56 protein-coding genes and 2 pseudogenes (1 of these 58 only partly in view) are annotated in these 55,956 nt (G+C 69.6%); 40 read left to right on the forward strand and 18 right to left on the reverse strand.

The genetic code is table 11. The annotated features are described in order from the left end of the window. Positions 1-91 precede the first annotated feature (91 nt). Entirely contained in the window at positions 92-217 is a 126-nt protein-coding gene (locus tag ACWDO5_RS13315) for a hypothetical protein (RefSeq protein WP_450530400.1), read from the reverse strand. A 201-nt stretch (positions 218-418) separates the two neighbouring features. Between ACWDO5_RS13315 and ACWDO5_RS13320 the strand changes: the two genes are divergently transcribed. Next, positions 419-1,291, forward strand: coding sequence for a hypothetical protein (locus ACWDO5_RS13320; RefSeq protein ID WP_450530401.1), 873 nt, complete (start codon positions 419-421; stop codon positions 1,289-1,291). 86 nt (positions 1,292-1,377) lie between these two features. On the opposite strand, the gene ACWDO5_RS13325 is transcribed toward ACWDO5_RS13320, so the two are convergent. The 3 genes from ACWDO5_RS13325 to ACWDO5_RS13335 all read right to left on the reverse strand — a co-directional run bounded on the left by ACWDO5_RS13325 (position 1,378) and on the right by ACWDO5_RS13335 (position 3,088). Continuing rightward, positions 1,378-1,623: a hypothetical protein gene (locus ACWDO5_RS13325; protein ID WP_450530402.1), complete on the reverse strand. Its 246-nt coding sequence runs from the start codon at positions 1,621-1,623 to the stop codon at positions 1,378-1,380. Positions 1,624-1,919: 296 nt separating this feature from the next. After that, positions 1,920-2,264, reverse strand: coding sequence for a hypothetical protein (locus tag ACWDO5_RS13330; RefSeq protein ID WP_450530403.1), 345 nt, complete (start codon positions 2,262-2,264; stop codon positions 1,920-1,922). Positions 2,265-2,338: 74 nt separating this feature from the next. After that, the gene (locus tag ACWDO5_RS13335) at positions 2,339-3,088 is read right to left on the reverse strand and encodes a hypothetical protein (RefSeq protein WP_450530404.1); all 750 of its coding nucleotides are present in this window, start codon (positions 3,086-3,088) and stop codon (positions 2,339-2,341) included. Between the two features lie 537 nt (positions 3,089-3,625). Between ACWDO5_RS13335 and ACWDO5_RS13340 the strand changes: the two genes are divergently transcribed. The 3 genes from ACWDO5_RS13340 (at position 3,626) to ACWDO5_RS13350 (ending at position 6,693) form a co-directional block, all read left to right on the forward strand. After that, positions 3,626-3,916, forward strand: a complete 291-nt coding sequence (locus ACWDO5_RS13340; protein ID WP_450530405.1) for a hypothetical protein — start codon at positions 3,626-3,628, stop codon at positions 3,914-3,916. A 974-nt stretch (positions 3,917-4,890) separates the two neighbouring features. Further along, positions 4,891-5,463 carry a L,D-transpeptidase family protein gene (locus ACWDO5_RS13345; protein WP_450530406.1) on the forward strand — a complete coding sequence of 191 codons (573 nt, stop codon included), beginning with the start codon at positions 4,891-4,893 and terminating at the stop codon, positions 5,461-5,463. A gap of 339 nt (positions 5,464-5,802) precedes the next feature. After that, positions 5,803-6,693: a glycerophosphodiester phosphodiesterase gene (locus ACWDO5_RS13350; RefSeq protein WP_450530407.1), complete on the forward strand. Its 891-nt coding sequence runs from the start codon at positions 5,803-5,805 to the stop codon at positions 6,691-6,693. A 119-nt stretch (positions 6,694-6,812) separates the two neighbouring features. On the opposite strand, the gene ACWDO5_RS13355 is transcribed toward ACWDO5_RS13350, so the two are convergent. Then, positions 6,813-7,928, reverse strand: coding sequence for an SMI1/KNR4 family protein (locus ACWDO5_RS13355; RefSeq protein ID WP_450530408.1), 1,116 nt, complete (start codon positions 7,926-7,928; stop codon positions 6,813-6,815). A gap of 148 nt (positions 7,929-8,076) precedes the next feature. On the opposite strand from ACWDO5_RS13355, the gene ACWDO5_RS13360 reads away from it, so the two are divergent. The 3 genes from ACWDO5_RS13360 (at position 8,077) to ACWDO5_RS13370 (ending at position 10,600) form a co-directional block, all read left to right on the forward strand. Further along, positions 8,077-8,538, forward strand: coding sequence for a hypothetical protein (locus tag ACWDO5_RS13360; protein WP_450530409.1), 462 nt, complete (start codon positions 8,077-8,079; stop codon positions 8,536-8,538). 263 nt (positions 8,539-8,801) lie between these two features. Next, the gene (locus tag ACWDO5_RS13365) at positions 8,802-9,563 is read left to right on the forward strand and encodes an RNA polymerase sigma factor (RefSeq protein WP_450530410.1); all 762 of its coding nucleotides are present in this window, start codon (positions 8,802-8,804) and stop codon (positions 9,561-9,563) included. Continuing rightward, on the forward strand, positions 9,563-10,600 hold the full coding sequence (locus ACWDO5_RS13370; RefSeq protein ID WP_450530411.1) for a hypothetical protein: 1,038 nt from the start codon (positions 9,563-9,565) through the stop codon (positions 10,598-10,600). Before ACWDO5_RS13365 ends, ACWDO5_RS13370 begins: the two co-directional genes overlap by 1 nt. A 197-nt stretch (positions 10,601-10,797) precedes the next feature. Here the strand turns inward: ACWDO5_RS13370 and ACWDO5_RS13375 are convergent, their stop codons facing one another. After that, positions 10,798-11,682: a L,D-transpeptidase family protein gene (locus ACWDO5_RS13375; protein WP_450530412.1), complete on the reverse strand. Its 885-nt coding sequence runs from the start codon at positions 11,680-11,682 to the stop codon at positions 10,798-10,800. Positions 11,683-11,874: 192 nt separating this feature from the next. Between ACWDO5_RS13375 and ACWDO5_RS13380 the strand changes: the two genes are divergently transcribed. After that, positions 11,875-13,455, forward strand: coding sequence for an acyl-CoA mutase large subunit family protein (locus tag ACWDO5_RS13380; protein WP_450530413.1), 1,581 nt, complete (start codon positions 11,875-11,877; stop codon positions 13,453-13,455). Between the two features lie 75 nt (positions 13,456-13,530). Beyond that, on the forward strand, positions 13,531-14,184 hold the full coding sequence (gene leuE / locus ACWDO5_RS13385; protein ID WP_450530414.1) for a leucine efflux protein LeuE: 654 nt from the start codon (positions 13,531-13,533) through the stop codon (positions 14,182-14,184). Here the strand turns inward: leuE and ACWDO5_RS13390 are convergent. Further along, the gene (locus tag ACWDO5_RS13390; RefSeq protein ID WP_450530415.1) at positions 14,171-15,592 is read right to left on the reverse strand and encodes an FAD-dependent oxidoreductase; all 1,422 of its coding nucleotides are present in this window, start codon (positions 15,590-15,592) and stop codon (positions 14,171-14,173) included. The two genes, leuE and ACWDO5_RS13390, sit on opposite strands and share 14 nt — an antisense overlap. Before the next feature lie 38 nt (positions 15,593-15,630). Between ACWDO5_RS13390 and ACWDO5_RS13395 the strand changes: the two genes are divergently transcribed. After that, positions 15,631-16,284 carry a TetR/AcrR family transcriptional regulator C-terminal domain-containing protein gene (locus ACWDO5_RS13395; protein ID WP_450530416.1) on the forward strand — a complete coding sequence of 218 codons (654 nt, stop codon included), beginning with the start codon at positions 15,631-15,633 and terminating at the stop codon, positions 16,282-16,284. 75 nt (positions 16,285-16,359) lie between these two features. Here the strand turns inward: ACWDO5_RS13395 and ACWDO5_RS13400 are convergent, their stop codons facing one another. Together ACWDO5_RS13400 and ACWDO5_RS13405 are read right to left on the reverse strand one after the other, a co-directional pair. Next, the gene (locus ACWDO5_RS13400) at positions 16,360-17,706 is read right to left on the reverse strand and encodes a polysialyltransferase family glycosyltransferase (protein WP_450530417.1); all 1,347 of its coding nucleotides are present in this window, start codon (positions 17,704-17,706) and stop codon (positions 16,360-16,362) included. Further along, the gene (locus ACWDO5_RS13405; protein WP_450530418.1) at positions 17,706-18,689 is read right to left on the reverse strand and encodes a glycosyltransferase family 2 protein; all 984 of its coding nucleotides are present in this window, start codon (positions 18,687-18,689) and stop codon (positions 17,706-17,708) included. Before ACWDO5_RS13405 ends, ACWDO5_RS13400 begins: the two co-directional genes overlap by 1 nt. 188 nt (positions 18,690-18,877) lie before the next feature. Here ACWDO5_RS13405 and ACWDO5_RS13410 point away from each other — a divergent pair, with 188 nt between their 5' ends. The 3 genes from ACWDO5_RS13410 to ACWDO5_RS13420 are packed head-to-tail and all read left to right on the forward strand — an operon-like array spanning position 18,878 to position 22,495. After that, positions 18,878-20,203 carry a DUF6716 putative glycosyltransferase gene (locus ACWDO5_RS13410; RefSeq protein WP_450530419.1) on the forward strand — a complete coding sequence of 442 codons (1,326 nt, stop codon included), beginning with the start codon at positions 18,878-18,880 and terminating at the stop codon, positions 20,201-20,203. A gap of 50 nt (positions 20,204-20,253) precedes the next feature. Next, positions 20,254-21,558, forward strand: a complete 1,305-nt coding sequence (locus ACWDO5_RS13415; protein ID WP_450530420.1) for a cytidylyltransferase domain-containing protein — start codon at positions 20,254-20,256, stop codon at positions 21,556-21,558. A 13-nt stretch (positions 21,559-21,571) separates the two neighbouring features. Next, positions 21,572-22,495 (forward strand): N-acetylneuraminate synthase family protein, encoded by a 924-nt coding sequence (locus ACWDO5_RS13420; RefSeq protein ID WP_450530421.1) that lies wholly within the window; start codon positions 21,572-21,574, stop codon positions 22,493-22,495. Positions 22,496-22,657: 162 nt separating this feature from the next. Here the strand turns inward: ACWDO5_RS13420 and ACWDO5_RS13425 are convergent, their stop codons facing one another. Together ACWDO5_RS13425 and ACWDO5_RS13430 are read right to left on the reverse strand one after the other, a co-directional pair. Then, entirely contained in the window at positions 22,658-23,053 is a 396-nt protein-coding gene (locus tag ACWDO5_RS13425; RefSeq protein WP_450530422.1) for an SCO4983 family protein, read from the reverse strand. Between the two features lie 113 nt (positions 23,054-23,166). Next, positions 23,167-24,378 (reverse strand): pyridoxal phosphate-dependent aminotransferase, encoded by a 1,212-nt coding sequence (locus ACWDO5_RS13430; RefSeq protein WP_450530423.1) that lies wholly within the window; start codon positions 24,376-24,378, stop codon positions 23,167-23,169. Positions 24,379-24,630: 252 nt separating this feature from the next. Between ACWDO5_RS13430 and ACWDO5_RS13435 the strand changes: the two are divergent. Together ACWDO5_RS13435 and ACWDO5_RS13440 are read left to right on the forward strand one after the other, a co-directional pair. Beyond that, a pseudogene (locus tag ACWDO5_RS13435) lies at positions 24,631-24,990 on the forward strand (maleylpyruvate isomerase N-terminal domain-containing protein); the annotation flags it as partial. Beyond that, positions 24,974-25,288, forward strand: a complete 315-nt coding sequence (locus ACWDO5_RS13440) for a hypothetical protein (protein WP_450530455.1) — start codon at positions 24,974-24,976, stop codon at positions 25,286-25,288. The pseudogene ACWDO5_RS13435 and the gene ACWDO5_RS13440, both read left to right, overlap by 17 nt. Before the next feature lie 69 nt (positions 25,289-25,357). On the opposite strand, the gene ACWDO5_RS13445 is transcribed toward ACWDO5_RS13440, so the two are convergent. The 4 genes from ACWDO5_RS13445 to ACWDO5_RS13460 all read right to left on the reverse strand — a co-directional run bounded on the left by ACWDO5_RS13445 (position 25,358) and on the right by ACWDO5_RS13460 (position 27,769). Next, a complete protein-coding gene (locus tag ACWDO5_RS13445; protein ID WP_450530424.1) occupies positions 25,358-25,789 on the reverse strand; it encodes a phosphatase domain-containing protein in 432 nt (143 codons plus the stop codon). A gap of 153 nt (positions 25,790-25,942) precedes the next feature. After that, a complete protein-coding gene (locus tag ACWDO5_RS13450) occupies positions 25,943-26,593 on the reverse strand; it encodes a DUF4360 domain-containing protein (protein WP_450530425.1) in 651 nt (216 codons plus the stop codon). Between the two features lie 258 nt (positions 26,594-26,851). Continuing rightward, on the reverse strand, positions 26,852-27,085 hold the full coding sequence (locus ACWDO5_RS13455; protein ID WP_450530426.1) for a chaplin: 234 nt from the start codon (positions 27,083-27,085) through the stop codon (positions 26,852-26,854). A 273-nt stretch (positions 27,086-27,358) separates the two neighbouring features. Next, positions 27,359-27,769, reverse strand: a complete 411-nt coding sequence (locus ACWDO5_RS13460) for a rodlin (RefSeq protein WP_450530456.1) — start codon at positions 27,767-27,769, stop codon at positions 27,359-27,361. Between the two features lie 410 nt (positions 27,770-28,179). Between ACWDO5_RS13460 and ACWDO5_RS13465 the strand changes: the two genes are divergently transcribed. Both ACWDO5_RS13465 and ACWDO5_RS13470 read left to right on the forward strand, forming a co-directional pair. Further along, the gene (locus ACWDO5_RS13465) at positions 28,180-28,821 is read left to right on the forward strand and encodes a vitamin K epoxide reductase family protein (protein ID WP_450530427.1); all 642 of its coding nucleotides are present in this window, start codon (positions 28,180-28,182) and stop codon (positions 28,819-28,821) included. 45 nt (positions 28,822-28,866) lie between these two features. Then, positions 28,867-30,216 carry a replication-associated recombination protein A gene (locus ACWDO5_RS13470; protein ID WP_450530428.1) on the forward strand — a complete coding sequence of 450 codons (1,350 nt, stop codon included), beginning with the start codon at positions 28,867-28,869 and terminating at the stop codon, positions 30,214-30,216. 72 nt (positions 30,217-30,288) lie between these two features. On the opposite strand, the gene ACWDO5_RS13475 is transcribed toward ACWDO5_RS13470, so the two are convergent. After that, positions 30,289-31,047, reverse strand: a complete 759-nt coding sequence (locus ACWDO5_RS13475) for a hypothetical protein (RefSeq protein ID WP_450530457.1) — start codon at positions 31,045-31,047, stop codon at positions 30,289-30,291. A gap of 183 nt (positions 31,048-31,230) precedes the next feature. On the opposite strand from ACWDO5_RS13475, the gene rpsD reads away from it, so the two are divergent. From rpsD to mltG, 6 genes are all read left to right on the forward strand, one after another. After that, complete coding sequence (gene rpsD / locus ACWDO5_RS13480; protein WP_450530429.1) at positions 31,231-31,845, forward strand: 30S ribosomal protein S4; 615 nt, start codon at positions 31,231-31,233, stop codon at positions 31,843-31,845. Between the two features lie 273 nt (positions 31,846-32,118). Next, positions 32,119-32,547, forward strand: coding sequence for a DUF948 domain-containing protein (locus ACWDO5_RS13485; RefSeq protein ID WP_450530430.1), 429 nt, complete (start codon positions 32,119-32,121; stop codon positions 32,545-32,547). Positions 32,548-32,553: 6 nt separating this feature from the next. Further along, the gene (locus ACWDO5_RS13490; protein ID WP_450530431.1) at positions 32,554-32,889 is read left to right on the forward strand and encodes a DUF6167 family protein; all 336 of its coding nucleotides are present in this window, start codon (positions 32,554-32,556) and stop codon (positions 32,887-32,889) included. Continuing rightward, the gene (gene alaS / locus ACWDO5_RS13495) at positions 32,889-35,558 is read left to right on the forward strand and encodes an alanine--tRNA ligase (protein WP_450530432.1); all 2,670 of its coding nucleotides are present in this window, start codon (positions 32,889-32,891) and stop codon (positions 35,556-35,558) included. The genes ACWDO5_RS13490 and alaS overlap by 1 nt, the downstream gene beginning before the upstream one ends. Positions 35,559-35,562: 4 nt before the next feature. Next, entirely contained in the window at positions 35,563-36,027 is a 465-nt protein-coding gene (ruvX, locus tag ACWDO5_RS13500) for a Holliday junction resolvase RuvX (RefSeq protein WP_450530433.1), read from the forward strand. A gap of 104 nt (positions 36,028-36,131) precedes the next feature. After that, positions 36,132-37,808 carry an endolytic transglycosylase MltG gene (mltG, locus tag ACWDO5_RS13505; RefSeq protein WP_450530434.1) on the forward strand — a complete coding sequence of 559 codons (1,677 nt, stop codon included), beginning with the start codon at positions 36,132-36,134 and terminating at the stop codon, positions 37,806-37,808. A gap of 198 nt (positions 37,809-38,006) precedes the next feature. On the opposite strand, the pseudogene ACWDO5_RS13510 reads toward mltG, so the two are convergent. Further along, a pseudogene (locus ACWDO5_RS13510) lies at positions 38,007-38,230 on the reverse strand (IS1380 family transposase); the annotation flags it as partial. A 160-nt stretch (positions 38,231-38,390) separates the two neighbouring features. Between ACWDO5_RS13510 and ACWDO5_RS13515 the strand changes: the two are divergent. From ACWDO5_RS13515 to nusB, 10 genes are all read left to right on the forward strand, one after another. Next, positions 38,391-39,239 carry a shikimate dehydrogenase gene (locus ACWDO5_RS13515; protein ID WP_450530435.1) on the forward strand — a complete coding sequence of 283 codons (849 nt, stop codon included), beginning with the start codon at positions 38,391-38,393 and terminating at the stop codon, positions 39,237-39,239. Beyond that, complete coding sequence (locus ACWDO5_RS13520; protein WP_450530436.1) at positions 39,236-39,379, forward strand: hypothetical protein; 144 nt, start codon at positions 39,236-39,238, stop codon at positions 39,377-39,379. The genes ACWDO5_RS13515 and ACWDO5_RS13520 overlap by 4 nt, the downstream gene beginning before the upstream one ends. 112 nt (positions 39,380-39,491) lie before the next feature. Next, positions 39,492-40,676, forward strand: coding sequence for a chorismate synthase (gene aroC / locus ACWDO5_RS13525; protein WP_450530437.1), 1,185 nt, complete (start codon positions 39,492-39,494; stop codon positions 40,674-40,676). 38 nt (positions 40,677-40,714) lie between these two features. Next, the gene (locus ACWDO5_RS13530) at positions 40,715-41,200 is read left to right on the forward strand and encodes a shikimate kinase (protein WP_450530458.1); all 486 of its coding nucleotides are present in this window, start codon (positions 40,715-40,717) and stop codon (positions 41,198-41,200) included. Further along, on the forward strand, positions 41,197-42,288 hold the full coding sequence (gene aroB, locus ACWDO5_RS13535) for a 3-dehydroquinate synthase (protein WP_450530438.1): 1,092 nt from the start codon (positions 41,197-41,199) through the stop codon (positions 42,286-42,288). Before ACWDO5_RS13530 ends, aroB begins: the two co-directional genes overlap by 4 nt. Next, the gene (locus ACWDO5_RS13540; RefSeq protein ID WP_450530439.1) at positions 42,285-42,725 is read left to right on the forward strand and encodes a type II 3-dehydroquinate dehydratase; all 441 of its coding nucleotides are present in this window, start codon (positions 42,285-42,287) and stop codon (positions 42,723-42,725) included. The genes aroB and ACWDO5_RS13540 overlap by 4 nt, the downstream gene beginning before the upstream one ends. Before the next feature lie 121 nt (positions 42,726-42,846). Continuing rightward, on the forward strand, positions 42,847-43,776 hold the full coding sequence (locus ACWDO5_RS13545; RefSeq protein ID WP_450530440.1) for a Pro-rich N-terminal domain-containing protein: 930 nt from the start codon (positions 42,847-42,849) through the stop codon (positions 43,774-43,776). 101 nt (positions 43,777-43,877) lie between these two features. After that, positions 43,878-44,984 (forward strand): aminopeptidase P family protein, encoded by a 1,107-nt coding sequence (locus tag ACWDO5_RS13550; RefSeq protein ID WP_450530441.1) that lies wholly within the window; start codon positions 43,878-43,880, stop codon positions 44,982-44,984. A gap of 59 nt (positions 44,985-45,043) precedes the next feature. Beyond that, positions 45,044-45,610, forward strand: a complete 567-nt coding sequence (efp, locus tag ACWDO5_RS13555) for an elongation factor P (protein WP_406306088.1) — start codon at positions 45,044-45,046, stop codon at positions 45,608-45,610. A gap of 2 nt (positions 45,611-45,612) precedes the next feature. Beyond that, a complete protein-coding gene (gene nusB, locus ACWDO5_RS13560; RefSeq protein ID WP_450530442.1) occupies positions 45,613-46,041 on the forward strand; it encodes a transcription antitermination factor NusB in 429 nt (142 codons plus the stop codon). A gap of 200 nt (positions 46,042-46,241) precedes the next feature. On the opposite strand, the gene bldD is transcribed toward nusB, so the two are convergent. Next, positions 46,242-46,742: a transcriptional regulator BldD gene (bldD, locus tag ACWDO5_RS13565; protein WP_450530443.1), complete on the reverse strand. Its 501-nt coding sequence runs from the start codon at positions 46,740-46,742 to the stop codon at positions 46,242-46,244. Positions 46,743-46,950: 208 nt separating this feature from the next. Here bldD and pyrR point away from each other — a divergent pair, with 208 nt between their 5' ends. From pyrR to ACWDO5_RS13600, 7 genes are all read left to right on the forward strand, one after another. Beyond that, on the forward strand, positions 46,951-47,529 hold the full coding sequence (gene pyrR, locus ACWDO5_RS13570; protein ID WP_450530444.1) for a bifunctional pyr operon transcriptional regulator/uracil phosphoribosyltransferase PyrR: 579 nt from the start codon (positions 46,951-46,953) through the stop codon (positions 47,527-47,529). Positions 47,530-47,641: 112 nt separating this feature from the next. Continuing rightward, on the forward strand, positions 47,642-48,622 hold the full coding sequence (locus tag ACWDO5_RS13575) for an aspartate carbamoyltransferase catalytic subunit (RefSeq protein WP_450530445.1): 981 nt from the start codon (positions 47,642-47,644) through the stop codon (positions 48,620-48,622). Between the two features lie 2 nt (positions 48,623-48,624). After that, entirely contained in the window at positions 48,625-49,911 is a 1,287-nt protein-coding gene (locus ACWDO5_RS13580) for a dihydroorotase (RefSeq protein ID WP_450530446.1), read from the forward strand. Beyond that, complete coding sequence (locus ACWDO5_RS13585; protein WP_450530447.1) at positions 49,908-50,480, forward strand: PH-like domain-containing protein; 573 nt, start codon at positions 49,908-49,910, stop codon at positions 50,478-50,480. The genes ACWDO5_RS13580 and ACWDO5_RS13585 overlap by 4 nt, the downstream gene beginning before the upstream one ends. Further along, the gene (gene carA / locus ACWDO5_RS13590) at positions 50,477-51,628 is read left to right on the forward strand and encodes a glutamine-hydrolyzing carbamoyl-phosphate synthase small subunit (protein ID WP_450530448.1); all 1,152 of its coding nucleotides are present in this window, start codon (positions 50,477-50,479) and stop codon (positions 51,626-51,628) included. Before ACWDO5_RS13585 ends, carA begins: the two co-directional genes overlap by 4 nt. Next, positions 51,621-54,929, forward strand: coding sequence for a carbamoyl-phosphate synthase large subunit (gene carB / locus ACWDO5_RS13595; protein WP_450530449.1), 3,309 nt, complete (start codon positions 51,621-51,623; stop codon positions 54,927-54,929). The genes carA and carB overlap by 8 nt, the downstream gene beginning before the upstream one ends. Before the next feature lie 56 nt (positions 54,930-54,985). Beyond that, positions 54,986-55,956, forward strand: partial view of a quinone-dependent dihydroorotate dehydrogenase gene (locus ACWDO5_RS13600; protein ID WP_450530450.1) — the 5' portion only. Its footprint extends 139 nt past the window's final position; the window shows 971 of its 1,110 coding nt (coding positions 1-971); it begins with the start codon at positions 54,986-54,988; the stop codon falls past the right edge of the window.

The following is a 55,956-nucleotide window of genomic DNA, read 5'->3' on the forward strand; positions in this document are numbered from 1 at the left end:
CCCCACCAAACCCCGCCCCCGCCGCCCCAGCGCCCCCCCCCCCGGGGGGCGTCGGCCGGGGGAGCCTGGCGCACGCGGTTCGGGGCAGGTCCTACGAAGCCCGCGCGGTCGGAGCGTCCTTGAGGGACGCGACGAAGGAGGCGTATGCCTTGCGGTACTGCTTCACGAGGGCCGGATCGTCGATGGTGTCGCCGCGGATGGGACAGCGCAAGGACATCGACGGCTCGGCAAGCGTGCCTCGCCCTGCTCGACGCCGTGACCATGCGGTGGGGTGTGGAACAGGGCCGCGGCAGCAAGACCGTGCGGTGCGAGATTCAGAGCATTCATGACGTTTCGCGAGGAATGTTCGTCGGCGTGATCGGAGGCCGATAGCTGCTGTACAGTCCGCGCGCCCCGCCGTGACGTAAGGAAGAAGTACATGCGAACTCGTTTCAAGTGCGCTGCACTGGTTCTCCCGCTCGCGCTCTCGTTGGCAGCTTGCGGCGCGGCGGAGGAGGACGGGCCGGCGGGCTCGGCCGGGGCCGAGAGCCCTGGGGCGACGCAGTCCTCCGAGGCGCCCGCGGCGCCCGAGTCCCCGGAAGACTTCCTCGACCTCGCGGAGAAGGCGATGGCGGAGGAAGGAGCCTGGACCTTCTCCGTGACGGGACAGGAGGGGCTGACTCTCCAGGGCCAGAAGAGCGCCGCGACCTACCGGGCCACGGTCCGGCGCGGTATGGAGCCGGACGCGCTGCACTCGCAGGGCGTCAGCACCAGCAGCAAGGGGACCACGCAGAACGAGGAGATCTACGTCGTCGACGGCACGGCGCACCTCAAGGAGGGCGGCGCGAGCTGGAAGGCCTCGCCCGCCTCCGACCCCGAGATGCAGAACAAGGTCGAGGACCCGGTTGAGGCCATCGAGGAGTTCCGGGCGTACGCGCGGACCGCCGGCGACGACGTGAAGCTGACCGAGGCGGACGGCACGGTCGAGCTCCGCGTCGCGAGCGGCAAGCAGAAGCTGACCGCCGTCCAGGACCGGGCCTGGGTGACGAAGGCGCAGCGGGAGTTCGACCCCACCGCCAAGCAGCTCCGGGACGCCGGAATCACGGTGAACCACGCGCAGTTGACCCTCTCCAGCCTGGAGGAGGTGCTGGTCCTGGACGCCAAGACGTACCGGATCAAGAGCCACCGGTTCGCGTTCGGCTTCCTCGTCCCGTACGCCGGTGGCCAGGACATCACGTACGAGCAGGACGTACGGCAGGAGAACCAGGGCACGTTCGACGGGAAGATCGAGTTCCCGGTGGGCGTGCGGTGACCTCCGCCCCCACCGACAGCGCCGATGACCCCCTGGAGCACACAGTCATGGAGATCGTTCCCCTCACCGGCATGTCCGGTGTCTCCTTAGGGCAGTCGCGCGCCTCGGTGCGGGCCGCGCGCGGTGTGCCCGACTCGGCGTTCCGGCGGGGCGCCGCCTCGACGCTGACGGACATGTACGCGGACGACTCCCTCGTCTTCTTCGAGTACGACGACGCCGATGCCCTGCACGCCATCGAGGTCGCCGCGCCCGCGCCCGTCACCCTGCACGGGGTCCGGCTGCTCGGGCGTCCGGATGCCGAAGTGGTCGCGGATCTCCGCGCGGCCGGGCACGGCGTGGTGGCCGTCGAGGAATCGGGCAGCACGACGAGCTGGACAAGTCCTGGGACGCCATGGACCGGTGCCTCACCGACGGGACGCTCACCTTCAGCAAGCAGCCGCCGCCTGTCCTCGGTGTCCAGCGCGAAGAGCACTGCGCGGCTGCCCACCTCCGTTGTGAGATTCGTGTCTTGCCGCGCGCGATCCGACCACTGGCCCCCGCGGAGCCGTTCCGAGCGGTCGGGTCAGGCCAGACCGGCGTTCGGTATCGGTCGGTGCAGCAAGTGCGCGCACGCTCTTGCCTCAGCCGTTCAGCCAGTCGCCTCCGAGTACGTCCCGGACCCCGTCGAGTGCCTCCTCCGTGCGGCCCCGGGCGTGGAGCCAGGCGCCCGCGTCGTCGCGCAGCAGGACGTCGCCGTACAGGAACCAGCGGGTGGCCTGCTCAGGCCCCCCGGAGGGGAGGCGGGGAACGGGAGCCTGGCGGCGCCCTGTTCCAGTTCCCCGATGGTCTCGTCGCCGGGGGCGTCCAGGTAATCGACGAGCTCCTCGGGCGCGTGCGTGGCCTCGGGCAGCACGATCTCCACGAACGCGAGCGACGTCCGGTCGACCCAGCCCTCCCACCTCTCGGCGCTCTTGTCGGCCAGGTCGGGGCGCATCAGCACGGGCGGGTGCCCGAGGGCCGACCGCCATCTGCTGCGGCCGGCCACACTTTGCTGCAACGGCGTCCGCGTTACGCCGACTTGACCGCCCCGGCCAGCTTGGTGATCTGTGCGTCGAAGAGGTCCTGCGGCAGCTGTGCCTTCTTCGGGTCCAGCAGGTGGATCGTGAAGAAGACCGCGAGGGCGTTGCCTTCGCGTACCGCGGTGAGATGCATTGGCACTTGCTGGCCCTGTGCTTCGCCGGTCATGACCCAGGAGACCGATTCGTCGCCGCCCTTGAGCGGCTGTTGGGCGGTCACCGATACGTAGGCGATGGTTGCGCCGCCGTTGTTGCCCGTGGTGGAGAAACCGTCGGAGCAGGCATCCACCGCTTTGCGGATGTCTGCGATGGTCTGCTTTGCGCCGTCGCCCTCGTACGAGAGGAGGCTGGTGGTCACCGACATGCCGGGCTTGGCGGCGGAGCTGAAGTTGCGGCTGGCCCAGGCGTTCGCTTCGGGGGTACGGGTGGTTCCGGACGCCGTCATGTCGGCGAGCGCACGGCAGTCGTCCTTGTCCGCCTTGGGGCGCACCGCCGCGACGGTGTTGTCCTCGGCCTGGTAGCTCGCGGCCTCGGTCCTGGTGACGAGCGCCTGCTTGAGCTGGGCCCCGGTGAGGACAGGGCCCGCGGCGGCCGGCTGGGTGGGCTTGGCGCCGACGGGCTGCTCTGAGCTGGGGCCCTTGGAACCGGCGTCCTTGGAGCCGGCGCCGGCGCCGGCGCCGGAGCAGCCGGTCAGCAGGGCGGCGGCCGTGGCGACGGCGATGGTGGTGGTTCGGATGCGCATGAGACTTCCTGCCGGTCTGTGGGTTACGGGTTGCCGAGCGAGCGCCGACCGATGCCGGCACGTTCAACCCAGCGAACCCCGCCGCCGAAACGTCACGGCCCCGAGATTGCTTCAGCCTTTATCTGCGTGATCAGCAGGATCGTCGTCCCGGCGGGGCTACCCCGGGAGGTGCGCGGGCCGTAAGGAGGCTGCCCGGCTGGCGCGGATAGCGGAGTCCTTCGCCGACATCGATGCCGCGATCGCCGAGGCGGAAGCGGAAGCGGAGGCTCTTCCCTGGCCGCCCGATGATGATGTCGATGCGGGGGAGCTGGCCCGTATCGAAGCCGAGATCGCGGCGGCCCGTGCCGAGTCCGCCGCGCGCCGACGCGGGGCGGCGGCGTGAACCTGGGCTGTCCCACTTGTCCTGACCTTGACGCTCTTGGCGACGTCGTCTACGACGCCGGGATGCTCATCGCCCTCGCTGACAAGAGGCCCGGGCCCGCTGTCGTCAGGCATCGGGCGTTCAGCCGGAACGGGCTGCCGGTGGTGCCGGCTCCTGTGGTTGCGCAAGCCTGGCGGGGCGGGGTGGCGCGGGCTCATCTCGCCAGGGCGCTCAAGGAGTGTGCGGTGGTGTGCTGCTACACGGAGACGGAATGGCGGCGCGTGGGCGAGCTGATCGGGAGGGCGGAGCTGCCTGCCGAGAAGCGGCCCGATCCTGTCGACGGGCTGGTCGCGCTCACCGCACTGCAGATCGGTGCGGCGATGGTCGCGACATCCGACCCCGGGGACATCCAGGCGTATCTGGACCAGCTGCCTGGCGCGGCGCCGATCATTCCCGTCCGTATCTGAAGCAGGTCGGACGGTGGCGAGTCCGGGAAGGATCCAGGGAACCCGGTGCCTCTGCGTCGATGCCGTGCATGGCCGGCCACGATGCGCGGCGCTGTTGCCGCTGTGGCCCGTGCCTCGGATGTAGGCGCGGGCGCCTGCCACGAAGAGGCGCGCCTGTCCGCGCGAACATCCCGTAGGGCCCACCGGCGGGCTGTTCGTTGTTCATCGGACAGGGAGTCATCGTTGGCTACGAGCCCCATGCACTGCCTGGGTCTGGGTATGTCGGTTCACGATGTGATCCGAAAGCTCCCCGACGTTCAGACCGTGCGATGGCTGATTTCCTGGAGGGCGTGGACAGCGAGGCCCTGGTACGTCAGAACAAGGGCATCGCGGTTGTAGCCCGCGCTCGTGTCCGTCGGTTGTCGCATGCGACGCACGACGGTTCGGGTATCAGTGAGGGGCCCTCCCCGAGCCGAGTGTCCGGACCTGCTGGCTCACGATCTGAGTGGGCGACGACCGAGCAGGCTGACGATTCCATGGGATTGGTCCGAAATGTCGCTGGGGTCGCATCCAGGCGTCGGCCTGATATATAACCGGCCCGATTTCCCCGAGCCGGTACGGCCGGCCATCACCAACGACCGAAGGATTACATCGTGCTGCCCTCGTCCCGTAGGTTCTCCGCTGCACTGGCCGCCACCGGCGCGATACTCCTGGCGTCGGGATGCGGAAACCAAGGCCAGGGCGCCCCCGCCGCAGATGCCGCAGATGTCGCAGTCAGTGCCGAGAGCACGGCGCCGGACGCGTCCGCTTCGTCCGCCTCTCCGAGTAGTTCCGCCTCGGCCTCTCCCTCTGCCTCCGCGTCTGCCTCTGCGTCCGCGTCGCCGTCGGGCAGCGTCTCGGCGTCCCCCAGTGGCTCCCGTACGGCCGGAGCGGCCGGCGGTACGGGGAAGGCTCAGGCAGCCCCGTCACCCGCGGGCCCGGACTTCCCCGTTCCGGTGAACGTGGGCAATGCCACCCAGCTCATCACCGTGAAGGCGAGTGGCTCGTACGCCACGGTGACGGCCTGGGCCAAGGGTTCGTCCGGCTGGAAGTCGGTTATCTCCGACAGTGGCCGAGTTGGATCGAACGGTGTTGTCGATGGCGCCACCCGCAGGCAGAGCACCTACACCACGCCATCGGGCACCTACACCATCACCGAAGGCTTCGGAGTCGAGTCGGGCGGCACGAGCATGCCGTACACCAAGGTCAACTCCAGCCACTGGTGGGTCGAGGACCCCGAGTCGAAGTTCTACAACCAGATGCACACCGAGGCCGGGGCCGACTTCCCGCTCACCGAGAGCGGCGAGCGGGGCAGTGAACACCTCATCAACTACCCCACCCAGTACGCCAAGGCCCTGGTCATCAACTTCAACCGCTGGCCGGCCACGCCGGGTCGCGGCGCCGGGATCTTCCTGCACGTCAATGGCAACGGTGCGACCGCGGGTTGCGTATCGGTGCCGCGCGCCACGATGGACCGGATCATGGCCTGGATCCAGCCCGGCGCGCATCCGCGCATCGCCATCGGCTGACACCCCGCCCTCGTCGCCAGACGACTGCACGGTTACGGGTAGCCGACGGGCGAGCCACCGATGGAGCGGGAGGTCCTTGAACGCTTCAGGGACGCCCCTCGTCGGCTGAGCAGGATTTCACTCGGCGTGCATGACTGCGAGTTCTCCCACGAAGGGTCTACCCCCCTCTCATGCTGCGCCACTTCGGCCCGGCAGGTACCCCCACGACTCGGCTGCCAACTCCAGCTCCGGCCGGGCCGCCCCGCAATTGATTCATCTTTCGGCAAACTTCTTCCCATGTCCCGTTGGTCGGTGGCTGGCACTGTCTGGCCGAAAGTGATCATCACGCAAGGAGCACTCGTGTACGCACGTACATCACTGACCGTGGCCGCCGCGCTCCTCGGGGCGTCCGCCCTGATACTGCCCGGTGCCGCCTCGGCCGAGCCCGCCGCCCCGTCCGACGCCGCCGCCCAGCCCCACAGCCCCCTCGTGATCGCGCACAGAGGTGCCTCCGGTTACGCGCCGGAGAACACCCTTGCGGCCGTCGATGTCGCCGACGCCATGGACATCGACTGGGTGGAGAACGACGTCCAGCGCACCAAGGACGGTGAGCTGGTCATCGTGCACGACACCACCCTGGCGCGTACCACCAACGTGGAGCAGGTCTTCCCGGACCGGGCCCCGTGGAGCATCAAGGACTTCACGGCGGCGGAGATCGCCCAGCTGGACGCCGGAAGCTGGTTCGGCTCGCACTGGACGGGCAGCCGCGTGCCGACGCTGAAGCAGTACCTCGACACGGTCGACGACAACGACCAGAAGCTGCTCATGGAGATCAAGAGCCCCGAGCTCTACCCGGGCATCGAGGCCGACATCCTGCGGGTGCTGCGCCAGGAGGGCTGGCTGAACGGCGAGCACATCCAGCAGAAGCTGGTCATCCAGAGCTTCAGCGCCAACAGCGTCAAGGCGGTGCACGAGCAGGCGCCCGACGTCACCACCGGCTTCCTCGGCACCCCCGCCGTGGCGGACCTGCCGGCGTACGCGGCGTTCACGGACCAGATCAACCCGTCGTACGGCTCGCTCAGCAGCGCCTACGTCGCCGAGGTGCACAAGCTGAAGGGACCGCACAAGAAGACGCTCCAGGTCAGCACCTGGACGGTCAACGATGCGGCGGTCGCCGCACGCGTCGACGGCTTCGGCGTGGACGGGATCATCACCAACTACCCGGACATGGTGCGGGACACGGTGAGCTGAGGCACGCCGCCGGCCGGGACCATCGACCGCCCCGCACGCGGTGGTCGGTCCCGGCGGTACGCCCGGCCCCCAGCTCGCCCTCACCCCCACCGCCTGGGCCTCCTTCGTCTCCTTCGCCGCTACGTAAGGTCGGCCAAAGCCTCGAATCCGATGTGGTCCAGCGGGTCCTTCACCCGGCCGAGACTCGGCAGGCCCTCCGTGGCGAACCGGCCGCGCAGCCACTCCAGCAGGGTGTCGGTGAGCGTGCCGGTCAGCGGCGGGCCCTGTTCGGCGTGGCGTGGGTAGACGATCAGCGGCCAGTCGTCCGGCGTGGGGCCCTCGGTGAGCCAGCCCAGTTGGTCGCCGTCGATGGAGTTGGCGAACGGGAGGAAGCCGCCAGGCTCCGGCCAGACCGCCAGCGGCTGGAACTGCGGGTATTCGGCGCGCAGTCCACGGTAGGCGTCGCAGACCCACCTGACCTCCTCGGCAAGTCCGTGCTCGCCGGTGCTCAGCGGGGCGCTGACTCTGAGCCAGTTCGTCCAGCAGCCGCCTCCGTACGTCTCCATCAGGGTCACGTACTCCGTCGGCAGCCGCGTGCCGAGGCGCTCGTGCAGCCACTCCCACGTGCCGTCTCCGAGAAACGGCTTCCGCGGCGGCGGTACGAGTGCGGTCAGCGCCGCCAAGCCCGTACCCTCGGTCAGCGCGGCGCGCTGCTGCGGGGTCGGTTCCGGGCGGGGGACCGGCGGGGTCCACGGGCCGGGGTCGACTTCGGTCAGGAAGGCGGTGCGGCTCGCGCTCGGCCGGAGACCCTCGCCGATGAGCGTGGTCAGGGTGGGCAGCAGTGGAGTGCCGTAGCGGTGCCAGGGGTCCGCGCCCGCGCGAGCCCTGTCCTTGTGGAAGGTGACGACCGGCCACTCGTCGGGATCGTCGGACGCCGTGGTGTCCCAGTACAGAAGGTCGCATCTCCGCGTCTCGCCCCACGGGAGCAGTCCGTCGGGCGCCTCCCGCCGTGCGCCCTCCAGCCAGTTCCCGTATTCGAACCAGCCCTCCCTGGCGCACGGTATGTGCAGCCACAGGAACTCCCCGATGTCCAGTGGCCCGTACGCGGAGGCGATCGCCTTGTAGTCGGCGGGCAGCCGCAGTCCGAGCCAGGACTCGACGGCGTCCCAGTCGACGGGGACGGGAGCGGGGGCGGCGCCGGCCGGGGGTTGGCCGAATAGTTCCGCGAAGGCGGTGACGTGTGAGGCCGGTGTCATGGGGGCGCATCCTGGCACGTTGCGTGAATGGTGTGGGTGTATGACGCCCGAGCCGTGAAATGGTTGTACGGGTTGCTCGAACTCATGCGTGAGAACGAACACTTCCGCTTGGCGTGATGTTCTACATGTGCATGTCGCTGGGTCTGGCATGGATACGGACTTTGGAGTGCTGCCCAGGGCCGCGGAGATGCGCGTCTACGTCGGCGGGGTCGTCGACCGGCTGACGGCGCGCAGCCGGCTGCCGCTCGACTACTCCGTGGCCAGTCTGCGGATCGTGGACTTCATGGTTGACGGGGTACGGCGCGGCCGTCCGGAGGCCGGGCGGGTCGCCGGGCTCCTCCAGGGCCTCGGGGCGTACACAGGAGAGGTGATCGTCCGGCGGGCCGGGGCGCGGTGGGTGGATCTGGATCCGGAGCAACGGGAGCTGTTCGGCCAGCCGGTGGGGATCCAGATGCCCGACGGGCGTGTGTGGAATCCGCTCGGCAAGGTGGTCAACCGCTTCGAGTTGGGCGGCCCGGAGGAGTCGGTGCAGCGCTTCTATCTGCTGCTGCACGGGCGGGCGCGCAGGGCTGCCGCGTCGCCGGATGCCCCACCGGTCGTGTGCTGCTGACGGACTGGCCCCGGACATGGAAGGACGACCGGGGCCGCCACCCCCCACAGGAGAGGCCCCGGTCGTCGTTCGCCGGGGCGGCAGAGCCGCCCCGTACTTCTCTCAGCGCCGCGCGTGGGTTTTCTGTCACACCGCGCTTGGTCAGGGAGTCGTTGCAAGTTGTACAAGGCATGGACGTGACCCCTCAGAAGGACGTAGCGTGCTGATTCGAGCAGGGCAGTGCGGCAGTGGCGACCAGCTGCGATTCAGGACAGGTTGAGGGAGTGCTGGGGGACGACGCGGAGTTGACCGCCGCCGTGCTCGCGGCACAGGACGGGGACGAGAGCGCCTTCCGTACTGTGTACCGCGCCGTGCATCCGCGGCTTCTCGGCTATGTACGCACTCTGGTCGGCGAACCGGACGCTGAGGACGTCGCGTCCGAGGCATGGCTGCAGATCGCCCGCGACCTCGACCGGTTCAGCGGCGACGCTGACCGCTTTCGCGGCTGGGCCGCACGGATCGCCCGCAACCGCGCCCTGGACCACATACGCATGCGCGGCCGCCGCCCCGCCGTCGGCGGCGACGAGACCGAGCTCACCGGCAAGGCCGCCGACTCGGACACCGCGGACGAGGCCCTGGAGGCCCTCGCCACCGGCAACACCATGGCCCTCATCGCCCAGCTGCCACAGGACCAGGCCGAGGCCGTCGTCCTGCGCGTCGTGGTCGGCCTCGACGCGAAGAGCGCGGCCAAGACGCTGGGCAAGCGGCCGGGCGCGGTACGCACCGCCGCGCACCGCGGGCTGAAGCGGCTGGCCGAGCTGCTGGGCGCGGAAGCCGCGCCGGCTCTCAGCGAGGACGCCTCGCCGGCCTTCAACGAGGAAGCCGTGCCCGCCTTCAGCGAGGACAGAGGCGAAGCGGACCACGTGACCCCTGGCGTCGACCGCGCGGATCTGAACGGCGTACCGCCCCAGCGCGGCCCCCGGCCGGGCGCGACGGCACCCGCCGGTGTGACGCATTCGCGCCTGCGGACGCAGAAGGACATGTGATGGCCGACGAGCGGTACGAGTGGCTTGACAAGGAAGCGGCGGAGCGGCTGCTGCGCGGTGAACCGGTCGAGACTGCCGACGAACACGCCCGTACCCAGGCCGCGCAACTGTCCCGAGAGCTGTACGGAATGGGCAGGCCCAGCCGCTCCGGCTACTTGGACGGCGGTGAAATGCCCGGCGAGGCGGCCGCATTGGCCGCGTTCCGAAAGGCCAGGGCGGACGCCGAAGCGCCCGCGGGGGACATGCTCGGGACCGTACGTCTCGCCCCTGCCGCGCGCCCCGCTGCCACGCACCGGGCGCCCCGCACGCTCTTCGCCCGCCCGGTGCGCTTCGGGCTCGCCGCCGCGGTCGCCGGCTGCGCGCTCGGCGGCGTCGCCGTCGCCGCGGGCACGGGCTTCCTGCCGTCGCCCTTCGGCGGCGATCCGCTGCCCGGGTCCTCCGTCTCGGCCGCCGCGACCCCGGGGCCGCTGGTCTCCGATTCGCCCACCGGCGGGGGAGTGGTCGCACCCCCGCGGATCTCGGGCTCGCCCAGTACGCCGCCGGTGTCGCCCCCGGCGAGCGGGGGCGGCGAGCACCGGGACCCGTCAAGCGGCGCACACGGCGGCTCGGGCAAGAAGGGTGACCAGGGCGAGAAGTCCCGCAAGGGGAACGCCGAGTTGTACCGTCAGACGGTCGAGGCCTGCCGCGACTACCGCAGTGGCAGCATCGCCCCCGACCGCAAGCAGCAGCTCGAGGAGGCAGCCAAGGGGGCGAAGGGGGTGGAGCGCTTCTGTGACGGGCTGCTCGACGGCGACACCAAGAGCAGCGGCCAGACCGACGGCGACACCGGTGACGGCGGCGACGACAGCGGCGGCGACAGCGGCGACGACGGCGGGAAGAGCCGCGGCGCCGCCGCCCCCGCCCCCGCCATCGAGAGCCGCGCGGGCGGCGCTTCCCTGCCGCCCGTCTCCTGGACGCAACTGCCCGCGGAGCCCGCGCTCCTGCCGTCCGAAAGTGCTTCCCTGCCTTCGCCCGGCGTTACCCAGAACCCGTCCTGACCTGCGATTTCTCGACAGTGACGATTTTCGGCCGCCCAGGTGTGACGTTTTTTGAAGCCACGGCGCAGTAGAGAGTGAGCCGACTGGTCATCGGCTGCGCCAGAGCCGGGGTTCCCCCCGTACCTACGGCTCGGTGCGAAAGGCGCGGGCGGGACACGTTCCCCCGGTCCCGCCCGCGCCACACTCACCTCTCGCGCTCACCAATGAATGACCACGCGGTCACCATTGCGGACCTGCGCGAAGAGCGAGGCGATCTTTCCCTCGTTCCGGACATTGACGCAGCCGTGCGACGCGCCGTTGTAGCCGCGGGCCGCGAAGTCCGCCGAGTAGTGCACCGCCTGGCCGCCGCTGAAGAACATCGCGTACGGCATGGGCGTGTGGTAGATCGACGAGACGTGGTGCCGTGACTTCTGGAAGACACTGAAGGTGCCCTCACGCGTCGGCGTGTACTGCGAGCCGAAGCGCACGTCCATCGTCGACTGCACCTTGCCGTCGATCACCCAGGAGAGCGTTCGGGTGGTCTTGCTGATGCACATCACCCGGCCCGTCCTGCAGCGCGGGTCCAGCCTCGCCGGCGGCTTGTTGACGGTCCTGCCGTTCAGCTCGTCGCGCGTCGGCTTCTTCGTCATGGCGAGCAGCTTCTGCCAGGTCACGGTGTCCGTGTCGCCCGTCGTCGGCAACCCGCGCTTGCCCTGGAAGCCCTTGACGGACGCGACCGTCACCGGACCGTACGTGCCGGTCGGGGTGTTGTCGAACCAGCCGATCTGGGCGAGCCTCGCCTGCAGCTCGCGCACCCGCTCGCCCTTCGAGCCGCTCGGGATCAGGACCTCGGGCTTCGCGGTCGTGGCGGACTCGCTGGGCTTCTGAGAGGGCGTGCCCGGGTCCGACGCGGAAGGCGGCGGCGTCGACGTGGGGCCCGGCGCGGGCGCCGTGCTGCCCGGCTTGGCGTCGGTCGCCGCGCGGCCGGTCGCCGCCTGCGCCGTACAGCCGGTGGTCACGGCCAGCACGGCGGCCGCGGCGATTGTTCTGCGTATGACGGCCCTGCGCCTGACAGATCTGCGTATGACGGTTTTCCGAAGCATGTACGCCCCCCCTGATTTCCTGTGCCTCAAGAGACAGATTCCCGCTCTGCCCGGTTGCGCATTCCCGCGCATTATGGGGAAGAAGCTATGAGGAAGGTCCCAGCGCGTGGCCCTCCACCCGTACCGGCGCCCGCCGCTGCAGTCCGTCGCGAGGGTCGGTTACCAACGAGTAGCTCCAGCGGAGGCACAATCATGGCGCGCGAGTCCGAGTCGGGACTGCCCATCGAACCGGTCTACGGGCCGGACGCACTCGAGGGGTGGGACCCGGCCGAGAAGCTGGGCGAGCCCGGCTTGTACCCCTTCACCCGTGGCGTCTACCCGACGATGTACACCGGCCGTCCCTGGACGATGCGCCAGTACGCGGGCTTCGGCACCGCCGTCGAGTCCAACGCCCGCTACAAGCAGCTGATCGCCAACGGCACCATGGGCCTGTCTGTCGCCTTCGACCTGCCGACGCAGATGGGGCACGACTCGGACGCGCCGATCGCGCACGGCGAGGTCGGCAAGGTCGGCGTGGCAATCGACTCGGTGGACGACATGAAAGTGCTGTTCGACGGGATCCCGCTGGAGAAGGTCTCCACGTCGATGACGATCAACGCGCCGGCCGCGCTGCTTCTGCTGCTGTACCAGCTCGTCGCCGAGGAGCAGGGCGTCACCGCGGACAAGCTCACCGGCACCATCCAGAACGATGTGCTCAAGGAGTACATCGCCCGCGGCACGTACATCTTTCCGCCGGGGCCCTCGCTGCGGCTGATCGCCGACATCTTCAAGTACTGCAAGGCCGAGGTCCCGAAGTGGAACACCATCTCGATCTCCGGTTACCACATGGCCGAGGCCGGGGCCTCGCCCGCGCAGGAGATCGCGTTCACGCTCGCGGACGGCATTGAGTACGTCCGTACGGCCGTCGCCGCGGGCATGGACGTCGACGACTTCGCGCCGCGCCTGTCGTTCTTCTTCGTCGCCCGTACGACGATCCTGGAGGAGGTCGCCAAGTTCCGTGCCGCGCGCAGGATCTGGGCGAAGGTGATGCGCGAGGAGTTCGGCGCGAAGAACCCCAAGTCGCTGATGCTGCGCTTCCACACGCAGACCGCCGGTGTGCAGCTGACCGCGCAGCAGCCCGAGGTGAACCTGGTTCGCGTGGCGGTCCAGGGTCTCGCGGCCGTGCTCGGCGGCACGCAGTCGCTGCACACCAACTCCTTCGACGAGGCGATCGCGCTCCCGACGGACAAGTCGGCCCGGCTCGCCCTGCGTACGCAGCAGGTCCTCGCGTACGAGACGGATGTGACCGCGACCGTCGACCCGTTCGCCGGCTCGTATGTCGTGGAGAAGATGACGGACGACGTGGAGGCGGCGGCGCTGGCGCTGATGCAACGGGTCGAGGACCTGGGCGGCGCGGTCAGCGCGATCGAGCACGGTTTCCAGAAGAACGAGATCGAGCTCAGCGCATACCGCATCGCGCAGGAGACCGACAGCGGCGAGCGGGTCGTCGTCGGCGTCAACCGCTTCACGCTGGATGCCGAGGAGCCGTACGAGCCGCTGCGCGTCGACCCGGCGATCGAGGCGCAGCAGGCGGAACGCCTTGCGAAGCTGCGGGCGGAGCGCGACCAGCAGGCGGTGGATACGGCGCTGGCCGCGCTGCAGAAGGCCGCGGAGGGCACGGACAATGTCCTTTACCCGATGAAGGACGCGCTGAAGGCCCGGGCGACGGTGGGCGAGGTGTGCGACGCGCTGCGCGCGGTGTGGGGCACCTACGTCCCCGCGGATGCCTTCTGAGCGGATCGGCACGCCTCATTCCGCGGTGCGAAACGCAAAGGCGGAGTGTCGTACCCATGTGCGACACTCCGCCTCATGCTGGGTGTTACCGATCTGCCGACCTATCTTGCGGGCCTTGTCCTGATCATTCTGCTCCCGGGGCCGAACTCCCTGTACGTGCTCTCGGTCGCCGCACGCCGTGGTGTGCGTACGGGCTATACGGCCGCCGCCGGGGTGTGGTGCGGCGACACCGTGCTGATGGTGCTGTCCGCGGCGGGCGTCGCCTCGCTGCTCCAGGCCAACGCCGTGCTCTTCGGGATCGTGAAGTTCGCCGGTGCCGGCTATCTGACCTGGCTGGCGATCGGGATGCTGCGCGCGGCCTGGTCGATGTGGCGCACCCGGCGTGAGCGGACGATCGAGGAGCCTGCCGCGGACGGTGCTTCCGCCGCCGAGCGGCCCTTCCGCAGAGCCTTTGTGATCAGCTTGTTCAACCCGAAGGCGATCCTCTTCTTCATCGCCTTCTTCGTGCAGTTCGTCGATCCGGGCTACGCCTACCCGGCGCTGTCCTTCGTGGTGCTCGGCGTGCTCGCGCAGCTGGCGAGCTTCCTCTATCTGACCCTGCTGATCTTCACCGGCACTCACCTCGCGGCCGCGTTCCGCCGCCGCAAGCGCCTGTCGGCGGGAGCGACGTCGGCGGCCGGCGCGCTGTTCATCGGCTTCGCGGTGAAGCTCTCGCTCAGCAGCTCCTGACCCGCTCCAGCCACTCGGTCAGCCCGGCCGCGTCCTCGCCCGCCCAGCCGACATAGCCGTCGGGCCGGACCAGGAAGAGCCCCTTTCCGTACGGCTCGTACGCGTCGATGCGGTGTACGTGCACCAACTGGCCGTCCAGCGACGGCAGTTCCGCGTCCGTGCCGACCGCGAGCAGGGTGAAGTGCGGGCCGCGGAAGAGGTCGAACAGCCGGCGCCCGCCGGGCAGCGGGCCGTCCGGGGCGCGGTCCCCCGCCTCCAGCGCGCCGCCGGCGCCTCCTGAAGCGAGCGGGCCGCCGCGGTAGCCCAGCCCGAGCTGCATGGTGGCCGCGCCGCGCTGCTCCTCGCCGCGGTGGATACGGGTGGACAGGCCCAGCATCTGTGCGGCGACGGGCAGCCGCTCCTGCTCGTACGTGTCGAGCAGCGCCTCGGGCGCGCCGTGGCGCAGCACCTGTCCGAGCTTCCAGCCGAGGTTGTGCGCGTCCTGGACGCTGGTGTTGAGGCCCTGCCCGCCGGCGGGGGAGTGGATGTGCGCGGCGTCACCCGCGAGGAACACACGCCCCTCGCGGAAGCGGTCGGCCATGGCGGCGCGCGGCCGGAAGTCCGATGCCCACAGCACCTCGGTGACCTCGTCCGCGGCCAGATGGCTGCGGGCGGCGACCAGCGCCCGTACCCCCGCGGGCGACGTGTCGGGCTCGCCTTCGGTGAACTGGCCGATGAGCTGGAAGTCGTCGGTGCCCGGCAGCGGGCAGACGGCGAGGTGGCCGGTCCCGTCGCCCAGGAAGATGTGCCAGCGCAGCCGGTCCAGCGACGGGATGCGGACATCGGCGACCAGCATCGGCGCCGGGTCGACGTCCTCGCCCGTCATCGGGATGCCGAGAGCTCGGCGCACCGTGCTGCGGCCGCCGTCGGCGGCGACCGCGTACGACGCGTGGACCTCCCCCGTCGAGAGCCGGGCCGTCACTGCGTACGCGTCCTGCCTGATCCCGGTCAGGGCCGTGCCGAAGGCGACGCTGCCGCCCAGCTCCGTCAGGCGCGCGTGCAGGATCTGCTGGGTGCGCCACTGAGGGAGCAGCCAGGGTTCTGTATACGGTTCGGCCTCTGTGGGCGCCGGCCGTTCGAACATGTCGTGCTCGCCGTGCCGGGCGCCGTCCTGCCAGACCATGCCGACCGGGGCCCGGCCGCCGGACGCGAGGACCGCGTCCACCACCCCGAGGTCGTCGAAGACCTCCATGGTGCGCGGCTGGATGCCCTTGCCGCGTGAGCCGGGGAAGAGCGCGTCCGACTGCTCGACGACGAGGGTACGCACACCTCGGCGGGCCAGATCGCAGGCGAGAGCGAGCCCGGTGGGCCCGGCCCCGACGACGAGAACGTCCGTGCCCTTCGCTTCCTTAACGCTGTTAAGTCGCATGGTTGGGAGGATGCGCTTAACGCTGTTAAATTGTCAAGGTGGCCACGGAACGACTCGACCGGACCCGGGTGGCGCGCACCGCCCTGCGCCTGCTCAACGAAGTGGGCCTCGAAGGGCTGACGCTGCGCGCCATCGCCAAGGAGCTCGACGTCAAAGCCCCCGCACTGTACTGGCACTTCAAGGACAAACAGGCACTGCTCGACGAGATGGCGACCGAGATGCTGCGGCGGATGGCGGCGGACATCCAGGAGTCGGCCCCGCCGGCCGACTGGCGAGAGGGACTCGCCGCGGCCATGCGAGGTCTGCGCGAGCATCTGCTGCGCTACCGCGACGGCGCCAAGGTCTACAGCGGCACCCACTTCACCGACACGAGCTACGCGGGCCCCATGGAGGCGCATCTGCGCATGCTCACCGAGGCGGGCTTCACCCCGGCAGCGGCCGCGCGCGCCTGGCTCACCGCGTACAGCTACACGATCGGTTACGTGATCGAGGAACAGGCGATGGGTCCGGACCCGGCGACCGGTGCCGAGGGCTACGACCTGGCGGCACGCGCCGAGCGGCTGACCGAGTACCCGCTCGCCGCGGTGGCGGGCGAGGAGATTTTCACCAACCGCGACGCGGGGTTCGAGAAGGGGCTTGAGGCGGTGGTGACGGGGGTGGGGGCGGTGCTGCTCGCCCCGGAGCAGGGGTAACCGGGGGCAAAGTCCCCAGACCCCCGTACACCCTTCGGGCGTTGGGGGGTCTGGGGGCGGAGCCCCAGGGATGGCTCAGCGCAGCGCCGCCCGCTTCAGGCGGCGAGCCCGCCGCACCACTCTGCGCACCACCGCGTTCCGCGGCACCGGGATCCCGCCCGGCAGACCGAGCACCGTCAGCCGGCGGCGCTTGAAGTAGCGCAAGGTGCGCGAGTCCAGGTGGCCCCTGAGGAAGCTCTCCGCCGCCGCGCGCAGATCCGGCCTGAGCTGCGCCTGCATCGCGAAGCCGACCGCGCTCAGCAGGCCGGTCAGCGTCTCGTCCGCCTCCTTCGGCGCGCCCGATTCGCCCTGCGCCAGATCGGGCACCAGCGCGTCGACGATCGTCACCGGAATCCGGTTGCTGTTCTGGTACGGAGTGAGCCGGTCGAGGAGCGGCTCGGTGCCGATCCGGGCCACCGGGATGCCGTAGAAGGTGCTCGCCGTGAACAGCGCGGTCGAGAAGCAGCCCGCCACCAGGGCGGGCCGCAGCTGACGGTAGAGCACTTCGGCGATCAACGGCCGGTCCAGGACGGTCAGTTCCGCCCCCAGCGTCTGCGCCTCGCGCTCCAGGGTGCGCGTCCAGGACGCCGGGGCCGTGGGGTGCGGTTTGAACACAATCCTGCGGTGGCCGAGCGCGACCACGCCCCGCACCATCCGGACGTGGAGGGCCTCTTCCTCCTCGGGCGTGATGATGCCGAGCGCCGCGAGGTACTGGCCGAGCAGCAGGGCCGGGCCGTCGCCCGCCGCAGTTCCCCCGCCCGCCGCAGTCTCGCCGGGTGCCACATCCGTGACGGCGTCGGAGAGTTCGGCGACGACCTTGACGAAGGCCTCCGTCGGGACGACCTCCGGCTCCGCCCCGAACTCCGCGAGCAGCAAAGGCTTCAAGCCCGGCACGAGATCCAGGTGGAACAGCCTGCGCACTCGCTCGCCGACCAGCGGGTCGATCTTGCTGCGGGTCGGCCCGTAGCTCATCAGCCCGTCCGCGTACACATCCAGAGTTGCGTCCGGGAAGAGCTGCGCTATCGCCAGCGCCGGGTTGACCTGGATGGACTCGACGGCCAGCTCGATCCGGTCGTCACCGAGGTCCCACAGCATCCGCAGATACCGCTCCCAGAGCGGGCCGTCGTCCGAGCGCGGGGCCCAGCCGCCCGGATGGAAAGGGGAGATCGCCTCGTTCCAGGAGAGCACCCCGTCGAAGCGGCCGCGCAGTCGCTCGAAGCCGGGCATCGTGTCCAGCGAAGGCGAAGTCTCCGGCGTCACCGCGTTGTTGGCGACCAGCAGGAGGCGCCGGTCGGCGGTTGCGAAGCAGCCGCTGTCGATCGCTGCGGCCAGCGTGGCGGCTCCGTACAGCGAGGACGCGTAGAAGATCTGGGTCGTACCCATCAGGCCGCCGCCTCCCCGGAGAGAGGAGCGGGGCGGCGGCGCAGCCTGCGCAGCCTCGATGCGCGCTCGATGTCCATCGAGTCGAGCGCGTCCTTCAAAACGTCCTGCGGCATCCGCTTCAGGGCCGCCGCGCTCATTGCACGCAATTTACGCGCCACTGCGGGTTCGAACCTCTCTATTGATCCCAAGTGGTGGGAAATGACGGCACAGTACGTTCGCACGGCTTTTGGCAACAGCTGAGCGGACTCCGGATCCTTCGCTGTTTCTTCGAGCACCTGATCGAATGCCCGGATGAAATCGAGCTGGCGAATGTCACCAATTTGTGTCAGGGATGATGCAACGCCGCGTCGGTAGAAGATCCCCAAATGGCTGATCGCGGCGAAAGACTCGGCCTCGCGGTGCAGCCGCCAGATCCACGGCCGGTCCTCGGCGGTGCGCAGCCCGTGCGTGAAGTGCAGCAGCCCGCGCTCCGCGAGCCGCCGGTGGTACATCCCGGCCCAGGCGAAGGGGTAGTCGACGGCGGTCGACCGGTCGGCGGGCAGGATTGCGTCCCGGGGCCGCAGCACCTCGCCGCGCCGGCCGACCGGGATGCGGTGGACCGTGCGGGCCCTGGCCGTGCACTGGACGTGGTCGGTGCGGACGAAGTCGCAGCCGAGCTCCTCGATGGCCGTGAGCAGCCGCTCGTAGTGGCCGGGCGCCAGCCAGTCGTCGCCGTCGAGGAAGGTGAGGTACTCCCCGCTCGCGGCGTCCAGACCGGTGTTCCGCGCGGTGGCGAGGCCGCCGTTCTGTTCATGTCTGATCAGCCGAGCCCCCGGAACCTCACGCTCCGCGCGCTCCAGGATCTCCGGTGTCCCATCTGTCGAGCAATCGTCGACAAGCAGGAATTCGAAGTCCTCGCGGGCGTTCGCCTGGAGACTTCTCAGGGTGTCGGGCGCGTATGTCTGCACGTTGTAGAACGGCACGATGACGGAGAGCTTAACCACCCGCGTGAGGTTAGGCCGAGAACCCGGCATTCGTTCTTTCGCTGGGGGGGATGGAAGGTGAACGCAGAGCGGACAGTCCGTTAACCAGGTTGATTCGTGGGTATTTTCGCTAATCGTAGACGCGCTGTTAACCAGCTGTTGTGGTTGAGTTGGGCCGTCAAACGAAATGCCTTTCTAACGTCCTCGACGTGCCATCAAGTAGCAGCGAGGCCGTACGGGTCGCCGTACTCGCCGACTCCGATACCCGGTGGAAATGGGGCGCGCTCACCGCGCGTCGTATCGCTCCCGCCGACGCCCCGGACTCCATCGAGCTGAGCGGCTTTCTGCTGCGCGGCCGGGCCACTCCCACGGCCCGCCAGCTCGCCGAGGTCCAAGTGCGCGCCGACGAGATGCGCGAGGTGACCGGGAACGAGTTCCTGCGGGCGATGAAGGACGAGTCGTACGACGTGATCGTGCTCGCCCTCGTCGGCGGCGCGGTCCAGGCCATGCTGCACGGGCTCGCCGCACTGGCACTGACCCGCAGGCCCGTCGTCGTCACCGGCTACGTCGGCGTCGTCTACGAGAAGCTCGCCGACGGGCTGCTGCTGCGGCACGGCGCTGACGTCGTCCTCGCCAATTCACGGCACGACGCGGACCGGTTCCGCGCGGTGTACGAGGGCGTGGGCGCCGACGCCTCGTCCGTCACCGAGGCCGCGCTGCCGTTCCTCGGCGGCGCGCCCTACGAGACCGCGGACGACCGCGACACCGTCGTCTTCGCCGCTCAGCCCTCCGTGCCCGAGTCCCGCGCCCACCGCACCTATCTGCTGCGGCGTCTGGTCGAGCACGCCAGGCTCCATCCGCGCCGCGAGGTGCTGCTGAAGCTGCGCTCCAAGCCCGGCGAGCACACCACGCACCTCGAAGAGCTGCCCTACCAGAAGCTCGCCGACAAGCTGCCCGGCGGACTGCCACCGAACTTCAAGCTGGTCTACGGGCACATGGGCGAGGTCCTCGACCGCACCGACCTGCTCGTCACGGTCTCCTCGACGGCCGCCCTGGAGTCCCTGCACCGGCGCATCCCCACCGCGGTCCTCAGCGACCTGGGTGTGCGCGAGGCGCTCGGCAACCACCACTTCCTCGGCTCCGGGCTGCTGACCTCCTGGGACAGCCTCGACGGCGGCCACCGGCCCACCCCCGACCAGGACTGGCTGGCGCGGCAGGGCGTCGCCGCGGACGGTGCGTACGAAACGGCCTTCGACGCCGCCCGCAAGCGCGTCACGGAGCTGCTCGAAAAGCCCGTGCTCCCGCCGATCGCGCCGTACTACACGACCGCCACCGCGCCCGGCTATCTGCCCGGCATCCTCGCCCGCCATCACCTGGCCCCCGACGGCACCCCGCTGGCGGGCGCGGCCCCGAAGGCAGAGGCCACCGCCATACGGCGCGTGGTGCGCGAAGCCGTACGGAACGCGGCGCGCGGCGCGTACCGCCACGGCGTGCAGCGCGTCGCCCCCATCATCCGCCGGATGGGCGATCTGTGACCCCCGCCGCCCAGGGCGCCTCCCCCCAACTCCCGTACTCAGGAGCACCGATGACCGTTCTCGCCGTGATTCCCGCCCGTGGCGGCTCCAAGGGCGTACCGGCAAAGAACCTGGCCACCGTCGGCGGCGTGCCGCTCGTCGCGCGCGCCGTCCGCGAGAGTCTCGCCGCCCGCCTGGTCACCGATGTAGTGGTCTCCACGGACGACCCGGAGATCGCGTCGGCGGCGCGCGCCGCGGGCGCCGGAGTGGTGCTGCGGCCGGCCGCGATCGCCGGGGACACCGCCACCAGCGAGGCGGCGGTGCTGCACGCCATGGACGCGCACGAGGCGATGCACGGCGCGCCCGTGGACGTGGTCCTGCTCGTCCAGTGCACCAGCCCCTTCCTGACGCGCGCCGACGTAGAGGGCGTCGCCGCCGCGGTCATCGAGGACGGCGCGGACAGCGCGGTCACCGTGGCTCCCTTCCACGGCTTCGTCTGGCGCGAGCAGGGCTCCGACTCCGGCGCCGAGCAGCCCGCCACGGCGGCCATCGGCGCCCAGCGCGTCGGCGGCTCGACAGCCCTCCTCGACACCGCCCCGGCCTCGGGACACGGCGTCAACCACGACGCGTCCTTCCGGCCGCGCCGCCAGGACCGGCCGCAGGACTTCCTGGAGACGGGAGCCGCGTACGCGATGTCCGCCACCGGTTTCCGCGAGGCCGGCCACCGCTTCTTCGGCCGCACCGCGCTGGTGCGTACCGACCCCGCGCGCGTCCTCGAGGTCGACGACCCGCACGACCTCGCCCGGGCCCGCGCGCTCGCCCCGCTGCTCGACACCTCCGCACTGCCCACACGCGGTGACGTCGACGCCGTCGTCCTGGACTTCGACGGCACCCAGACCGACGACCGCGTGTACATCGACGCGGACGGGCACGAAACCGTCGCCGTGCACCGCGGGGACGGCCTCGGCATCGCGCATCTGCGCAAGGCCGGCCTGGAACTGCTCATCCTGTCCACCGAGCAGAACCCGGTCGTCGCCGCCCGCGCCCGAAAGCTACGGATCCCCGTCCTGCACGGCATCGACCGCAAGGACCTCGCACTGAAGCAGTGGTGCGAGGAACGCGAAATCGCGCCGGACCGGGTGCTCTACGTCGGCAACGACGTCAACGATCTTCCGTGCTTCAACCTCGTGGGCTGGCCGGTGGCCGTCGCGAGTGCGCACGGCTCCGTTCGTGCCGCAGCGCGTGCCGTCACTGCCACGCGTGGCGGCGAGGGGGCGATCCGTGAGATTGCCTCCTGGCTCCTCGGCCCGACTCTCGACACCCCTGCCAGCACTACCGACACCCCTGCCACGTCCCACAAGTCCCCCGAGAAGTAAGGAACGTCCCCCCATGAGCACGTCCCGTCTGCGCACCCTCGGCACCCGGACCGCCGGCCCCGGCCACCCCGTCTATGTCACGGGTGAGATCGGCATCAACCACAACGGCGACCTGAACAACGCCTTTGCGCTCATCGATGCCGCCGCCGACGCCGGCTGTGACGCGGTCAAGTTCCAAAAGCGCACCCCGGAGATCTGCACCCCGCGCGACCAGTGGGACATCGAGCGCGACACCCCCTGGGGCCGGATGACGTACATCGACTACCGCCACCGTGTGGAGTTCGGTGAGGACGAGTACCGCCAGATCGACGAGCACTGCAAGAAGCGCGGCATCGACTGGTTCGCGTCCCCGTGGGACACCGAGGCCGTCGCCTTCCTGGAGAAGTTCGACGTTCCCGCCCACAAGGTGGCCTCCGCGTCGCTCACCGACGACGAGCTGCTGCGCGCCCTGCGTGCCACCGGCAAGACCGTCATCCTCTCCACCGGCATGTCCACGCCGAAGCAGATCCGGCACGCGGTCGAGGTGCTCGGCAGCGACAACATCCTGCTCTGCCACGCCACGTCGACGTACCCGGCGAAGGCGGAGGAGCTCAACCTCCGCGTCATCAACACCCTCCAGGGCGAGTACCCGAACGTCCCGATCGGCTACAGCGGCCACGAGACCGGCCTGCAGACCACCCTCGCCGCGGTCGCCCTCGGCGCCGCCTTTGTCGAGCGCCACATCACCCTCGATCGTGCCATGTGGGGCTCCGACCAGGCCGCCTCCGTGGAGCCGGGCGGCCTGCAGCGCCTGGTCCGCGACATCCGCACCATCGAGGCCGCGCTCGGCGACGGCGTCAAGAAGGTCTACGACTCCGAGCTCGCCCCGATGAAGAAGCTGCGCCGGGTCGCGGGCGTCGTCGCCGAGGCCGGCGACCGCGAGCCGGCCCAGGTCTGACAGGCCTGGCGCCGTGCTGTGCCTCCCCGGGGGCGGGCCCCCCGGATCCCCTGTCCCACAAGCAGGCCAGCGGGCTGGCCGACCCGGCACCACGAGGTGAAATACGGTGAACCTCGCCTTTGTCGAGAGTCCGCGCTCCGGCGGCCCGTGAACCGGGTGCCGTCAGTGGGTGCCTACCAGGCGGAGTTCGGCCAGGGCGGCGGTGTGCGCGTCCATCCGCTCGGCGGAGAGGATCGCGGCGGCGGTGTCGGCGCGGGATGCCGCGACGACGAGGGCACGGCCCGCGAGGGCGAGTCCGCGGCGGTGCAGGGACGCGGGGTCCGCACCGGTCAGGCCCGCGTGGCGGACGGGCGGGGCGCCGCGGAGGCGGGCGACCTGGGCCGCGATGCTGTCGGCGGCCGTGTCGAGGCCGAGCTCGTCGGTGACGGCGAGCAGCGCGGAGAGATGACCGGCGAGCTGGATGTCCAGCTCCTCCTCGCGGGTGCGGTGGGGGTACTGGGCATCGTCGGCCATCGCGTGGACGGACCCCCGACGTTGCGTGCGGATCGGCTCGTACATGGGGATGGCCTCCTGCTCACTGTCAGGAGACCATCCTAGCTTAGAATCTGTCTAAAGTTGAGCCGGGTCGGGATTCTTTGGCCAGGGCACCTACGGGGCTCGCTCAGGTCCGCTCAAGGCTGGCTGTAGCCGTCCAGGAACGTTCCGATCCGCGTCACAGCGTCCGCCAGATCCTTCGCCGCCGGCAGCGTCACGATCCGGAAGTGATCCGGCTCCGGCCAGTTGAAGCCCGTACCGTGGACGACCATGATCTTCTCGGCCCGCAGCAGGTCGAGCACCATCTGCCGGTCGTCCTTGATCTTGTAGACCTTGGGGTCGAGCCGCGGGAACAGATACAGCGCGCCCTTGGGCTTGACGCAGGTCACGCCCGGGATCTGGGTGAGCAGGTCGTATGCGACGTCCCGCTGCTCCAGGATCCGCCCGCCCGGCAGGACGAGGTCCTCGATCGACTGGCGGCCGCCGAGCGCCGTGGCCACCGCGTGCTGGGAGGGCATGTTCGCGCACAGCCGCATATTGGCCAGGATGGTCAGGCCCTCGATGTACGAGGCGGCGTGCGCCTTCGGGCCGCAGACCGCCATCCAGCCGGAGCGGTAGCCCGCCACCCGGTAGTTCTTGGAGAGCCCGTTGAAGGTCAGGACCATCAGGTCCGGGGCGATCGCGGCGGTCGGGGTGTGCGTGGCGCAGTCGTAGAGGATCTTGTCGTAGATCTCGTCGGAGCAGACGATCAGGTTGTGTCGGCGGGCGATCTCCGTGAGGGAGCGGAGCATCTCCTCGGAGTAGACGGCGCCTGTCGGGTTGTTCGGGTTGATGATCACGATCGCCTTCGTACGATCGGTGATCTTCCGCTCGATGTCGGCGAGGTCGGGCATCCAGTCGGCCTGCTCGTCGCACCGGTAGTGCACGGCCGTGCCGCCCGCGAGGGATACGGATGCGGTCCACAGCGGATAATCCGGGGCCGGTACGAGCACCTCGTCGCCGTCGTCGAGCAGCGCCTGCATCGACATCTGGATCAGCTCGGAGACACCGTTGCCCAGGTAGATGTCCTCGACGTCCAGGTCGATGCCCTTGGTCTGGTAGTGCTGCATCACCGCGCGGCGCGCTGACAGCAGCCCCTTCGCGTCGCCGTAGCCGTGCGCGCTGCCGAGGTTGCGGAGGATGTCCTCGAGGATCTCGGGCGGGCACTCGAAGCCGAAGGCCGCGGGGTTGCCGGTGTTGAGCTTGAGGATGCGATGCCCTGCTGCCTCCAGACGCATTGCCTCCTCGAGTACCGGGCCCCGGATTTCGTAACAGACGTTTGCGAGCTTCGTCGACTGGATCACCTGCATGTCGGTGAGCTTACGGGCGCGTAAAGCTGATCGCTTCCTGTTTTGGACCCACTCGGCTGCCCGGGAGCGGCCACGAGCGCGTGGCGTGAATGTCCGGTTTGGCACTTCGGCCGGTGAGGGCCGCTTGCTCCCTTCGAAAGGGACGGCGGGACGGTCCGTACACCTGCGGTTTGCGCTGCGGGATTGGGAAGGGGGCGGATCGGTGTTGCCCTCGTCACCTTGCTGTCAGTGGGTGCGGCCTACCGTGGCGCCATGACTTTGCTGAGTTTTGACCGCTACTGCACCGAAATCGTCACGCAGACCGATCTGTTGAGATCCCGCATCGACGGCGCGGACCTCACGGCCCCGGTGCCCTCATGTCCGGGGTGGAACCTGGGACAGCTGCTGCGGCATGTCGGCGGCGGGTACCGCTGGGTCGAGACGATCGTACGGACCAGGGCTACGGCACCTCCCTTGGACGAGCAGCTGCGCGAGCTGTCCGGATGCACGGATGAGGACCGGCCGTGCTCGGCCCGTGGCTCGCCGAAGGCGCCGCGCAACTGGCGCAGACGCTGCGCGGCGCCGGGCTCTCGCCATCGACGCCGTCGACGAGTGGATGGCGCTCGGCTCGCTGCCGCAGATCTTCGAGTACCACCCGGAGAAGCGCGAGCTGCCCGGCCCGGGCCGCACGCTCCACTTCCACGCCACGGACACCGGGCCCCAGGCGGCGGCGGAGTGGCTGATGGACCTCACGGGCGACGCGATCGCCTGGCGCCGCGCGCACGAGAAGGCGGCGGTCGCGGTGCGCAGCCCGCTGACGGAGCTGCTGCTGGTGGTGTACGGGCGGCGGCCCGCACGGAGCGAGGGCATCGAGATCCTGGGCGATGCGGAGCTGCTCGACTTCTGGCTGGATCGGGTCCGGTTCGAGTGACCGGCGGTTCTTGGTTGACCGGCGGGTTCGGCTGACCGGCGGATCTCGGTTGACCGGCGGTTGTTCCGGTCAACCGGGGAATCGGCGGACGTAGCGCTTCTGCCAGGGGGTCTCGACGGCACGGGCGTCGTAGTTCTGCCGTACGAACTCCACGGCCCGATCGGCCGGCACCCCGTCGAGCACGGCGAGACAGGCCAGCGCAGTGCCGGTGCGCCCGCGGCCGCCGCCGCAGGCGATCTCGACGCGGCTGCCGTCGGCGCGGTGCCACGCCTCACCGAGGACGGCCCGGGCGTCGGCATGGCTGTTGGGCAGCCAGAAGTCCGGCCAGCGCAGCCAATGGGCTTCCCAGGGGACCTCGGGCGGCTGCTTGCCGAGCAGATGGACGGCGTACGTGGGCGTCGGTCCGGGTGGGAGCGGTCGGCGCAGGCCGCGGCCCCGGACGAGGCGTCCGGAGGGGAGGCGCAGGACGCCGGGATCGGTGGGTTGCCAGATCTCCGTCACGGGCACACCGTAGAGAACAGAACCCGGGCCGGACCAGTGCGGCCGGAGCGTAGGCCGACGGCTTTGGCGGCCGGGAGGGTTCGCGCCCGAGACCAGCAGCAGGTGCCGCACCCGCCCCGGCCACCGAGAAGGCGGCCGGGGCGTCGCGTTCGCTCAGGACTCCTCGCATTCCTTCCATGCGAGCCGGTAGATGGTGTTGATCTCACCGTCCGTCGAGTCCATCGTCATGAAGCTCGTCGTCTGCTTCGGATCCGAGGTTCCAGCATTGACCCGGACTTCGGTGTTGATGTTGAAGTTGCGCTTCACCCCGCACGGCGCCCATACCAGTTGACCCCATTCCGTGGAGTCGCTCGCCTGCCAGTTGTCGTCGAGCGGGCCCTTGAAGGGGTGATTTCGCGCCGCCGTGTCCGGTGAGCCCTGGAAGTAGTACGACGCTTTCTGGGTGGCAGCGGCGCCGGGTTGCAGGCTCGCGAAGCCGCGGTAATCCACGCTGGCGATCGCGTACGTGAAGCCCTGCGGGACGTGCACGACGAGGTTGAGCTGGCAGTTCTTCCGGTAGTCGGTCGGCCCTGCGCCGACGCCGACCTTCGCGAGGTACTCGCTGTACGTCACGGTGAAGGCGGTGTTGTCCTCGGACACGGCCACAGCGGCGGTCCCTGGGCTACACCCCGATCCGTTCACCGTCGCGATGTCGATGGTGATTTTTTCCGGGGGCGCGATTCTGACTGCGGAAGCGTCTTGTGCGGCAAGCAGCGAAGCGAGAAATGCCGCTGTCGCGCCGCCCGCGATAAGTGTACGAGACATGGTTCTCCCATCGGGGAAATATGAGGGGTTCACCCGGAGACAAGTCCATAGAAGTGCATGGACATGTCAACTCTTCAAATAGTTCTGAGTGCTTTTCGAAGAGCCGGATCGAGGGGAATAGTAGGGACCAGTGCAGGGGTTGAACAGGGCCGTTATCGGCCGCGGTCGAGGGGGGCCTGAAGTAGGCGGAAGGCCCCGGAGAGCGCTGCGGTGCTCTCCGGGGCCTTGTGCAACTGCCCTGTGCAGGCTGCTGAGCTGTCAGACGTTGCTGCAGACGCTGCCGAAGGCAGGGTTGAGCAGGGCAATCACACTGACCGTGTTGCCGCAGGCGTTGAGGGGAACGTGGACCGGAACCTGAATCACGTTGCCGCTGAGTACGCCCGGGGAGTCGGCGGCGGCACCCTCTGCACCCGCGTCGGCCATGGCGGGCGCGGCGCCGCCCAGGGCCATGATGACGCCCGCGGCGACGGTTGCAACCTTCTTGTACTTCATTTCGATCCTTTCGGCAGCGGTGTCATGTGCATGCGCGACCTTTGCGCTGCGCAGCCAGTCTCCTGTTGGTGAACACCTCTGCACACTTGTAACGATTGGATTCCCGTAAAGAAACCTCAACAAGGCTGCCGGCTCGGAAAGTCACTCGTATGCAGCACGCGTTTGTCGAACTGTCGAGAGGATTCCCAGGATTTCGCACGATCGGCTCCAGGTGCATATTTCCATTTGCTGAAAAGTTCAGCACTCTGGGGCACGCCCGTCACCGCTGCGGGATTACTGGTTCTGTGTTCCGTTACCCGACAGGACGGGGATGTCGCTCAGGATGTGCGACAGCGGTTCGTCGCCCTTGACCTGGGTGGAGTTCTCGGTGCACTGCTGGTTCTGCGGGGCCGAGAGGACGGGGATGTCCTGGACCGAGACCGGCACGACGCCGACGAGGGAGCCGGCGTCGGCCTTGGCGGGAAGACCGAGGCAGGGCTTGTTCAGCGAGCCCTGGATGAGGCCGATCTGCGGGCTCATGGCACCGCTGGTGCTGGAGTTGCCGAAGCTCTGAAGGGCGTTGTTGCCGCTGGTCGACGTGGTGCCACCGTCGTCGCCGATGGCCATGGCCTGCGGTGCCATCGCGGCGCCGGCGCCAACCATTGAAGCGGTAACCATCGCGGCAGTCAGAATCTTCTTGATCACTTTTTGTCCCTCTTCGCTTTGAACGGCCGATCGTGGATCAGGCTGATCAACCACGTCCTGACGAATTTGGTTCCGTGCCTTCACCCGAATGCCGTATCGCGCGGGTGGGCACCCATGCGCTATATCGGCGGAGGGCGTTCTTGCGGCCCTCCGCCGATGGCGCAGATCGTCGTGCCCGGGTGTGCCATGCCAGTAGGAAGCACGGCTGCCCCACGACACAATGCGCCGTCGGCTGGAGGCGTGCACCCGGAGCGGATACCATCCGCGGTCTGCGTGTTCATTTCACCATGGCTCAATGATCTACAGGGACCGGTTTCACCCGTTTGCCGAATGGACTTCGGCGGTCATTCGGCATTCTGGATTGAGGCACACTGAGGCCCCCAGTTAGCAATCGGAGCGGGTGAAACCATATGACAATTACAGCGACCGGACCGGTATCCGTCGGCCATGGGAGAAGGCGACGGGCTGTCGAGAGCGAAGTCGGTGGCAGTCGTGGCTTCGCGTGGCTTTTGGTGATCACGGGTGCTGCGGGGCTGCTGGCTTCGTGGGTCATCACGATCGACAAGTTCAAGCTGCTTGAGGATCCGTCGTTCACGCCGGGGTGCAGTCTGAATCCGGTGGTGTCCTGCGGGAACATCATGAAGAGCGAGCAGGCGTCGGCGTTCGGGTTTCCGAATCCGATGCTGGGGCTGGTGGCGTACGCGATGGTGATCGCGATCGGTGTCGCGCTGTTGGCGGGTGCGCGTTACCGGCGCTGGTACTGGCTGGGGCTCAACGCCGGCTGTCTGTTCGGCGTCGGCTTCTGCACGTGGCTGCAGTACCAGTCGCTGTACAGCATCAACGCGTTGTGCCTGTGGTGCTCGCTGGCCTGGGTCGCCACCATCGTGATGTTCTGCTACGTCACTCTGCACAACATCGAGCACCGGATCATCAAGGTCCCCGAAGGGCTGCGCAAGGGGCTGCTGGAGTTCCACTGGATGCCCCCGGTGCTGTGGACCGGCATCATCGGGATGCTCATCCTGACCCGCTGGTGGGACTTCTGGACCAGCTGACGGGCGCCGAGGGCGTTGTCAGTGCTCTGACTTAGGCTTCATGACGTGGAGCCCGACCTCTTTACCGCCGCCGCGGAAGAACGCCAGGAGAAGGACCCGTCCGCCAGCCCCCTGGCCGTCCGGATGCGCCCGCGCACCCTCGATGAAGTCGTCGGCCAGCAGCATCTGCTGAAGCCCGGATCGCCGCTGCGCCGGCTCGTCGGCGAGGGCGGCGGCGGCCCCGCCGGACCCTCCTCGGTGATCCTCTGGGGCCCGCCAGGCATCGGCAAGACGACCCTCGCGTACGTCGTCTCCAAGGCGACCAACAAACGCTTCGTGGAGCTCTCCGCGATCACCGCGGGTGTCAAGGAGGTACGGGCGGTCATCGACGGCGCCCGCCGGGCCGCGGGCGGCTTCGGCAAGGAGACCGTCCTCTTCCTCGACGAGATCCACCGCTTCTCCAAGGCCCAGCAGGACTCGCTGCTGCCCGCCGTGGAGAACCGCTGGGTGACGCTGATCGCCGCCACCACCGAGAATCCGTACTTCTCGATCATCTCCCCCCTGCTTTCCCGCTCCCTGCTGCTCACGCTGGAGTCGCTGACCGACGAGGACCTGAGCGCACTGCTGCACCGGGCGCTCACCGAGGAGCGGGGACTCGGCGGTGCCGTCACCCTCCCCGAGGACTCCGAGGCGCATCTGCTGCGGATCTCGGGCGGCGACGCCCGCCGGGCGCTGACTGCCCTGGAGGCGGCCGCGGGAGCCGCGATGGACAAGAGCGAGAAGGAGATCAGCCTCCAGACCCTGGAGGAGACCGTCGACCGCGCGGCGGTGAAGTACGACCGTGACGGCGATCAGCACTACGACGTGGCGAGCGCCCTGATCAAGTCCATCCGCGGCTCCGACGTGGACGCCGCGCTGCACTATCTGGCCCGCATGATCGAGGCGGGGGAGGACCCGCGGTTCATCGCTCGCCGGCTGATGATCTCGGCGAGCGAGGACATCGGTCTCGCCGACCCGACGGCGCTGCCCACCGCGGTCGCGGCCGCCCAGGCCGTGGCCATGATCGGCTTCCCCGAGGCCGCGCTCACCCTCAGCCACGCCACCATCGCACTCGCGCTCGCCCCCAAGTCGAACGCCGTGACCACGGCGATAGGCGCGGCGCTCGCCGATGTGCGGGCCGGGCTGGCGGGCCCCGTCCCGCCGCATGTGCGCGACGGCCACTACAAGGGCGCGGCCAAGCTCGGCCACGCCCAGGGGTACGTCTATCCGCACGATGTGCCCGGTGCTATCGCCGCCCAGCAGTACGCCCCGGACGCGGTGCAGGGCAAGCGCTACTACGAGCCCACGCGGTATGGCGCCGAGGCGCGGTACGCCGATGTGGTCGAGAAGGTCCGTGAGCGGCTGCGCGGGGATTGATCCGCGCCACGGCCCGCCGGAGCGCGCACCCGGCGCGGCCTCAGCGCGTCGCGGGCTCTGTGCGGCGCGGCCTCAGCGCGACGCGGCCTCGAACAGCGCGTGCATGGCCCGGCGCAGCTCGGTGACGTCCCGCACCGGCGTGGCGAAGTCGAAGCGCGCGTCGAAGCACCGCTTGCCGGTGAATCGCACCCGCAGTCCGAACCGGTCCAGCGCCAGCGGCACCGCCCGCTGCCCGTTCGCGCACTCCCCCTCCGCACTCCCCCTGGGGGCACCTCCCAGCGGTAGCTGGGGGACTTCGGCCGGAGGGACCCGCATCTTGCTTCGTTTGCCGAGCAGCCGGCACAGCCCCTGTACCTGCTCGCTGTGTGCGGAGTGCAGATGCTGCAGCAGCTCCGTCTCGTGCGCGAAGAGCGGATCGGCCGATGCCCGCGCGAACTCCTTCGGCTCGACGCTGTCGGCACCCCACAGATCGTCGACGCACGCCTCGCCGACCTCGAGCCGCACCATCATCCGCCCGGGCTCGGCCAGCCCGGGCACGCAGGTCAGCCAGCCGGAGACCCAGGCGCGCCCGCGGATACGATTGGGCACGGAGACCGGCGCGACATCGGTGATCTCCAGCACAGCGGACAGCTCGTCGTCCTGCGCGTGCGTGGCGGCGCGTACGGCCGGCGAGTCCGCGGGGAAGAGCAGGAACACCTCTCCGTCCGGACCCATGGCCCGGGCCTGCGGTGTCAGCTGCTCGGGACGTGCCACCTCCACCCCCGGGATGAGCAGTACCGCGGAGGATGTACTCTGTACGAGAGTTCGTGTGCGCTCGGCTGCTGACGGCATCCGAGCGATTTCAAGCCCGCTGGGACGCGGCTGACCATGAGCTGATCGGACCTCCGTCGCCTCGATGCTCTGTGCAGCGTCGACGTTCTTTGTGCTGTCCGTGATGCGCTTGGTGTTCCCAGGGCGAGACATGCGATCTCCTTGAGTAAGGTGAGCCTAACCTACAACGGAGGTCTGGAGAACGTGCCTAACCAGTCGCGTCCCAAGGTCAAGAAGTCTCGTGCGCTCGGTATCGCACTGACGCCGAAGGCCGTCAAGTACTTCGAAGCCCGTCCCTACCCGCCGGGCGAGCACGGCCGTGGCCGCAAGCAGAACTCGGACTACAAGGTCCGTCTGCTCGAGAAGCAGCGCCTGCGCGCGCAGTACGACATCAGCGAGCGCCAGATGGCGCGCGCCTACGACCGCGCCAAGAAGGCCGAGGGCAAGACGGGCGAGGCGCTGGTCGTCGAGCTCGAGCGCCGTCTCGACGCCCTGGTCCTGCGTTCGGGCATCGCCCGCACCATCTACCAGGCCCGTCAGATGGTCGTCCACGGCCACATCGAGGTCAACGGCGGCAAGGTAGACAAGCCGTCCTTCCGCGTCCGTCCCGACGACGTCGTGATGGTCCGCGAGCGCTCCCGCGAGAAGAGCCTCTTCCAGGTCGCGCGTGAGGGTGGCTTCGCCGCCGACGGCGAGACCCCGCGCTACCTGCAGGTCAACCTGAAGGCCCTGGCGTTCCGCCTGGACCGTGATCCGCAGCGTAAGGAAGTTCCGGTCATCTGCGACGAGCAGCTGGTCGTCGAGTACTACGCCCGCTGATCAAGGCGTAGCTCACAGCGCTTCAGCCCGCCGCTTCCCCGCCCTTACCGGTGGGGGAGCCGGCGGGCTCTCGCGTTTCCAGGTCGAGGGGTGAGCCGGACGCCGTCGCGGTATCGATTGACGCCGCCCGCTCCGGCGACGGTGCTCCGTACAATCACCTTGCGTGACTCCTCTCGTCCCCGGCCGTAATGCGGTATGGGGTGCGACCCCGGGCGCGATAGGGTCGGAGGACGATTTTCGAGGTATCCATCGACGAACAGAGAGCGGTGCAGAGTGACCGGTGGAGAGGTTGCCGGGATCCTGGTGGCCGTGTTCTGGGCGATCTTGGTCTCCTTCCTCGCCGTGGTGCTGGTGAGGCTGGCACAGACGCTCAGGGCGACCACCAAACTCGTGGCGGACGTGACCGAGCAGGCAGTGCCGCTGCTTGCCGACGCCTCCGCGACGGTGCGCTCCGCACAGAACCAGCTCGACCGGGTCGACGCCATCGCGACGGACGTCCAGGAGGTCACCTCCAATGCCTCCGCGCTTTCCACGACGGTCGCCTCGACCTTCGGCGGCCCACTGGTCAAGGTCGCCGCATTCGGGTACGGCGTACGCCGGGCCATGAGCCGCAAGAGCGAGGACGCGCCCGCGCCGTCCCGTCGCACGGTGGTCGTCGGCCGCACGGTGCCCGCTCCCCGACGCAAGAAGCGGAAAGGCTGAGGCACGATGTTCCGCCGCACGTTCTGGTTCACCGCAGGTGCCGCAGCCGGTGTCTGGGCCACCACCAAGGTCAACCGCAAGCTGAAGCAGCTGACCCCCGAGAGCCTCGCCGCGCAGGCCGCGAACAAGGCGATCGACGCGGGCCACAAGCTCAAGGACTTCGCACTCGACGTCAGGTCCGGCATGGTCAAGCGCGAGGCCGAACTGGGTGAAGCGCTCGGCCTGCAGGCAGCCGCCGACCGCGAACTGCCCGCGCAGCGGCGCCCTGCCGCGATCGACTACCCCAAGCACCCCCACAACAAGCACTCCTACAACTCGTACAACCGGAATGAGGACCACTGATGGAGTCGGCTGAAATTCGCCGCCGCTGGCTGAGCTTCTTCGAGGAGCGCGGGCACACCGTCGTGCCTTCGGCGTCGCTCATCGCGGACGACCCGACTCTGCTGCTGGTCAACGCGGGCATGGTCCCGTTCAAGCCGTACTTCCTCGGCGAGGCCAAGCCGCCGGCCCCGCGCGCCACCAGCGTGCAGAAGTGTGTCCGTACGCCGGACATCGAAGAGGTCGGCAAGACCACCCGCCACGGCACGTTCTTCCAGATGTGCGGCAACTTCTCCTTCGGCGACTACTTCAAGGAAGGCGCCATCAAGTACGCCTGGGAGCTGCTTACCAGCTCCGTGGCGGACGGTGGCTACGGCCTCGACCCCGAGCGCCTGTGGATCACGGTCTACAAGGAGGACGACGAGGCCGAGCAGATCTGGCGCGACGTGATCGGCGTGCCCCCTGAGCGCATCCAGCGTCTGGGCATGGGGCCCAACTTCTGGTCGATGGGCGTCCCCGGACCCTGCGGACCCTGCTCCGAGATCAACTACGACCGCGGCCCGGAGTTCGGCGAAGAGGGCGGCCCTGCCGTCAACGACGAGCGATACGTGGAGATCTGGAACCTGGTCTTCATGCAGTACGAGCGCGGTGCCGGCGAGGGTAAGGAGGACTTCCCGATCCTTGGCGAGCTGCCGTCGAAGAACATCGACACGGGCCTCGGCCTCGAGCGCCTCGCGATGATCCTGCAGGGCGTACAGAACATGTACGAGACCGACACCCTGCGCGTCGTCATGGACAAGGCCACCGAGCTGACCGGCGTGCGCTACGGCGCCGAGCATGGCTCGGACGTCTCGATGCGAGTGGTCGCCGACCACATCCGCACCTCCGTGATGCTCATCGGCGACGGCGTCACCCCCGGCAACGAGGGCCGTGGCTACGTGCTGCGCCGCATCATGCGCCGCGCCATCCGCAATATGCGCCTCCTGGGCGCCACCGAGCCCGTCGTCGCCGAGCTGGTCGACGTGGTCATCAAGACCATGGGCGAGCAGTACCCGGAGCTGATCACCGACCGCAAGCGGATCGAGGCCGTGGCCCTCGCCGAGGAGGCCGCGTTCCTCAAGACGCTGAAGGCCGGCACCAACATCCTCGACACCGCCATCACCGAGACCAAGTCCGGCGGCGGCAAGGTACTCGCCGGCGACAAGGCCTTCCTGCTCCACGACACCTGGGGCTTCCCGATCGACCTCACCCTGGAGATGGCCGCCGAGCAGGGCCTCTCAGTGGACGAGGACGGCTTCCGCCGCCTGATGAAGCAGCAGCGGGAGCAGGCCAAGGCCGACGCCAGGGCCAAGAAGACCGGCCACGCCGACGTGTCCGCCTACCGGCTCGTCGCCGACCAGTCCGGCATCACCGAGTTCACCGGCTACACCCACACCGAGGGCGAGTCGACCATCGTCGGCCTGCTGGTCGACGGCATGCCGTCGCCGGCGGCCTCCGAGGGCGACGAGGTCGAGGTAGTCCTCGACCGCACCCCCTTCTACGCCGAGGGCGGCGGCCAGCTCGCCGACCAGGGCCGCATCAAGCTCGACACGGGCGCCGTCATCCAGGTCCGCGATGTGCAGCAGCCGGTCCCGGGCGTCTCCGTCCACAAGGGCTCGGTACAGGTCGGCGAGGTGACCGTCGGCGCTTCTGCCTACGCCGCCATCGATATCAAACGCCGCCGCGCCATCGCCCGCGCCCACAGCGCCACGCACCTCACCCACCAGGCGCTGCGCGACGCCCTCGGTCCGACGGCCGCCCAGGCCGGCTCGGAGAACTCGCCAGGCCGCTTCCGCTTCGACTTCGGCTCGCCCGCCGCCGTACCCGGCACGGTCCTCACCGACGTCGAGCAGAAGATCAATGAAGTCCTCGCCCGGGAACTCGACGTACAGGCCGAGATCATGAGCATCGACGAGGCCAAGAAGCAGGGCGCCATCGCCGAGTTCGGCGAGAAGTACGGCGAGCGGGTGCGCGTCGTCACCATCGGCGACTTCTCCAAGGAGCTGTGCGGCGGCACGCATGTGCACAACACCGCCCAGCTGGGCCTGGTGAAGCTGCTCGGAGAGTCCTCGATCGGCTCCGGTGTGCGCCGTATCGAAGCCCTCGTCGGCGTCGACGCCTACAACTTCCTCGCCAGGGAGCACACGGTCGTCGCCCAGCTCCAGGAGCTGGTCAAGGGCCGTCCCGAGGAGCTCCCCGAGAAGATCTCCGGCATGCTCGCCAAGCTGAAGGACGCCGAGAAGGAGATCGAGAAGTTCCGCGCGGAGAAGGTGCTCGCCGCCGCCGCCGGTCTTGCCTCGGGCGCCAAGGACGTACGGGGCGTGGCCCTGGTCACCGGCCAGGTACCGGACGGCACCGCCGCCGACGACCTGCGCAAGCTGGTCCTCGACGTCCGTGGCCGCATCCCGGGCGACCGTCCGGCGGTCGTGGCCCTGTTCACGGTGGCGGGCGGCCGACCGCTGACCGTCATCGCCACCAACGAGGCCGCCCGCGAGCGTGGTCTCAAGGCCGGCGACCTGGTCCGTGCCGCCGCCAAGACCCTCGGCGGCGGCGGTGGCGGCAAGCCGGACGTCGCCCAGGGCGGCGGCCAGAACCCGGACGCCATCGGCGATGCTGTCGCCGCCGTGGAGCGTCTCGTCGCCGAGACGGCCTGACGCCGTGCGCCGTGGACGCCGCCTCGCGCTCGATGTCGGGGACGCCCGCATCGGGGTCGCCTCGTGCGACCCCGACGGGGTCCTCGCCACTCCGGTCGAGACCGTGCCGGGACGCGACGTCCCGGCCGCCCACCGGCGGCTGAAGCAACTGGTCGAGGAGTACGAACCGATCGAGGTCGTCGTCGGCCTGCCCCGCTCGCTCAGCGGCGGGGAAGGCCCGGCCGCGGTCAAGATCCGCGGCTTCGCCCAGGAGTTCGCGCGCGGCATCGCCCCTGTTCCGGTCCGACTGGTCGACGAGAGGATGACCACAGTGACGGCCAGTCAGGGGCTGCGCGCTTCGGGCGTGAAGTCCAAAAAGGGCCGTTCCGTCATCGACCAGGCTGCCGCTGTGGTGATCCTGCAGAACGCTCTGGAGTCCGAACGGGCGTCAGGTGCCGCTCCGGGCGAGGGCGTCGAAGTGGTTGTCTGATCGCGATACGGTAACGTTCCGCGCGATGCGGCGGTGTTCGAACAGTTGCCGCACAGCAAAGAGGCTGACCCGTTCTGCGTCTGCCTCGCGGCCCTAGGGGATCGATGACTGAGTATGGGCGGGGCCCCGGCTCCGAACCGTGGCATCCCGAGGACCCTTTGTACGGGGACCAGGGATGGGGAGGACAGCAGGCCGCAGCCGGCGACACTCCGTACGGCGGTCAGCCGCAGCAGCAGTACCCGCAGCAGTACGGCACCCAGCACGACCCGTACCAGCAGCAGTACAACGAGCAACAGCAACATTACAACCAGCAACAATTGCAGTACAACCAGCAACAACAGCAGTACAACCAGCAGCAGTACAACGGCGGCTGGGACACCGGCCAGCAGGCGGCCATGCCGTACGGAGCCAATCCGGCCGACACGTACGGCGGCCGGGAGCCCGGCTATGGCGGCGAGAGCGGCGACTACTACGCCACGCCCGAGGCCTTCCCGCCGCCTCGGCCCCCGGGCCGCCGTCAGCCGGAGCCCGATCCCGGGCCCGAGTCCACGACCGACTGGGATGCCGAGGCGCCCCAGGAGGAGACCCACCCCTTCTTCACCGGCGACGACGGCCGGGACGACGACGGCCAGGACGACGACGACCCGCGCGAGACGCGCCGGGGCGGCGGCCGTGAGCGCCGCGGAAAGACCAAGAAGAAGAGCAAGAACGGCTGCGCTTGCCTGGTCGTCGCGCTGGTGCTCGCCGGCGGCCTCGGCGGCGTCGGCTACTTCGGCTACCAGTTCTGGCAGGGCCAGTTCGGCGCGGCAGCCGAGGACTTCACGGGCGCCGGAAGCGGCTCGGCCGAGGTCGAGATCCCCAAGGGGGCGGGCCTCGGCGAGATCGGCGCCATCCTCAAGGAGGCCGGTGTCGTCAAGAGCACGGACGCGTTCGTCTCGGCGGCCAACAACAATCCCGAGGGCAAGTCCATTCAGGCGGGCGTCTACAGCCTTGCCAAGGGCCAGTCCGCGGCCAATGCCGTCGAGGCGATGCTGAATCCGGCGAGCCGCAGTGCACTTGTCCTCTTCCCGGGCATGCGCAACGCCCAGGTCTACGAGGCCATGGACAAGCGGCTGGAACTGGCGCCGGGTACCACCAAGGGCGTCGCCAAGCAGCAGGCGAAGAGCCTCGGCCTGCCGGACTGGGCCTACGACAACTCGAAGGTCAGGGACCCGCTGGAGGGCTTCCTCTATCCCTCGAACTACCCGATGGCGAAGGGCACGAAGCCTGAGGACGTCCTCAAGAAGATGGTCGCCCGCGCGAACGCCGAGTATGCCAAGTTCGACTTCAAGGCCGAGGCCTCCAAACGCGGACTCAAGTCCCCGCTGGAACTCATCACCGTCGCGAGCCTCGTCCAGGCAGAAGGTATGACGCATGACGACTTCAAGAAAATGGCGGCGGTCGTCTACAACCGTCTGAAGCCGAGCAATACGGTGACGAACCAGAAGCTCGAGTTCGACTCGACGTATAACTACCTGAAGAACCAGAGCAAGATCGACATCTCCACCACGGAGATCCGGAACTTTGACGACCCGTACAACACGTACTTCTACAAGGGCCTGCCGCCGGGTGCGATCGGCAACCCGGGTGGGGACGCCCTGAACGCGGCGATGTCTCCGGACGACGGCGCCTGGATGTTCTTCATCTCCATCGACGGCAAGACCACCAAGTTCACCAAGACGCTGTCCGAGCACGAGAAGCTGGTGAATGAGTTCAACCAGCAACGGCGAAAGGGTGGGTGAGCCTGAGCGTCGGCGCGGGTGAGGGACACCGCCTTCGCAGAGGACGCCTGCCGGCTGCCGACCGGCAACGGGCAGCGCACGATGGCGATCTGGCGCGACCTCGCCAACGGAGCTCTTGGCTTCGCCGGTACCCGGAACACTGCCGTCGCTCTCGGCGCAGGCATCCGCAAGGCCCGCCGCATGCCGGCGTCGGTCAGAACAGTCCCCGCCCAGGGCGACCGAGAGCGCCACATCCAGCAGGATCTGGCCCGGATCATGCACTGCCCGCGGCTTGCGCCACGGTTGAGCGCCGCCGGTATCGCACCATCCAGGCCGGATTTACGGACCGTCTCGGTCAGCAGCAACGATCCCTCCTGCCCAACCACCGGCGGCCGGCGCCCCTCGATGCGAACGCGCGGGTACAACCCGATACTCTTCTTCACCTGGGAAGTGCCTCTTTCACCGCCACGTCCAGGACCCTCAGCGAGTCCTATCGTTGCAGGTCAGGGGTTTTTCTGTTTCCTCGATCACCTACCGGACAGCCCGCCTGGTGAAAGACCGAGGTTGACGAAGCCAAGGTTTCAAGCGGATGGGAGACAGCCGGTGGTCTGCAGGCAGACTGGTCCTCGTCGGGCGGCGGTTCTCGGATCGCCGATCGCCCACTCGCTCTCCCCGGTGCTGCACCGCGCCGCCTATGCGGAACTCGGCCTCGCCAACTGGTCGTACGACCGTTTCGAGGTGGACGAGGCAGGGCTCCCGGGATTCCTGGAGGGGCTCGACGGCTCCTGGGCCGGGCTGTCGCTCACCATGCCGCTCAAGCGCGCGATCCTGCCGCTGCTCGACGGCATCAGCGACACCGCGGCCTCGGTCGAAGCCGTCAACACCGTTGTCTTCACCGAGGACGGCCGCCGCGTCGGCGACAACACCGACATCCCTGGCATGATCGCCGCACTGCGCGAGCGGGGCGTGGACAAGGTCGAATCGGCCGCTGTGCTGGGCGCGGGCGCGACAGCTTCGTCCGCTCTCGCCGCGCTCTCGCGGATCTGTGCGGGGCCTGTCACCGCCTTTGTACGCAGTGCCGCCCGGGCCGAGGAGATGCGGGGCTGGGGCGAGCGGCTCGGCGTCGACGTGCACATCGCCGACTGGGCGGAGGCCGACGTGGCGCTGCGTGCGCCGCTGGTCATCGCCACCACTCCGGCCGGTGCCACCGACGAGCTGGCGCACGCCGTACCGAACCGCCCCGGGACGCTCTTCGACGTGCTTTACGACCCCTGGCCGACCGCACTCGCCGCCGCCTGGTCGCGGCGCGACGGGGATGTCGTCGGCGGCCTCGACCTCCTGGTCCACCAGGCGGTGCTCCAGGTCGAGCAGATGACGGGGCGGACCCCCGCGCCGCTCGCGGCCATGCGGGCCGCCGGGGAGAAGGCGCTGACCAGCGGCGGAACCGCGTGAATCTCGCGGGGGGCGCCGTGGAGGCCATCGTCAAGTTCCTTCTGCGCACGGTGCCCCTCCAGGTGTACGCCGGACTGGCCGTCGGCATCGTCCTGATCGTGCTGCTGGTGAGGCTGAGGCGGGCTCGGACGTCCGGCTGATGGACCGGAGACCAGGTCACGGCTCCGGACGTGGGAGGATCGAGTCAGGCGTGCCAGGGCCGCGCACCCGGTCGCGCCGTCGCAGTTCCAGGCGCGAGCAGGAGGAGCACCGTTGAGCAGGTTGCGTTGGCTGACGGCGGGGGAGTCGCACGGCCCCGCACTGGTGGCGACGCTGGAGGGTCTTCCCGCCGGTGTGCCGATCACCACGGAGATGGTGGCGGACCACCTTGCCCGGCGGCGCCTCGGCTATGGGCGCGGCGCACGGATGAAGTTCGAGCGTGACGAGGTGACCTTCCTCGGCGGTGTACGGCACGGGCTGACCATGGGGTCGCCGGTCGCGGTGATGGTGGGCAACACCGAGTGGCCGAAGTGGGAGAAGGTCATGGCGGCCGACCCGGTCGACCCCGACGAGCTCGCGCAGCTGGCCCGTAACGCCCCGCTGACCCGCCCGCGGCCCGGTCACGCCGACCTGGCGGGCATGCAGAAGTACGCACTCGACGAAGCCCGGCCGATCCTGGAGCGGGCCAGCGCCCGCGAGACGGCCGCGCGCGTCGCGCTCGGCGCGGTCGCCCGCTCGTACCTCAAGGAGACGACGGGCATCGAGATCGTCTCCCATGTCGTCGAGCTGGCGGCGGCGAAGGCTCCGTACGGCGTCTACCCCAAGCCCTCCGACGAGGCGAAGCTCGACGCCGACCCGGTGCGCTGCCTGGACGCGGACGCGTCGAAGGCGATGGTCGCGGAGATCGACCAGGCCCACAAGGACGGCGACACCCTTGGTGGTGTGGTCGAGGTGCTGGCGTACGGAGTGCCGGTCGGCCTCGGCTCGCACGTGCACTGGGACCGCAGGCTCGACGCCCGCCTCGCCGCCGCGCTCATGGGCATCCAGGCGATCAAGGGCGTCGAGGTCGGCGACGGTTTCGACCTCGCGCGGGTGCCCGGATCGAAGGCGCACGACGAGATCGTGCCGACCCCGGACGGGATCCGCCGCGCCTCCGGCCACTCCGGCGGCACCGAGGGCGGCATGTCGACGGGTGAGCTGCTGCGGGTACGGGCCGCGATGAAGCCGATCGCGACCGTGCCGCGCGCGCTGGCCACTGTCGACGTCGCCACCGGCGAGGTCGCGGCAGCCCACCACCAGCGTTCCGACGTGTGTGCCGTCCCGGCCGCGGGGATCGTCGCCGAGGCGATGGTCGCGCTCGTGCTCGCGGACGCGGTCGCCGAGAAGTTCGGCGGCGACAGCGTGACCGAGACCAGCCGCAATGTGCGGTCCTACCTCGACAGCCTGCACATCCGGTGAACGCGCCGCTGACGCCGCTGATCGTCCTGGTCGGGCCCATGGGCTCGGGAAAGTCCACCGTCGGCGAGCTGCTCGCCGAGCGGCTCGGCGTGTCCTACCGGGACACCGACGCCGACATCGTCGCGGCCCAGCGCCGGGAGATCGCGGACATCTTCGTCGACGAGGGCGAACTGTACTTCCGTGAGCTCGAAAGGCAGGCCGTACGAGTCGCGGTCGCCGAGCACCCGGGCGTGCTCGCCCTCGGCGGCGGCGCCATCCTCGACGACTCGACCCGCGAGCTGCTGGCCGGGCTTCCCGTCGTCTATCTCTCGCTGGATGTGGAGGAGGCGGTCAGGCGGGTCGGCCTCAACCAGGCGCGCCCGCTGCTCGCCGTCAATCCCCGCCGCCAGTGGCGGGAGCTGATGGACGCACGCCGCCACCTGTACACCGAAGTCGCCCGCGTTGTCGTCGCCACGGACGACCGCACCCCCGAAGAGGTCGCCCAAGCGGTCCTCGACGCCCTGAAGCTGGAGAAGCAGGCATGACGGACCAGGCTGTGACCCGTATCCAGGTCGGCGGTACGGAAGGCTCCGATCCGTACGAGGTGCTGGTCGGTCGGCAGCTGCTCGGCGAGCTTCCCGGGCTGATCGGCCGCGCCCAGAGGGTGGCGGTGCTGCACCCCGAGGCGCTGGCCGGCACCGGCGACGCGATCCGCGAGGACCTGGCTTCCCAGGGGTACGAGGCGATCGCGATCCAGCTGCCGAACGCCGAGGAGGCCAAGACCGTCGAAGTCGCGGCGTACTGCTGGAAGGCACTCGGCCAGACCGGCTTCACCCGTAGCGACGTCATCGTCGGCGTCGGCGGCGGCGCCACCACCGACGTCGCGGGCTTCGTGGCAGCGACCTGGCTGCGGGGCGTGCGCTGGATCGCCCTGCCGACGACCGTGCTCGGCATGGTCGACGCGGCCGTCGGTGGCAAGACCGGCATCAACACCGCCGAGGGCAAGAACCTCGTGGGCGCCTTCCACCCGCCCACCGGGGTGCTGTGCGATCTTGCCGCGCTGGACTCGCTGCCCGTCAACGACTACGTCAGCGGTATGGCCGAGATCATCAAGGCGGGCTTCATCGCCGACCCGGCGATCCTCGACCTGGTCGAGGCCGACCCGCAGGGCGCGCGCACTCCGGCCGGTCCGCACACCGCCGAGCTGATCGAGCGCTCGATCCGGGTGAAGGCAGAGGTCGTCTCCAACGACCTCAAGGAGTCCGGGCTGCGCGAGATCCTCAACTACGGGCACACGCTCGCCCATGCCATCGAGAAGAACGAGCGCTACAAGTGGCGGCACGGCGCGGCAGTCTCGGTCGGCATGGTCTTCGCCGCCGAACTGGGCCGTCTGGCAGGCCGGTTGGACGACGCGACCGCGGACCGGCACCGTTCCGTACTGGAGTCCGTCGGACTGCCGCTCACCTACCGTGGCGACCAGTGGCCGAAGCTCTTGGAGACCATGAAGGTCGACAAGAAGTCCCGCGGCAATCTGCTGCGCTTCATCGTGCTCGACGGCCTCGCCAAGCCGACCGTGCTGGAGGGCCCGGACCCGGCCGTGTTGCTCGCCGCGTACGGGGAGGTGGCCGCATGACCCGCCGGGTGCTCGTCCTCAACGGCCCCAACCTCGGGCGGCTCGGCTCCCGCGAGCCCGACGTCTACGGCGCGACCTCCTACGCGGGTCTGGTGGAGAACTGCCGGCAGCTCGGCAGGGAGCTCGGCTTCGACGTCGACGTACGCGAGACGAACGACGAGGGCGAGATGATCCGCTGGCTGCACGAGGCCGCCGACGGCTCAATTCCGGTCGTTCTCAACCCCGGTGCCTTCACGCACTATTCGTACGGGATGCGCGACGCGGCCGCCCAGCGGACCGCCCCGCTGATCGAGGTGCACATCTCGAATCCGTACACGCGTGAGACATTCCGGCATACTTCGGTGGTCGCGGCGGTCGCCAGCGGCACGGTCGCGGGCTTCGGCATCGGCTCGTACCGCCTCGCTCTGCGCGCCCTGGCCGAGGAACTGACGGGCTGACAGGGCACTTCGGTCCTTCCCCGGTCGTTCCCACGGGGGGCGGACGGGAAGGTACCGTTCGGTAGCAAGGCGGCCGAGTGCCGCCTGACATCGTCAGTCGTACGAGACGGAGTGGCACCGGATGCAGCACGCAGTGGGGGCTCCGCTGCCGCCGCCCCACGGACCGGGGCAGGGACCGGCCGGATGGACACACAGCGCGCAGCACCCGGGGCCGCCTTCCGCGGCTCCCGCCGGGCCGCCGCACCCGCAGGGCCAGCCGCCCGCCGGGCCGCCTCCTGGGCATCCGCCGCAGGGCCGGCTGCCCGCCGCTCCCGCGGGCCCTCCGCACTCGCAGAGTCCTCCACACGGCGGGCATCCCGCCCCCGGCTGGTCAGGGCCCGGCCCCCAGCACGCCTCCGCATCGGCATCCCGCGACACGACGGGACACATCCAGCTGCCGCCCGGCGGCCCGGTTCCCCTACCCGCCCCGCCGCCCGCCGACAGCGGTACCGGCGTTGCCACCCTCGCCGTTCTGCTGATCGGCCCGGCCGGCGCGGGCAAGACGACTGTGGCCCGGCACTGGGCCACCAGCCGCCGCGCCCCCACCGCGCACATCAGCCTCGACGACGTACGCGAATGGGTCTGTTCCGGCTTCGCCGACCCCCAGTCCGGCTGGAACGACCACTCCGAGGCGCAGTACCGCCTCGCCCGCCGCACCTGCGGCTTCGCCGCCCGCAACTTCCTGGCGAACGGCATCTCCTGCATCCTCGACGACGCGGTCTTCCCGGACCGGCCGGTCGTCGGTCTCGGCGGCTGGAAGCGCCATGTCGGCCCGGGCCTGCTGCCCGTCGTCCTGCTCCCCGGCCTCGAGATCGTGCTGGAGCGCAACGCCGAGCGCAGCGGCAACCGGCGCCTGTCGGACGAGGAAGTCGCCAGCATCCATGGCCGGATGGCCGGCTGGTACGGATCCGGGCTGCCGATAATCGACAACTCCAAGTACGACGTGGAGACCACGGCCCGGGTGCTCGACGACGTACTGGCCCGGTCCATCGCGAGCCCGCCGAGCTGGTAGCCGGGGCGGACGCTGCGATACGGCTGCCCGCCCCGCCCGTGCGCACCCCGGTCGGACGCGCTGACCAGGCCGAGCCGCGCCTACGCTCGTAGGCTCGTGACATGTCAGAGGTGTATGGGATCCGCCGCGACCGGCTGCGCGACCGGTGCGCGGCCACCGGCAGCGCCGGGGTCCTGGTCTCGCGCCCCGCCAACGTCCGCTATCTCGCGGGCGGCGCGCCACCCGGCGCCGTGCTGCTGCTCGGCCCCGGCGAAGACAACCTGCTCTGCCCCCGTACACCCACCGGCGACCCCGCCGACGGCCGTCCCGACGAGCAGCTGCGGCTGACCGTCCTGCCGACCTCGGCCGGCGATCCGGCGGTCGCGGCAGCCGAGCTCGCGCGGACCGTCGGTGTGGAGTGCCTCGCCGTCGAGGAGCACCATCTGACCGTCGCGAGGCACCGGGCGGTAGGCTCGGTCGCTCCCCGGCTGCGTCTCGCCGACCTCGGCCTCGCCGTCGAGCAGCAGCGACTCGTCAAGGACGAGGAGGAGATCGCCTGCCTGCGGATCGCTGCCGAGATCACCGACCAGGCCCTCGGCGAACTGCTGGAGTCGATCCTGGTGGGCCGTACCGAACGGCATCTCGCCCTGGAGCTGGAGCGCCGGCTCGTCGACCACGGCGCCGAAGGCCCGGCCTTCCCGACCTCGGTCGCCACCGGACCCAACTCGGGCCGCGGCGGCCACCGTCCCACCGACCGCCGGGTCGAGGAGGGGGATTTCCTCGCCGTCTGCGTGGGCGCCAACTACCGGGGCTACCGCTGCGAGATCGGCCGTACGTTTGTGATCGGGACGACCCCGGCGGACTGGCAGATCGAGCTGTACGACATTGTCTTCACCGCTCAGCGGGCCGCCCGGGAGTCTCTCTCACCGGGCGCCGCGTACCGCGATGTGGACCATGCGGCCCGCCAGATCCTGGACGCCGCGGGCCATGGCGAGGGACTCCCGCCGCTCACCGGGCACGGCGTCGGGCTCGAAATCGACGAGGACCCGAAGCTGGCCCCTGCGGCCATGGGTAAACTGGACGCTTGTGTGCCGGTCACCGTCGAACCGGGGGTCCACCTCCCGGGGCGGGGCGGTGTCCGGATCGATGACACGCTCGTCGTGCGCCAGGAGGCGGACGGCGGACCCGAGCTACTCACCATCACGACCAAGGAGCTACTCGCGCTCTAGCTCAGCTGAGCGCGCGTCCTCGGTCGTCCACCAGCGTCAGTCCAGGAGATTCCGCAACCGTGGCTTCCACGAACGACCTCAAGAACGGCATGGTGCTCAAGCTCGACGGAGGCCAGCTCTGGTCCGTCGTCGAGTTCCAGCACGTCAAGCCCGGCAAGGGCCCTGCCTTTGTGCGCACCAAGCTCAAGAACGTGCTCTCCGGCAAGGTCGTCGACAAGACCTTCAACGCCGGCGTGAAGGTCGAGACGGCCACCGTCGACCGCCGCGACATGCAGTTCTCGTACATGGACGGCGACTACTTCGTCTTCATGGACATGCAGACGTACGATCAGCTGCATATCGAGCGCAAGGCAGTCGGTGACGCCGCCAACTTCCTGATCGAGGGCTTCACCGCCAGCGTCGCCCAGCACGAGGGTGAGGTGCTCTATGTCGAGCTGCCCGCCGCCGTCGAGCTGACCATCCAGCACACGGACCCCGGCGTCCAGGGCGACCGCTCCACCGGTGGCACCAAGCCCGCCACGCTGGAGACCGGCTTCGAGATCGGTGTCCCGCTCTTCATCACCACCGGTGAGAAGATCAAGGTCGACACCCGCTCCGGTGAGTACCTCGGCCGGGTGAACAGCTAACCGTGGCTGCCCGGAACAAGGCCCGTAAGCGCGCCTTTCAGATCCTCTTCGAGGCCGACCAGCGCGGTACGTCCGTGCAGACGGTCCTCGCGGACTGGGTGCGGCACGCGCGGACCGACGACCGGCAGCCGCCGGTCGGCGAGTACACGATGGAGCTCGTCGAGGGGTACGCGCAGTACGCCGACCGGATCGACGACCTCATCGCCACCTACGCGGTCGGCTGGACCCTCGACCGGATGCCGGTCGTCGACCGCAACATCATCCGGCTCGGCGCATACGAGCTGGTGTGGGTGGATGAGACCCCGGACGCGGTGGTGATCGACGAGGCGGTGCAGCTCGCCAAGGAGTTCTCCACCGACGAGTCCCCGTCGTTCGTGAACGGCCTGCTCGGCCGCTTCAAGGACCTCAAGCCGAGCCTGCGCCGCGACTAGCGCGCACCCGGCTCCACCAGGCCCGAAGCGGAAGACGAACAATCTTCCGCTTCGGGCCTGGTGCATGTCCGGGCCCCTGATGCCGTCGGCCGGCTCCACCGGAGCCGCCCCGAGGCCCGCCGCGCGGTCGATACGCAAAGGAGGGCGAACCCGCACATGGCGGGTTCGCCCTCCGACGTGACGTTTCTCCTGAAGTGGCGTCAGCCCTCTTCGTGGGAGACCGCGCGCCGCGCGTCCGCGTCCAGCACGCCCCAGCTGATGAGCTGCTCGGTCAGGACCGAGGGCGACTGATCGTAGATGACGGCCAGGGTGCGCAGGTCGTCCTGACGGATCGACAGCACCTTGCCGTTGTAGTCGCCGCGCTGGGACTGGATCGTGGCGGCGTAGCGCTGCAACGGGCCCGCCTTCTCCTGCGGCACATGCGCCAGCCGCTCCAGATCCAGGACGAGCTTCGGCGGCGGCTCGGCGGCCCCGCCCGGCGTGGTGCCAGGAAGCAGCTCCTGCACCGGGACGCCGTAGAAGTCCGCCAGCTCAGCGAGGCGCTGCACGGTCACCGCACGGTCGCCGCGCTCGTACGAACCGACCACAACGGCCTTCCAGCGGCCCTGGGACTTCTCCTCCACGCCGTGGAGGGAGAGCCCCTGCTGGGTACGGATGGCGCGGAGCTTGGCCCCGAGCTGTTTTGCGTATTCGCTGGACATATAGCTCCCCGGACGAAGTCTGGTAACTCACTGTAAGGTTACGCAGCGTTACTTGGATGCGTCAAGCCGAAAAGGTCCGACCGGTCTCTGCCTGCGGCGAGACCGGGGTCCGCGACCGGGGCCCCGCAAGGCCCTGGTAACGTAGGTGGCGCAATTTCGACGTCCTTTAAGGTCCGTCCCGTGAGGCGGAGAAGGAGGTCCGTTTCATATGGACACGAAGAACAGCTCCGATGCGGCACGCCCAGTTCTCGAGGCTCCCGACATCGCGCGGGTACTGACCCGCATCGCCCACGAGATCGTCGAACGCGCCAAGGGCGCCGACGACGTGGTGCTTCTCGGCATTCCGACCCGCGGTGTCTTCCTCGCCCGCCGGCTGGCCGACAAGCTCGAAGAGATCACCGGCCGCAAGATCCCGGTCGGCTCCCTCGACATCACCATGTACCGCGACGATCTGCGTCTGCGGCCCGCCCGCACGCTGGCCCGCACCGAGATCCCCGGTGACGGCGTCGACGGCCGGCTCGTCGTCCTCGTCGACGACGTGCTCTTCTCCGGCCGCACCATCCGCGCCGGGCTCGACGCCCTCGGCGACATCGGCAGGCCGCGCGCCGTGCAGCTCGCCGTGCTGGTCGACCGCGGCCACCGCGAACTCCCGATCCGCGCCGACTACGTCGGCAAGAACCTCCCCACGTCGCTGCGGGAGACGGTCAAGGTCCAGCTCGCCGAGGAGGACGGTCGCGACACCGTGCTGCTCGGTGTCCGCGAGACCGCCCCGGCCGGCGAGCAGTAGCACCTCCGTACGCCTCCATCACGTACGGACGTGCCCCCCGCGCCCGCATGCCGCTGTGCTGCCCGGGTGACAACCCCGGACGCCCGACCTCCAGACAACGGAGCACACCCAGATGAAGCGCCACCTCATCTCGGCCGCCGACCTCACCCGCGACGACGCCGTGCTGATCCTCGACACCGCCGAGGAGATGGCCCGGGTCGCCGACCGGCCGATCAAGAAACTGCCGACCCTGCGCGGCCGCACCGTCGTCAACCTCTTCTTCGAGGACTCGACACGGACCCGGATCTCCTTCGAGGCCGCCGCCAAGCGGCTCTCCGCCGACGTCATCAACTTCTCCGCCAAGGGGTCCTCGGTCTCCAAGGGCGAGTCGCTCAAGGACACCGCGCTGACCCTGGAGGCGATGGGCGCGGACGCCGTCGTCATCCGGCACGGCGCGTCCGGAGCCCCGTACCGGCTCGCCACCTCCGGCTGGATCGACGGCGCGGTCGTCAACGCAGGGGACGGCACCCACGAGCACCCCACGCAGGCGCTGCTCGACGCCTTCACCATGCGCCGCCGTCTGGTCGGCGCCGACGCCGGGACAGGGCGTGGCCTCGACGGGCGCCGGATCACGATCGTCGGCGATGTGCTGCACAGCCGGGTGGCCCGCTCCAACGTCCTGCTGCTGAACACCCTCGGCGCCGAGGTCACGCTGGTCGCTCCGCCCACCCTGGTGCCTATCGGCGTCGAGAACTGGCCTTGCGAGGTGTCGTTCGCACTCGACGAAGTGCTGCCGAAGTCCGACGCGGTAATGATGCTGCGGGTGCAGCGCGAGCGGATGAACGCCGCCTTCTTCCCGACCGAGCGTGAGTACTCGCGCCGCTACGGCCTGGACGGCGACCGCATGGCCCGGATGCCGGAGCACGCCATCGTCATGCACCCCGGCCCGATGAACCGCGGCATGGAGATCACCGCCGAGGTCGCCGACTCCGACCGCTGCACGGCCGTCGAGCAGGTCGCCAACGGCGTCTCGACCCGCATGGCCGTCCTGTATCTGCTTCTGGGCGGCAACGAGTCCGCCATCAGCCCCACCCGCACCGAGGAGAACAAGTAACCATGAGCAAGATCCTTATTCGTGGCGCGAAGGTGCTGGGAGGCGAGGCGCAGGACGTCCTGATCGACGGCGAGACCATCGCCGCGGTCGGAGCAGACCTCGCAGCGGGCGACGCGACCGTCGTCGAGGCCGAGGGGCAGATCCTGCTGCCCGGCCTGGTCGACCTGCACACCCATCTGCGCGAGCCCGGCCGTGAGGACTCCGAGACCGTCCTCACCGGCACCAAGGCGGCCGCTGTCGGCGGCTTCACCGCCGTACACGCCATGGCGAACACCTTCCCGGTCGCCGACACGGCCGGCGTCGTCGAGCAGGTCTACCGCCTCGGCAAGGAGTCCGGCTACTGCGACGTGCAGCCCGTCGGCGCCGTCACCGTCGGCCTGGAGGGCAAGCAGCTCGCCGAGCTCGGCGCGATGCACGACTCCGCCGCCGGTGTGAGGGTCTTCTCCGACGACGGCAAGTGCGTCGACGACGCCGTGATCATGCGCCGCGCGCTGGAGTATGTGAAGGCCTTCGACGGCGTCGTCGCCCAGCACGCCCAGGAGCCCCGCCTCACCGAGGGCGCCCAGATGAACGAGGGCATCGTCTCCGCCGAGCTCGGCCTCGGCGGCTGGCCGGCCGTCGCCGAGGAGTCGATCATCGCCCGCGATGTCCTCCTCGCCGCCCACGTCGGCTCCCGCGTCCACATCTGCCACCTCTCGACGGCCGGCTCGGTCGAGATCGTCCGCTGGGCCAAGTCCAAGGGCTGGAATGTCACCGCCGAGGTCACCCCGCACCACCTGCTGCTCACCGACGAGCTGGTACGCACGTACAACCCCGTCTACAAGGTGAACCCGCCGCTGCGCACCGAGGCCGACGTCCTGGCCCTGCGCGAGGCCCTCGCCGACGGCACCATCGACTGCGTCGCCACCGACCACGCCCCGCACCCGCACGAGGACAAGGACTGCGAGTGGGCCGCCGCCGCCATGGGCATGGTGGGCCTGGAGACCGCGCTCTCCGTCGTCCAGCAGACGATGGTGGAGACCGGGCTGCTCGACTGGGCCGCAGTCGCCGACCGGATGTCCTTCCGCCCGGCGCAGATCGGCCGTCTGGACGGCCACGGCCGCCCCGTCTCGCCAGGTGAGCCCGCGAACCTCACGCTCGTCGATCCGGCATACCGTGGACTGGTGGACCCCGCGGGCTTCGCCTCCCGCAGCCGCAACACCCCCTACCAGGGCCGTGAGCTGCCGGGACGCGTGACTCACACCTTCCTGCGGGGCCGGGCCACGGTTGTCGACGGGAAGCTCGCGTGACATCTCTCATCCAAATCGCCGCCGAGCAGAAGTCGGCCGCTGTGACCGACTGGGCCGCCCGCATCGGCTGGGTCGTCGGACTGCTGCTCTTCATCGCGTTCGTCTACTGGCTGATGCGACAGGGATGGAAGTGGCGCGGCAGCCTCCAGTCCGACCTGCCCGAGCTGTCTGCCGTGCCCGAGGCGCCGGGCGAGGCGACACTTGAGCTGACCGGCCGCTACCACGGCTCCACGACCGCAGGGCAGTGGCTGGACCGGATCGTGGCCCATGGCCTGGGCGCACGCAGCCGGGTCGAACTCAGGCTCACGGACACGGGCCTCGAGGTAGTACGCCCCGGGGCGCGGGACTTCTTCGTCCCGAAGACGGCCCTGCGCGAGGCCAGGCTGGACAAGGGCATCGCGGGCAAGGTCCTCGCCGAGGGCGGACTGCTGATCGTCACCTGGGCGCACGGCGACAAGCTGATCGACTCCGGCTTCCGCTCCGACCACGCGGCCGAGCACGCCGCCTGGGTCGAGGCGATCAACATCATGAGCACGCTGAACAGCACGACGGAAGGCACCGCACGATGACGACCTCCAATCCGGGGCACGCCTCGAAGAGGCAAGGGGCGTCTCCCGCCGTACTCGTCCTGGAGGACGGCCGCGCCTTCCGCGGCCGCGCCTACGGGGCCGTGGGGGAGACCTTCGGCGAGGCGGTGTTCAACACCGGCATGACCGGTTACCAGGAGACCCTCACCGACCCCTCGTACCACCGTCAGGTCGTCGTGATGACCGCCCCGCACGTCGGCAACACCGGCGTCAACGACGAGGACGACGAGTCCAAGCGGATCTGGGTCGCCGGCTATGTCGTCCGCGACCCCGCGCGGGTGCCCTCCAACTGGCGCTCCCGGCGCTCCCTTGACGACGAGCTCGTCGCCCAGGGCGTGGTGGGCATCAGCGGCATCGACACCCGTGCGCTCACCCGCCATCTGCGTGAGCGCGGCGCGATGCGCGTCGGCATCTTCTCCGGCGAGACGCTCGCCGACGAGGCCACGCTGCTCGCGCGGGTGCAGGAAGCCCCCGCGATGAAGGGCGCGAACCTCTCCGCAGAGGTGGCTGCCACCGAGGCGTACGTCGTCCCGGCGATCGGGGCCAAGCGCTTCACCGTCGCCGCCATAGACCTCGGCATCAAGGGCATGACCCCGCACCGGATGGCCGAGCGCGGCATCGAGGTGCACGTCCTGCCCGCCACCGCCACGGTCGAGGACGTGTACGCCGTGAACCCCGACGGCGTGTTCCTCTCCAACGGTCCCGGCGACCCGGCGACCGCCGACCTGACCGTGATCAAGGGAGTGCTGGAGCGCAAGACCCCGCTCTTCGGCATCTGCTTCGGCAACCAGCTGCTCGGCCGCTCGCTCGGCTTCGGCACGTACAAGCTGAAGTACGGCCACCGCGGTATCAACCAGCCCGTGCAGGACCGCTCCACAGGCAAGGTCGAGGTCACCGCCCACAACCACGGCTTCGCCGTCGACGCGCCCCTCGACAAGGTCTCCGAGACCCCCTACGGCCGCGCCGAGGTCTCCCACGTCTGCCTCAACGACAACGTGGTGGAGGGCCTGAAGCTGCTCGACCAGCCGGCCTTCAGCGTGCAGTACCACCCCGAGGCGGCCGCGGGCCCGCACGACGCCGCGTACCTCTTCGACCGTTTCGTATCCCTGATGGAGGGCCAGCGTGCCTAAGCGCTCCGATATCCAGTCCGTCCTGGTCATCGGCTCCGGCCCGATCGTCATCGGTCAGGCCGCCGAGTTCGACTACTCCGGCACCCAGGCCTGCCGCGTCCTCAAGTCCGAGGGCCTGCGCGTCATCCTGGTGAACTCCAACCCGGCGACGATCATGACCGACCCGGAGATCGCCGACGCCACGTACGTCGAGCCGATCACCCCGGAGTTCGTCGAGAAGATCATCGCCAAGGAGCGCCCCGACGCGCTGCTGCCCACCCTCGGCGGCCAGACCGCGCTCAACACCGCGATCGCCATGCACGAGCACGGTGTGCTCGAGAAGTACGGCGTCGAGCTCATCGGCGCCAATGTCGAGGCGATCAACAAGGGCGAGGACCGCGACCTGTTCAAGGGCGTCGTCGAGGCCGTCAACGCCAAGATCGGCCACGGCGAGTCCGCCCGCTCGGTCATCTGCCACTCCATGGACGACGTCCTGGGGGGCGTCGACGAGCTGGGCGGCTACCCGGTCGTCGTCCGCCCCTCCTTCACCATGGGCGGCGCAGGCTCCGGCTTCGCGCACAACGAGGACGAGCTGCGCCGTATCGCGGGACAGGGCCTCACGCTCTCGCCGACCACCGAGGTGCTCCTGGAGGAGTCCATCCTCGGCTGGAAGGAGTACGAGCTGGAGCTGATGCGCGACAAGCACGACAACGTCGTGGTGGTCTGCTCCATCGAGAACTTCGACCCCATGGGCGTGCACACCGGCGACTCGATCACCGTCGCGCCCGCGATGACGCTGACGGACCGTGAGTACCAGCGGCTGCGCGACGTCGGCATCGCGATCATCCGCGAGGTCGGCGTGGACACCGGCGGCTGCAACATCCAGTTCGCCGTCAACCCCGAGGACGGCCGGATCATCGTCATCGAGATGAACCCGCGGGTGTCGCGGTCCTCGGCGCTGGCGTCGAAGGCCACCGGCTTCCCGATCGCCAAGATCGCCGCCCGTCTCGCCGTCGGCTACACCCTCGATGAGATCCCCAACGACATCACCGAGAAGACCCCGGCGTCCTTCGAGCCCACGCTCGACTACGTCGTCGTCAAGGTGCCGCGCTTTGCCTTCGAGAAGTTCCCCTCCGCCGACGCCACCCTCACCACCACCATGAAGTCGGTGGGCGAGGCCATGGCGATCGGCCGGAACTTCACCGAGGCGCTGAACAAGGCCCTGCGCTCGCTGGAGAAGAGGGGCTCGCAGTTCTCCTTCACCGGTGATCCCGGCGACAAGGACGGGCTGCTGCTGGCTGCCAAGGTCCCCACCGACGGCCGGATCAACACCGTCATGCACGCCATTCGCGCGGGCGCCACGCCAGAAGAGGTCTTCGAAGCGACGAAGATCGACCCCTGGTTCGTCGACCAGCTCTTCCTGATCAAGGAGTACGCCGACGAGCTCGCCGCCGCCGACAAGCTCGATCCCGAGCTGCTCGCGGACGCAAAGCGCCACGGCTTCTCCGACGTCCAGATCGCCGAGATCCGCGGGCTGCGCGAGGACGTCGTACGCGAGGTCCGGCACGCGCTGGGCATTCGCCCGGTCTACAAGACAGTCGACACCTGCGCCGCCGAATTCGCCGCCAAGACCCCGTACTTCTACTCCTCCTACGACGAGGAGAGCGAGGTCGCGCCGCGTGAGAAGCCCGCCGTGATCATCCTCGGCTCGGGACCCAACCGCATCGGCCAGGGCATCGAGTTCGACTACTCCTGCGTCCACGCCTCCTTCGCGCTCAGCGACGCGGGCTACGAGACCGTGATGGTCAACTGCAACCCCGAGACCGTCTCCACCGACTACGACACCTCCGACCGGCTCTACTTCGAGCCGCTCACCCTGGAGGACGTCCTGGAGATCGTCCACGCCGAGTCCCAGGCCGGCCCGATCGCCGGTGTGATCGTCCAGCTCGGTGGCCAGACCCCACTGGGCCTCGCGCAGGCGCTCAAGGACAACGGCGTGCCCGTCGTGGGCACCCCGCCGGAGGCGATCCACGCCGCCGAGGACCGCGGCGCCTTCGGCCAGGTCCTCGCCGAGGCCGGACTCCCTGCACCCAAGCACGGCACAGCGACCACCTTCGCCGGGGCCAAGGCCATCGCCGACGAGATCGGCTACCCCGTCCTCGTACGCCCGTCGTACGTGCTCGGCGGGCGCGGCATGGAGATCGTGTACGACGAGGCCCGCCTCGAGTCGTACATCGCCGAGTCCACCGAGATCAGCCCCACCCGTCCCGTGCTGGTAGACCGTTTCCTCGACGACGCGATCGAGATCGACGTCGACGCGCTCTACGACGGCACCGAGCTCTACCTCGGCGGCGTGATGGAGCACATCGAGGAGGCCGGCATCCACTCCGGCGACTCGGCCTGCGCACTGCCCCCGATCACGCTCGGCGGCTTCGACATCAAGCGGCTGCGGGCTTCGACCGAAGCCATCGCGCGCGGCGTCGGGGTGCGCGGACTGATCAACATCCAGTTCGCGATGGCCGGCGACATCCTGTACGTCCTCGAGGCCAACCCGCGTGCCTCGCGCACCGTCCCCTTCACCTCGAAGGCGACCGCCGTGCCGCTGGCGAAGGCCGCCGCCCGCATCTCACTCGGCGCGACCATCGCCGAGCTGCGCACCCAGGGCCTGCTGCCATCGAGCGGCGACGGCGGAACGCTCCCGATGGACGCGCCGATCTCCGTCAAGGAGGCCGTGATGCCGTGGTCGCGCTTCCGCGACATCCATGGCCGCGGCGTCGACACCGTCCTCGGCCCGGAGATGCGCTCCACCGGTGAGGTCATGGGCATCGACTCGGTGTTCGGCACGGCGTACGCCAAGTCCCAGGCGGGCGCGTACGGTCCGCTGCCCACCAAGGGCCGCGCGTTCATCTCCGTCGCCAACCGCGACAAGCGCTCGATGATCTTCCCGGCCCGCGAACTGGTCGCGCACGGCTTCGAGCTGCTCGCCACGTCCGGCACGGCCGAGGTGCTCAAGCGCAACGGCATAAACGCCACCATCGTGCGCAAGCAGAGCGAAGGCACGGGCCCGAACGGCGAGCGGACCATCGTCCAGCTCATCCACGACGGCGATGTCGACCTCATCGTCAACACCCCGTACGGCACCGGCGGCCGTCTCGACGGCTACGACATCCGTACGGCGGCGGTGGCGCGCTCCGTGCCGTGCCTGACGACGGTCCAGGCGCTCGCTGCCGCTGTCCAGGGCATCGACGCGCTCAACCGCGGGGACGTGGGCGTGCGTTCACTCCAGGAACACGCGGAACACCTGACCGCGGCCCGCGACTAGCAATCGGGGAGGGGGACACCAAAGACGGTGTCCCCCTCTTTGCGAGGACAACCACCATGTACAAGTTCATCTTCGATCTCGTCTTCAAGCGGATGGACCCGGAGCAGGCCCACTACCTGGCCTTCCGCTGGATCCGGCTTGCGGCCCGCATCCCCGTCCTGCGTACGTTCATTGCGGCGGTTCTCGCGCCCCGGTACGCCGCGCTGCGCACCGAGGCGCTCGGTCTGCGCATGCATGGCCCGTTCGGCCTCGCCGCCGGCTTCGACAAGAACGCCGTCGCTATCGACGGCATGTCCATGCTCGGCTTCGACCACATCGAGATCGGCACGGTCACGGCACAGCCGCAGCCGGGCAACCCCAAGAAGCGGCTGTTCCGGCTCGTAGCGGACCGTGCGCTGATCAACCGCATGGGCTTCAACAACGAGGGCTCGGCGGCCGTCGCCGAGCGGCTGGCCGCCCGGAAGGCGGTCTTCAAGACCGTCGTGGGCGTCAACATCGGCAAGACGAAGGTCGTGCCCGAGGCGGAGGCGGTGGCCGACTACGTGACGTCGACCGAGCGCCTGGCGCGCCACGCCGACTACCTGGTCGTCAACGTCTCGTCGCCGAACACGCCCGGCCTGCGCAACCTCCAGGCGACCGAATCGCTGCGCCCGCTGCTGACGGCCGTACGCGAGGCGGCCGACCACAGCGTCGAAGACCGGCGCGTCCCTCTCCTGGTCAAGATCGCGCCGGACCTCGCGGACGAAGACGTGGACGCGGTCGCGGACCTGGCCCTCGAGCTCGGCCTGGACGGCATCATCGCCACAAACACGACCATCGCGCGCGAAGGCCTCGGCCTGAAGTCCGACCCGGCGCTGATCAAGGAGACCGGCGGACTGTCCGGAGCGCCGGTCAAGGCGCGCTCCCTGGAGGTCCTGAGCCGCCTGTACGCGCGCGTGGGCGACCGGATCACGCTCATCGGCGTCGGGGGCATCGAGAACGCCGAGGACGCCTGGCAGCGCATCCTCGCGGGCGCCACGCTCGTGCA

The organism is Streptomyces sp. NPDC000880 (genome assembly GCF_053599675.1).

Coding starts and splice junctions, on each gene's coding strand:
- ACWDO5_RS13540 (WP_450530439.1), top strand. CDS start 42,285: ATGACCCGCCGGGTGCTCGTCCTCAACGGCCCCAACCTCGGGCGGCTC.
- ACWDO5_RS13390 (WP_450530415.1), bottom strand. CDS start 15,592: ATGCGACTTAACAGCGTTAAGGAAGCGAAGGGCACGGACGTTCTCGTC.
- ACWDO5_RS13425 (WP_450530422.1), bottom strand. CDS start 23,053: ATGTACGAGCCGATCCGCACGCAACGTCGGGGGTCCGTCCACGCGATG.
- ACWDO5_RS13455 (WP_450530426.1), bottom strand. CDS start 27,085: ATGAAGTACAAGAAGGTTGCAACCGTCGCCGCGGGCGTCATCATGGCC.
- ACWDO5_RS13440 (WP_450530455.1), top strand. CDS start 24,974: ATGGCGCTCGGCTCGCTGCCGCAGATCTTCGAGTACCACCCGGAGAAG.
- ACWDO5_RS13530 (WP_450530458.1), top strand. CDS start 40,715: ATGGGCTCGGGAAAGTCCACCGTCGGCGAGCTGCTCGCCGAGCGGCTC.
- ACWDO5_RS13545 (WP_450530440.1), top strand. CDS start 42,847: ATGCAGCACGCAGTGGGGGCTCCGCTGCCGCCGCCCCACGGACCGGGG.
- ACWDO5_RS13490 (WP_450530431.1), top strand. CDS start 32,554: ATGTTCCGCCGCACGTTCTGGTTCACCGCAGGTGCCGCAGCCGGTGTC.
- aroB (WP_450530438.1), top strand. CDS start 41,197: ATGACGGACCAGGCTGTGACCCGTATCCAGGTCGGCGGTACGGAAGGC.
- ACWDO5_RS13335 (WP_450530404.1), bottom strand. CDS start 3,088: ATGCGCATCCGAACCACCACCATCGCCGTCGCCACGGCCGCCGCCCTG.
- leuE (WP_450530414.1), top strand. CDS start 13,531: ATGCTGGGTGTTACCGATCTGCCGACCTATCTTGCGGGCCTTGTCCTG.
- ACWDO5_RS13420 (WP_450530421.1), top strand. CDS start 21,572: ATGAGCACGTCCCGTCTGCGCACCCTCGGCACCCGGACCGCCGGCCCC.
- ACWDO5_RS13430 (WP_450530423.1), bottom strand. CDS start 24,378: ATGCAGGTGATCCAGTCGACGAAGCTCGCAAACGTCTGTTACGAAATC.
- alaS (WP_450530432.1), top strand. CDS start 32,889: ATGGAGTCGGCTGAAATTCGCCGCCGCTGGCTGAGCTTCTTCGAGGAG.
- pyrR (WP_450530444.1), top strand. CDS start 46,951: ATGGACACGAAGAACAGCTCCGATGCGGCACGCCCAGTTCTCGAGGCT.
- ACWDO5_RS13380 (WP_450530413.1), top strand. CDS start 11,875: ATGGCGCGCGAGTCCGAGTCGGGACTGCCCATCGAACCGGTCTACGGG.
- ACWDO5_RS13330 (WP_450530403.1), bottom strand. CDS start 2,264: ATGCGCCCCGACCTGGCCGACAAGAGCGCCGAGAGGTGGGAGGGCTGG.
- ACWDO5_RS13580 (WP_450530446.1), top strand. CDS start 48,625: ATGAGCAAGATCCTTATTCGTGGCGCGAAGGTGCTGGGAGGCGAGGCG.
- ACWDO5_RS13355 (WP_450530408.1), bottom strand. CDS start 7,928: ATGACACCGGCCTCACACGTCACCGCCTTCGCGGAACTATTCGGCCAA.
- mltG (WP_450530434.1), top strand. CDS start 36,132: ATGACTGAGTATGGGCGGGGCCCCGGCTCCGAACCGTGGCATCCCGAG.
- ACWDO5_RS13400 (WP_450530417.1), bottom strand. CDS start 17,706: ATGGGTACGACCCAGATCTTCTACGCGTCCTCGCTGTACGGAGCCGCC.
- ACWDO5_RS13550 (WP_450530441.1), top strand. CDS start 43,878: ATGTCAGAGGTGTATGGGATCCGCCGCGACCGGCTGCGCGACCGGTGC.
- ACWDO5_RS13415 (WP_450530420.1), top strand. CDS start 20,254: ATGACCGTTCTCGCCGTGATTCCCGCCCGTGGCGGCTCCAAGGGCGTA.
- ACWDO5_RS13475 (WP_450530457.1), bottom strand. CDS start 31,047: ATGCCGTCAGCAGCCGAGCGCACACGAACTCTCGTACAGAGTACATCC.
- ACWDO5_RS13450 (WP_450530425.1), bottom strand. CDS start 26,593: ATGTCTCGTACACTTATCGCGGGCGGCGCGACAGCGGCATTTCTCGCT.
- ACWDO5_RS13370 (WP_450530411.1), top strand. CDS start 9,563: ATGGCCGACGAGCGGTACGAGTGGCTTGACAAGGAAGCGGCGGAGCGG.
- ACWDO5_RS13320 (WP_450530401.1), top strand. CDS start 419: ATGCGAACTCGTTTCAAGTGCGCTGCACTGGTTCTCCCGCTCGCGCTC.
- ACWDO5_RS13375 (WP_450530412.1), bottom strand. CDS start 11,682: ATGCTTCGGAAAACCGTCATACGCAGATCTGTCAGGCGCAGGGCCGTC.
- carA (WP_450530448.1), top strand. CDS start 50,477: ATGACGACCTCCAATCCGGGGCACGCCTCGAAGAGGCAAGGGGCGTCT.
- ACWDO5_RS13315 (WP_450530400.1), bottom strand. CDS start 217: ATGTCCTTGCGCTGTCCCATCCGCGGCGACACCATCGACGATCCGGCC.
- ACWDO5_RS13360 (WP_450530409.1), top strand. CDS start 8,077: ATGGATACGGACTTTGGAGTGCTGCCCAGGGCCGCGGAGATGCGCGTC.
- ACWDO5_RS13465 (WP_450530427.1), top strand. CDS start 28,180: ATGACAATTACAGCGACCGGACCGGTATCCGTCGGCCATGGGAGAAGG.
- bldD (WP_450530443.1), bottom strand. CDS start 46,742: ATGTCCAGCGAATACGCAAAACAGCTCGGGGCCAAGCTCCGCGCCATC.
- ACWDO5_RS13575 (WP_450530445.1), top strand. CDS start 47,642: ATGAAGCGCCACCTCATCTCGGCCGCCGACCTCACCCGCGACGACGCC.